The following is a 57,671-nucleotide window of genomic DNA, read 5'->3' as shown; positions in this document are numbered from 1 at the left end:
GGGGGGATTCATCATCAGCAAGGTACGGTTCAGCGACTGAAACACCGGCCGCGCCGTTGCCGCTTCGCCGTAGCGCGCGGCCACGCTTTGCAGATATGTTTTGCCCATACGCGGATCGCGCAGCAGCGCGTCGATCACATCGAAGCGGCCCGTGACGAAAACTTGCGGCGCGATGGGCAGCAGCGCACCCGCTGCGCGAATCTTTTCATACGCGGGATACGGATTCGCGAAGAACGCGGGTGAGGTGAAGTCGGAGAATTGCATGAGTTTGGGCGATGAATGTGGGCGGATCGTAGTGTAGCGAAGGGCGCGTTGTGAAGCGAACGTTCACGCGCGCGCTTCGAGCATCTTGACGAGCGTAAGCAGCGTGCGATTCGCAGGCGTGGCGATACCTGAATTCAATCCGCGGCGCACGATCGCGCCGTTGAGATAATCGATTTCGCTGGGCTTGCGGCGTGCAAGGTCTTGTGCGGTCGACGAATATTGACCGCCGGGAATGGCGGCTTCAATGCGTTCGACAATTTGCGCGGGTGTGTCGTCGAAGTGGACGCCTTCCGCGGCTGCAACGGCGAGGCATTCGGTCACCACGTCGCGCATGGTCTCGCGCAAGGCGTCGCGTTGCGGCATGGCGTCGAGCGGCAATTGAACGATGGCCGACACCGCGTTGTATGCGCAATTGAGCACGAGTTTTTGCCAGAGCGTGGCGCGCACGTCGCGGGCGATGCGCGTGGGAATGTCGGCGTCGAGCAGCGTGCGCGCGAGCGCTTCGCTCGAAGGCGTGTCTTCGATCTCCAGGTCGCCGCGTCCGTGATGCAGCAAATGGCCTGGCCCCGCCATTTCGCTTGCCACGTACACGGCGGCGCTGATCACGGGTTGTGTCAGTTCGGCGCGCAGCATCGCGGCATTGTCCACGCCATTTTGCAGACTCACGACCATGGCATGCGATGCCAGTGAATGTCGCAGCGCGCGTGCTGCGCCCTGCGTATCTGGCGATTTCACGCAGACAAACACGGCGTCGGCAGACGCTGCCGCCTCGATGGCGGTCGAGGCTTGCACGGGCAGGCGCAGGTCGACCGTTCGCGACTGAAAGCGTAATCCCCGCGCGCGAATCGCATCCACATGCGTCGATCGGCCGATCAACATCACCTCATGACCGTGCCGCGCGAGCATGCCGCCAAAATAGCAGCCGACCGCGCCGGCGCCCAGAACCGCAAACCGCATACTATCCTCCGTGAAGCGAAGCTGGCCGTATGCACTGGCCCGTTGGACATCGATAACACCTGGCGCGTCAGCTTTATTCCCGCCATCGTCAATGCACGGGTGCAAATACCGGTAAACGCTCGCGAATCCAGTCGAGCAGCGCCGCCGGTCCGGGCGCGAGTGCGCGATTCGACTTCACGAGCAAGCGCGCGCGCGTACTTTGAAAAATGCTGTGCTCGATTGGCACGGTTGTCATCTCGCCGCGTGCGACTTCGGCTTGCGCGGCGAATTCACCAATCAGCGTGACGAAGTTCTCGACAGTCACCATACGCTTGAGCGCCGCCACGGAATTGCTCGTTATCGCGGCGGGAATTTCGATGCCTTCCGCGAGCTCGACCATTCTCACCGCATGGCCGATACCGAACGATTCGGGCATCAGCGCGAGCGGATACGCACGCAGGTCGTGAACATGCGCGACCGTGTGCGCCTTCGCCAACGGGTGTTCGTTGCGCAATAACAGCACGACTGGCTGATTCGAACTCGCGAGGCTGTGAATCAGCGGATGCGGTGGCGGATTGTAGGCGAGGCCGATATGAGCGCGGCTCGACGCCACCTCCTCGATCACGCCGTCGCGGCCCAGCACGCTCAGCTCGATCGTCAGCGACGGATAGCGAGCGCAGAACGGCCGGAGCACGGCATCGGTGAGCGTATCGACGAAACCTTCGCTCACGGCAAGCCGGATACGCCCCTGTTGCAAACCGCGCAGCGCGCTGAGTTGTGCTTCGAGTTTTTCCTGCTGCGAGCGGCAGCTTTCCACAAAATCGAGCAGATGCGCCGCGGCGTCGGTTGGGCGCACGCCTTTCGCGGAGCGGTCGAACAGCGTCGCGCCCAGTTCGTCTTCCAGAATGCGGATTTGCCGCGTGATGACGGAGGGCGACGTATTGAGGTTGTCGGCGGCGCCGCGAATCGAGCCGTGGTCGAGGACCGCGTGAAAGTAGCGCAGGCGTTGATGATTGAGTTGACGCATGGTGATCACCGGATCGAATGTCGTGCGTTGCTTGTGAGGCAACAGGGGTGGGGCGCGATTGCTGTTGTCCAGATCGCGCCTTCCTGACACCATCGCTAAACCGGATGCGCCACGAAGTTAATCAGCGATCCGAACTAATTGAAGAGTTGGAACGAAGAAGCGCTAAGTCATGTTTTCAGATACTCATCAAACGCCAGGCCACATCCTGATCGTCGACGACGATGGGGCGCTACGCGAGCGTATCGCGACGTATTTGCAGGCCCGCGGCATGCGCGTCTCGCAGCTTTCGCGAGCGCGTGATCTACGAGCACGGTTAAGCCAGTCCGAGCCCGATCTCGTCGTGCTGGACACCCGTCTTCCCGACGCGGATGGCCTCGCGCTGTGCGGCGAATTGCGTGCTAACCGCCGCTTTCATGCTTTGCCGATCGTGCTGCTATCCACGCGTCACGGCGTGGAGGACCGCATTGTCGGCCTTGAAATGGGCGCCGACGATTACCTCGCGAAGCCGCTTGCGACTCGCGAACTGTTCATGCGCATTCGTGCGATCCTGCGCCGCGCGCGTCTGCCGCCGCCCGGACTCGCCGTCGCGCACATGCCGAGCGTGCTGCGTTTTGGCGAATGGCGGCTCGACACGCTGGCGCGTCATCTTGTGGACGAGAGCGGGGCAACCGTTGCGCTGAGCAGCGCTGAATATCGTTTGCTGCGCGTGCTGCTCGATTATCCGAATCGCGTGCTCACGCGCGATCAACTTCTCGACCTCACACAAGGCCGCGAAGCCGATCTGCTCGACCGTTCGATCGACCTGCTCGTGAGCCGCGTGCGTCAGCGCTTGCGCGACGGCGTGCGGCAAGGCCGCTACATCAAGACGATACGCAACGAGGGCTATCTGTTCTCGGCGACGGTTGTCGAAGCCACCGGCCCGTGCGCATCGGCGTGTTGCGCGGCGGCCTGAGATCCCACATCGGGCGCATCACGGAATCAGCAGCAGCTTGCCGGTCGATCGACGGCTTTCCATGTCGTCATGCGCCTGCGCCGCCTGTTCGAGCGGATACACCCCGCCGATACGCACGTCGATTGCCCCGGCGACGATCCAGTCGAACAACTGCTTCGCGCGCGCCCGCAACAAGGCGGGCGTGGCGATGTGATCGGCAAACACCGCGTAACCGATCTTGATGCTGCGCGGCAGGCTCATGATGTGCAGCGGTCCCGCGTCGCCGAGCACCGGGCCGTACCAGCAGAACGTGCCGCTGCGGCGCAGCGAGGCCATCGACGCGTGAAAGGTCGTGGGACCGGAGCCGTCGTAGACCACGTGTACGCCTTCGCCGCCCGAGAGCCGCACGGTTTCTTCGGCGAAGGCGCCGTCCGCGTCGACGATGACGTGGTCCGCGCCCGCTTCGCGTGCGATCTCCGCTTTCACCGCGCTCGACACGCGGCCGATCACCGTGCCGCCGCGCAACTTGATGATCTGCGTGAGCAACAGGCCCAGGCCGCCGGCGGCCGCATGCACGAGCGCGATATCGCCGCGCTGCACCGGATAAAAGTCGGTCGCGAAGTGGCTGGCCGTGAGGCCCTGCATCATCAGTGCGGCGGCGGTGCGATGGTCGATTTCGTCGGGCACCGGCACGAGCGCGGCGGACGGAATGACGACGCGCTGCGCGTAGCTGCCCGGCGCATAGACCCACGCGACGCGCTGACCGGGGCGCACATCCGTGACGTTTTCGCCCACGGCGAGCACGCGGCCCGCGCCTTCGACGCCCAGCGGCTTCGGATCCGGCATCGACTCCCAGAAACCACCGCGACGCACGCCGATATCCATGAAGTTGACGCCCGCAGCATCGACTTCGACGAGCGCTTCGCCCGGACCCGCGACGGGCTCGCTCGCATCGACGAGGCGCAGCTTGTCGATGCCGCCCGGGCCTTCCATGACGATCTGTTTCATGCTCGCGCGCTCCTTGTATGGCGTGGTTTGCGTGGTGTTGTCATCGTGCGTTCCTTGAATGAGGGCGTGACGCTATTGGAACGCCGCTACGTATCCCGGTTGTTTCCGCCGATGCGTGGAAATGTAAGCGCGTGTTGCGAAGCGGGCCGCCGATACAGTGGGCTACAAATGCGCGTCACTCGATCCCAACCCGCGACGCCGTCACGCGGCGCTCGGTTGCAGGCAACGAGCACGCGAGAGTGGCGCGGTCGTGCGGCGCATGTCGTCGCGTTCGGCGATGCGGTGCTCGTCGAGCGTGGTGACGGCCGCCGAAAACACGTAGCCTTCGTTGCGCAGCGTCTTGATGTAGCGGGCCATGCGCGCCGTGTCGTTGAGGCGCTGCCGCAATCGGCTCACGAGCAGATCAATCGAGCGGTCGAACGGATCGGCGCTGCGCCGCTGCGTGAGATTGAGCAACTGGTCGCGCGTGAGTACGCGCTGCGGATGATCGAGAAACACGCGCAGCAGACGATATTCTGCGCCGCTGAGCGCGACCGGCGTGTCGTGCGGATCGAGCAGACGGCGCGCGGTGGTGTCGAGTCGCCAGTTGCCGAAGCCGAGTGTAGCGGGGCCTTCTTCGGCATGCAGATCGGGCGGCAGCATCCGCGTGCGCCGCAGCACGGCGCGGATGCGCGCGAGCAGTTCACGCGGCGGGAAGGGCTTGGTCAGATAGTCGTCGGCGCCCATTTCGAGGCCGACGATGCGGTCCATCACATCGTTGCGAGCGGTGACCATCAGCACCGGCATGAGACGATGGCGGCTCTCGCGCAGCGCGCGATAAAGCGTGAGTCCGTCTTCGCCGGGCAGGATGAGGTCGAGCAGGATCAGGTCCGGCGGGCTGCGTTCGAGCGCATCGTGCATCTCGCGCCCGTTGGCGGCGCGCGTGGTCCGCATGCCGTTTTTCTCAAGATAGTTGCCGACCAGTTCGCGCAGGTCGCGGTCGTCGTCGACGATCAGCACATGGTCGATTTTGTCCATGATGGTCATAAGCGACGCGGTGCGCCGCGTCCGGTTTGCGTGGAGCGCCGGCCGCGCTTTCGTGCGCGTAGCCGCCTGACTCCGATTCAAACAGATTAGCCGCTGCGCGCTGTGTATTCCATCCGGATCTGGATTGAGTCTATAGACGAAAAAGGATAGGGGACCCTATACGTCCGTATAAGGGTGGGGGGTGCAGTATTCAAATCCCGCTCAGACGCATTTTCAGTCAATTGATAATTCGATGACGTGATATTTGAAGGCGGCAGGGGAAATAAAAAAACTACACACCGGACATAATCGGGATACATGCGCTGACTTTAATGAGGGCCGGCGTTTCGGAATCGACCGCGCGTCAAAGCAGTCGCGCGGTCGCGTTTCCGAATCGACTCTTCTCTCATGAACAGGACGATCCAGCATGCCTTCGAATGAATTTTCCCCGATGCGGCGCAGTCTGCTGACCGCCACTGCGGCGGCCGGTGTGCTCTCGCTGTTTCCTGAAGCGATTTACGCCAGTGCCGCCACGCCCGATATCCGTCCGTTCAAGGCGAATATTCCCGACTCCGCACTCGACGATCTGCGCCGCCGCCTGGCGAATACCCGCTGGCCGGGAAAAGAAACCGTCGCCGACGAATCGCAGGGTGTGAAACTCGCGCGCATGCAGCAACTGGTTCAATACTGGGGAACGGGTTACGACTGGCGTAAAGGCGAAGCGAAGCTCAATGCTTTTCCGATGTTCATCACGGAAATCGACGGGCTCGATATTCAGTTCATTCACGTCCGCTCGCGCCATGCCAATGCGCTGCCGCTGATCATGACGCACGGCTGGCCCGGCTCGATTTTCGAATTGATCAAGGCAATTGGACCGCTGACCGATCCGACCGCTTATGGCGCGAGTGCCGACGACGCGTTCCACGTCGTAGTGCCCTCGCTGCCAGGCTTTGGCTTTTCGGGCAAACCTGCGCAGCCGGGCTGGGGCTCGGACCATATCGCGCGCGCGTGGGGCGTGTTGATGGCGCGGCTCGGTTACGAGCGCTTCGTTTCGCAGGGCGGCGACTGCGGCTCGGTGATCTCGCAACGCATGGCGATGCAGCACGTGAAGGGCTTGATCGGCATACACGTGAACATGCCGGCCACAGTGCCGCCCGATATCGCGCGGCATCTCGCGCTGGACGATCCCGCGCCTGCCGGACTTTCGGCGGACGAAAAGCGCGCATACGAGAAGCTGAGCGTGTTCTATCGCGACAATTGCGGCTATTCCGCCATGATGGTGACACGTCCGCAAACCGTGGGCTATGCGCTCGCCGATTCGCCGGTGGGACAGGCGGCGTGGATGTACGACAAGATTTCGCAATGGACCTATAGCGGCGGCATTCCCGAGCATTCGCTGACGCGCGATGAAATACTCGACGATATCTCGCTCTACTGGCTGACCAATAGCGCGACGTCGTCGGCGCAAATCTATTGGGAAGATCATTCCAACAATTTCAACGCGGTCGATATCGGCTTGCCCACGGCAATTACGGTATTCCCCGGCGAGATTTATCAGGCGCCGCGCAGTTGGGCCGAGCGCGCCTATCACAACCTCGTCTACTTCAACACGGTGGAGAAGGGCGGCCATTTCGCCGCGTGGGAGGAGCCGCTGCTGTTCGCACAGGAAGTGCGCGCCGGCTTTCGGCCCATGCGCAAGCTGGCGTGATCGCTGGACTAAAATGCAGAGAAAAGGCAATGCGGTCGTTGAATGAAGTACCTAATGATCGCGAATGGCCGCCGAATTGGCGCGGGAATGGAGGCAGCAAATGATCCGGTGAGTGGCAATCAATCGCTGCCATAGGCATCGAATGGCGGTTATTGGCGGGTGATTGCGTGGACCGGCGAGAGGGCTTTTGTTACCATCGGTTATTCGCCCTTCATAACAATCGATGCGCTTTTCTCGCCAGCGGCCCATTTGCCCACGATGTCCAACTCCACGCCCGCACCGCTCTCGACGGACCCAGACGGCACTATCGTCTATATCGTCGACGACGACGCGTTGTTTCGCCGCGCGTTGACCGGGCTGTTGCGCTCCGCCGGGCTGGCGGTGCGGGCGTTCGATTCCACCGAGGCCTTTCTCGCCGCGCCGCGACCTGCCACGCCGTCGTGCCTGCTGCTCGACGTGCGTCTGCAAGGCCGCAGCGGTCTCGCGTTTCAGGCCGAGCTGAGCGAAGGCGGGCGCGCGCATCTGCCGATCATCTTCATGACCGGCTACGGCGACATCGCCATGTCGGTGAAAGCGATGAAGGCGGGCGCGGTGGACTTTCTTGCGAAGCCGTTTCGCGATCAGGACATCATCGACGCCGTGCTCGCGGCGCTCGAGAAAGACGCCAACCGCCTCGCAGCCGATCGCGCGCTGCACACGTTGCGCGCGGGCTGGGACTCGCTCACGCCGCGCGAGCGCGAAGTGCTCCAGCATGTTGCGGCCGGCCTCATGAACAAGCAGATCGCCGCGAATATGGGCATTGCCGAAATCACCGCGAAGATTCATCGCGGCCAGGCCATGAAAAAAGTGAACGCTCGTTCCGTGGCGGAGTTGATGCGAAAGATGGAAGCCCTTGGCATTGCGCATCTGCGTGCCTGAGTTCGCGCGACTACACGGTCGTGCAGGCCTGCTGCGCGATATCTATACCATCAGATGATGGCGGCGCGGCACGGCGTCCCGTATTCTGACGCTGCCGCGCGAATGCCTCGTTGCCCGCGCGTTAGTTAACGTCCGCGTGCCTTTGCGGCGCACGGTTCAGAACAACGACGGGAGAACGACTATGCGAGCGTATCCGGCAGCTTCGTGCGATACGCCCGCGCGTGCGTGCGAGTCTGCGCCGCGTCGCCCGGTCGCCGGATCCGCCGGAATGATGCCGCGCGTGCTTTCGGCGTTGTTGGCGGCACTACTGGCGGCGGCGTGCGGTTACGCCGCCTTTGCGATGTACGCCACGCCGTCGTCCGTCGCGCATGAGCCCTATCGTTTCGTCGCGCCGCTGGTGCTGCCCGCGCTTGCGGCGCTCGCTTTCATCACGTTCCAGTATGGCGCGTTGCGCGCGCAACTACGTCGCCATGCTCAGGCATTCGAAGCCGAAGCCGAAGCGGGCGAAGGCGTGGGCCTCGCCTTACCCGAATCCGGCCCCGCGCCGATGGCACGGCTCGCGCGTGCCGCCAATCGTTGCGCGCGTCAACGCGCGGGTCGCCAGGCTGAATTGCTGCATGTGCTGGCCGCTTACGCGCACGATCTGCGCACGCCGCTCACGCGCATGGGCATGCGTTGCGAACTGCTCGACGACGACGCGACGCGTGACGCGCTGCAACGCGATCTCGCCGAAATGGCGGAGCTGGTTGAAGGCAGTTTGTCGTGCGCGCGCATGCAGTGCAGCGCCGATGAGCCGATGCGTTCCGTCGATGCGGATAGCCTGCTCGACCTGCTGATCGCCGACTATCGCGACGCAGGCCGCATCGTCACGCTCGACGGTCGGGTGGGCCGCCCTCTCGTTACCTGCCCTCACGCGTTGCGCCGCGTGCTCGTGAACCTGATCGACAATGCACTGCGTTATGGCGACGACGTGTGCCTGAGCGTGCGTGTGGAAACGCGGCGGCTCGTGATTGCGGTGCTCGATACGGGTCCGGGCATCGTGCCCGCGCAACTCGAAGCGGTGTTTCTGCCGTGGTATCGCGCGCCCGGCACGGCGGCGGCGACGCCGGGTTCGGGATTGGGACTCGCCATCGCGCGACGTCTGACGCACGCGATGCGTGGCGAACTACATCTGGAGAATCGCTGCACGGGCGGGCTGGAAGCGCGCCTGACGTTGCCGCTAAACGCGCCTTGACGGGTCAATTCACGCGTGTGATGCGCATGATGCGCTTCAGGTGCCGGGCAGCGTCACGGTCACGATTGTCGTGCCGCCCAAACGCTCGGTGAGTTCGTGATGCGCGCTACGTGACCCCCACCAGCGCGAACGGCGCGCCTGCGCACGATGCCCAACCACGACGAGATCGGGATTGAACGCCTGCGTATGGCGCAAGACGACATCGTTCAAGCGACCGAAGCTCACATAGCCGCTCGCGACAATGCCATCGCCGGTCAACTGGCGCACCGCATGATCGAGCGTGCTGCGCGCGAGTTCCTCCAGACGATGAAACGCGAGGTCGCTCAGCAGGCCAGCGCAATGCGCATTGGCGCTTTCGGCATCGACGACGGACATGACATCCACCTGCGCCGATAACGCGAGCGAGAGTTGCGCGCAGCGTTCGAGCGCGGCCTGGGCTTCGGCGCTGCCGTCGTACACGAGCAGCAATTTCGCAAAGGGAGACATGACGTCGAAGACCGTGAATTTGGTCGTGATTTTGAATTTAAGTGGCACGAACAAAACAGCCCATGCGGGGTGTTTATTCCGCAAGCCTCTTTTACAACCCGATCTTTTCAGTGGCGCGAACGCGGACATATTCCGACATAAATTTCAGCCCGCGTTGCGCTATAACGATGCAAACCGAACACCGCGAAATGCGCGTCACAGACAACCACGCGCAATGTGCCGGACAAGCCTCACGCGAATATGATCGATACACTCGTTTGCCATGAATCGACACACCGTACGCTCGATTCATCGCGAGGTTTCGCCGCCGTGCGAGGCCGCTACTCCTTTCGAAGTTCATCTGGCAAACGATCATGTCCGAGTCCTGCACCGCACTTTCGTCGAATGTCCGCCAACGATTCTTTATCGATGGCGATTGGGTATCGAGTCATTCCGATCAACGTCACACGATCATTTCTCCGGCGACCGAAACGCCGTTCATGTCCGTGCCGCTCGCGGATGCCGTCGACATCGGGCGCGCAGTATCGGCGGCGCGGCGCGCGTTCGATCACGGGCCGTGGCCGCGTCTGTCCGGACCGGAACGCGCCGGCTATCTGAAGCGTCTGACGCAGGCGTTGCGCGAGCGCCTGCCGTTGCTCGCGCAACTCTGGACCGATCAGGTCGGCGCGCCCGCGTCGTTCGCGCAGAAGCTCACGCCGTTTGGCGCGAGCCGCTTCGATTTTTTCGCCACGCTCGCCGAGCACTATGCGTTCGACGACTGGCGGCCGACGCAGCGCGGACGCGCCTGCGTGCGCCGCGTGCCGGTGGGCGTCGCGGCGCTGATTGCGCCGTGGAATGCGACCTTTCCCATCGTCTCGCAGAAGATCGCCGCGGCGCTGGCGGCCGGCTGCACGATGGTCGTGAAGTCGCCGCCCGAGTGTCCGTTCGACGCTCTCATCATCGCGGAATGCGCGGCGGCCGCGGGCATTCCGCCCGGGGTGCTCAACGTGGTCACGGCGGGACGCGAAGCGGGCGCGCAACTCGTGCAGTCGCGCGATATCGACAAGATCAGCTTTACCGGCAGCGTGGCGACGGGCCAATGGATTCAGCGCGCGGCGACTGACCGGCTCGCGCGCGTGACGCTCGAACTCGGCGGCAAGTCGGCAGCGATTCTGCTCGACGATGTCGATCTGCCCGCCGCGCTGGCGGCGCTCGTGCCGTTCACGATGCCGTTCTCGGGGCAGATCTGCTTCGCGCAGACGCGCGTGCTCGTGCCTCGTCATCGTCACGACGAAATCGCCGAGGCGTATGCAAGTGTCGTCGCGCGCATGAAGGTGGGTGATCCGCATGACGCCAATACGGCCATCGGTCCCGTGCTCAATGCTACGCAGCGCGAGCGTGTACGCGGCTATATCGAACGCGGCATCGCCGAAGGCGCGGCGCTCGTGACGGGCGGCTCCGGAAATGCGGGATTCGAGCGCGGCTTTTACGTTGCGCCCACGGTGTTCAGCCGCGTGACGTCGACCATGGCGATCGCGCGCGAGGAAATCTTCGGCCCGGTCGTGTCGATCCTGCCGTACGACAGCGTCGATCAGGCAGTCGAGATCGCCAATGACTCGGACTACGGTTTGAGCGGTTCGGTGTTCGGCGCGGATGGCGAGCGCGCATTCGAGGTGGCGTGCCGCTTACGTACGGGCAACGTCGGTATCAACGGCGTGGAGATTGCGCCCAACGTGCCGTTCGGCGGCATGAAGCGTTCGGGCATCGGTCGGGAAGGCGGACGCGAAGGGCTCGAAGCGTACCTCGAAACGCAGGCGATATTCGTTCCGGGCGCGGCGGCGTAACGCCGAACGCGGAATTCGATAACAAGGAAGCCAGCCATGAACTTCGAGAAGCACGAGATGACGCTCGACGGCGATCCGCACGCGAGCGAAATCTGGTCGGACGTCATGCTCAACGTTCACGGCTTGCATTGCGAGTTCGATGCACGCCGGCCGGCGATGTCGCGCGTGAAGGGCTGGCGGCTCGGCGCAGTCGGTTTCTCGCTGGCCGATCTCGCGGTGCTCACGCTCACGCCGGTCGGCACGGAACGCGCGTCGTGGCAAGGCGACTGGCTGTTCGTGAAGCTCGTGACGGCGGGTCATGTTCACGTGCGCAGCCGCGACGCGATCCGGCGTTTCGATGCGGGCAGCCTGTTCGTGATCGATCCCGCGTGGCCGTTCACCGAAATCTTCGACGAGCGCGCGCGCCTCACCGTGCTACGCATTCCGAAAGCGGCGCTGCGCGAGCGCGGCGTGCAGTATTCGAAGCCCGCGCCGCTGACGGTCGACGCGCGCTGCGCGGACGTACAGGCGACGCGCGACATTATCCAGTGCATGGCCGCGCAGACCGTCGCGCCCAGCCGCCATACGCAAACCATGATGGGCGAGCAATTGATCGAATTGATTCAACACGCCGTACTCGACCCCGATGCACGGGCGGCACGACGCAGTTCCGACGCGCTGATCTGGCAGGCGAAGCGCTTTATCGAGCAACACATCGGCGATACGGGACTCGACACGGCGGCGATTGCCGGCGCGGTTCACGTCTCGCCGCAGCATCTGCAACGCGTGTTTCGCGCGCAAGGCGGCACGCCGATGCGTTACGTCTGGCAAGCGCGGCTCGCACGCGCCGCGCACCTGCTGCGCAGCGATCCGGCGGCGGGCGTGTCGATTCAGGAGATTGCGTGGCAATGCGGCTTCGCCACGGCCGCGCACTTCAGCCGCTTGTTCAAGCAGCAATACGGCGAGCCGCCTTCGGACTTTCGTCACTCGGGCTCGCCGCTGGCGGTGTGACCGCCGGATTAACTCGCGGAGATTTCGGGCGGCGCGGATCGCTGGCCGAGTACTTCGTCGTCGCGGCCTTCGGCGATCTGCTTGCCGATGGCCGAGAGCGCGTTGTCGTCGAGCGCGGCGATCAGCGCGTAACTCAGATTGGCGCGCCGCCACGTGAGCACGTTGAGGCTGTCCACGTGCTGACGCTTCATCGCCGTATCGGGCCTGTCGTCCTTCATCACGCAGAGCGCAACCGGCAAGCCGGTTTTCGGCAGATAGACGATCTGCACGAGCGGCTTGGTGTTGAAGCGCAGGCGTTGAATGCGTTTGAACGTGAGGCCCGCCGCGCGCAGATCGGGCACGCGCAGCGGCACGCCGTCGTCGCTGTGAATCTGCTCGATCACGCGCGCCGCCACCGTCATGTCGGGCATGTCGCTGGAAACCGTGTCGCGCGTATAGAGGCGCTGATAGTTGACCGCTGCGGCGACCCACGGCATGACGCCGGGCGCGGACGTGGCCACGGCAACAGGATGCGCGCCGTCGCCCGGCAGCCATCCCGGCGCCAGGCTGAGCACGAGCGCGCCGCACGCGGCGCACGTGAACGCACCGGCGAGGAACGGCCAGGCAAAGCGCGGCCACGCGAAGCGCGTGCGTTGCGCGTTGCGTGCTCGCGTTGAAATTTGCATTGCAGCGTTCGCATGATGTTGCGCGTTGGCCGCCGGATTGCGCTTTAGCGCGCCGATGGGCGTGATGTCCGCCGTCGACGCGAGCGCGACGTCATCTGCGCCGTTCTGCGTGCCGCCATATGCGCGGCTCAGTTCCGCGACGCGTTGCGCGAGCCGCTCGGGCACGGGCGGCAGCCGCTGATGCGCGAACGCATGCCGATACCGCAGCGCCGACGCCTGGAGGCAGGCCACGCGCCGCGCGACGTCGGGCGACACGCTCATCGTCTTCTCCACGTTCTCGCGCTCGCGCGGCGTGAGTTCGCCGTCCACGTACGCCATGAGCAGGACGTCATCCATATTCATGCCCCAGGTTCCTCACTATTGGCCACGCCGGTTATGCGCTTTTCTTCTTCTGCCCTTCGATCAGGGCGCCGATCGCCTGGCGAGCCCGTGAAAGCCGGCTCATGATCGTGCCGATGGGCACGCCGAGCACCTCGGCCGCTTCGCTGTAACTGAGTCCTTCTACGGCAACGAGCAGCATCACCACGCGCTGCACTTCGGGCAACTGCTGCACGGCCGCGATGATCTGTCCGTTCATCGCCTGTTCCTCGGGCGTGCGCGCGGACGGGTCCGGCACCGTCTCCAGAAAGCCATCGTCCCAGTCCATGCCCGAACGGTTGCGCACGTTGCGCGCGCGCAGCTCGTTGATCCACGTGGATTGCACGATCGAGAACATCCAGCTCAGCGGCGCGGTGCCCGGCTGCAATTGATGTGCGCGTTCGAGCCCGCGTACGCAGGCGCGCTGCACGAGGTCTTCGGCGTCGTGCTGATCGCCGGAGATGCGCAGCGCGAACGACCATAAACGCGGCAGCATGGCGGGCAGAAGGGCGGACAGGTCGGCGACGGTCATCAGCGTGACGTCCCGTCCTGAACGGCGCGGCCACGGCTCGGCGTGCGCGCGGCGCGCACAAGACTCATGCGGCGCACGCGCTCGTGCATCGGAGCCGATTCGAGATTCTCGCTGGATTCCATGGGGCGACGCTTGTGTTGGCTGAAATTCGCCTGAATAGAACACCGGCGGGGCGGCCGATATTCCCTCTTTGTTTCATGTCGGCGAGCGCGCGCTTTTTCGTGCTTGCGCGCGGCTCGCCTGCTGCTTCAGACGACCGTGATCGTCGTTTCGATGTTGCCGCGCGTGGCCTTCGAGTACGGGCAGGTTTGATGCGCGGCGTGCGCGAGCGCTTGCGCGGTCTCGGCGTCGAGGCCGGGCAACGAGACATTCAGACGTGCCTGTAGCGAATACGAGCCGTCGTTCACGACGAGATCGATTTCCGTATCGACGGCCGCGTCTTTCGGCAGTGCCACTTTGAGCTTGCTCGCAGCGAGACCCATCGCGCCGATGAAGCAGGCCGACCAGCCCGCTGCCAGCAGTTGTTCCGGATTCGTGCCCGGCGCGGACGAGCCGGGTGCGGAGAGCTTGATGTCCAGTCGGCCGTCGCTGCTGCGCGCGGCGCCGTCGCGGCCGCCGGTGGTGTGAGTCTTGCCCGTGTAGAGCACTTTTGCGGTGTTTTCCATGATGGGTTCCCTGGTGGGTAATGATTCGGAATTGAGGACTGAATTGACGACAGGACGCATTAGACCGGGTCAACTTATCTGGCATGTGTCCCGTCATGCGCGAATTGCAAGGCTATGTATCTGCCACGCGGTTTCGACACACTGAGATACATAAGCGCGACGTGCGCGATCGAATCGACGCCTGAAAACAGGCGTGAAATGCGCGTCGAACTGAAATATGCGAGATACAAACGCGTGCTGAAATGCAAGGCCGTTTCTTTCAGGCGCGTTCGTCATCTGGCGATTCGCGTTCAGCTCATGACGCTCATGCAGAACGAACCTCATGAATTTGCCGACGAACCGGCCGTGTCGAACGTGTCCAACGTTTCGATCGTGCGCAAGCGCGCGAAAACGTCGTGAAGGAATTGAAGGGCCTCGATGCGGTGATGGCGACGCAACCCTCGGTCGAGCACGCGGCGGGCTTCCTCGGCCATGTGCTTGCATTCGACGCGCTGCTGTCGAATCTCGGCGATGCGCCGATTCCGTCGAGCTACGCGGGGCTGAAGCTCGAAGCGTTATGGTGACCGCTCGTGTCGTCGGGCTTCGCCGACGACAGGTGATCGGCGTTTGCGCGCTCGACGGCGTCCTGCGGATCACGCACGCGAGTTATGGCGCGCTGCCGGAACTGCTTGTGCAGATGGAGGCGGTATTGCGCGAGGCCGTCGCGCCATGAAGACAGCGACGGCCTCGTCACCACGATAAGGCGCGGCGCGTGTGGCGCGCGCCGCTCGTCACGCGATCAGGGTGCTTCGTACGTCATCAGCTTGCTGGCGACCGTTTGCACGCCAGCGACCTTCGATGCGGTGTCCTGAGCAATCTGGTCCTGCGACTCGTCGAGGATCGTGCCGGCCAGCACGACCTTGCCGGTGCGCGCCTTCGCGAACACGGCGATGTCGGTGTCGTTGAGCGCCTTCGTGCTGTAGATCGCCTGACGCACCTTCTTGGCCAGCGCCACGTTGGCGGCGTGATCGGCCTTCATTTGGGCGCGGATCTGTTCCTTGGTGAGCGCCGGGGCATCGGCGTTGGCGGCGGTCTGGGCGAGCGCGGCGGAAGAAAGCAGCGCGGCGGCGGCTGCCGCAAGAAGTTTGGAGCGAAGCGTCATGGCATCACCTGTTGACGTTTGAAGGAAGAACTTGGTGCCAGGGCAGTGCGTGCAGCGTTGCCCGGGTTGCAAGAAAGCATAGCCCGCGGCCTGACGCGCAGCCATTAGACCTTCGGTGTTCATCCCCTATACGAAAGGAAACTGCGGTGCATACCTCGGGTTATCCGGCATCGCGCTTTGTGATGCGCAAAGCGCGACGTACGCGAACATCGGCACGCGCGCAAACACCGCTGCGCGCGCGTCGTCCCACAGTGTGAGCCGCGTATGAAAATGGAAAGCACCGTGAAGTGCGAGAGGCACCGCGCGCGTCGCGCGCACGAGTCAATGCGAAAGCGCCGCGTGCAATGCGGTGGTCAGATCGGCTACGCTGACCGGCTTGATGAGGAAGGCGTTCGCGCCCAGCGCCAGCGCGCGCTGGCGCAGTTCGGGCATCGGATACGCGGTGATGAAAAGCGTGGGGATGGGCTGTGTCGCGTCGATCAGGCGCGCGAACATGTCCACGCCGCTCATGCCCGGCATCTGCACGTCGGAAATAATGCAGGCGGGGCGCGCGCGCGCAACGGCGGCCAACAACTCCGCGCCGGATTCGAAAGTCACGACTTCGTAATCGAGCGACCTCAAGAGGCTCGACAAGCCCGAGCGGACCGACGCGTCGTCGTCGACCACCCAGATCACTGTTGGCGTACACAAAACTGTCTCTCCCATGGCGTGCCGGAGGGCGGAACGGCTGATCCGTCGCGTGTACGCGGTTCAAGCTTACCTGACGGCAAAAAGCCCCGAAACCATACGGACGTATATGTAGGGTTCACCTCGGTGAGCAGCTATCATTCCAGGCGGGTCACGAGCCGGGTCAAGAGCCGGGCTGGGCGCACATCGGCACGACAGTCGTTCGGGCCGCTCGCTCACGCCGGATCGGCGCGATCGGGCAACATCCGGTTGCGACTCAAACATTACAAAATCAATTCGAATCTATTTCATAGGCATTTCTCCGTGCCGTGCCGCGAGGGGTTTCATCGCGCGGGGCCAGGCATCGCGGTGGAGTGGGATATGGTCCAAATCGGTAGCGAACGTGACGAGCGCAGCCTCGCGACGGCGAGCAGCGCGACGACGCACGTTCGCGACATCGGCGCGTCTGACGATGCGATCGCTCAGGAAGAAGCCAAAATCTGCGCGCGCCTCAAGGCATTGCGGCTCGCGCGGCGTATCGATCTGAAAACGCTCGCGGCGTTGTCGGGCTTTACCGAAGAACAATTGCGCAGCATGGAAAGCGGCGTGCGCGCGCCGCCGTTCGCGTCGCTGGCGCGGCTCGGGCGCTGCCTTGGCGAAGACCTCAGCTATTTCTTCGTCGACCGTTCGCCCGCGCAGGCGCAGCAAGCCGACCGGCGCATTTCGATCGTGCGCAACGGCGAGCGCAAGCCGGTGGCTAAAGACGACGCCGCGCTCGGTTTCGAATACGCGACGCTCGCGCATCATATGGCGCGCAAGCGCATGGAGCCGCTGTATTTCACGTTTTCCGCGCACGCGCAGCACGATTATTTTTTCGAGCATCCGGGCGAGGAATTCGTGTTCGTGCTCGAAGGACAACTCGATTTCGAAATCGTGATCGATAAAGAAGTCAGGATGATCCGTCTCGAACAGGGAGACAGCTTCTATTTCGATTCGGCGCTGCCGCATCGCTGCTTTGCGGCGGGCGCGGACGCGAGGGCGCTGATGGTGGTGGTGAATCAGGAGGACAAGTCGTGAGCGACACGCCGACCGGCGCGGCAACCGACGCGGCCACCGTCTACGTGATCGACGACGACGAGCGGCTGCGCGAAGCGCTCAAGAGCCTGCTGGAATCGGTGGGATTTCGCGTGGCCGCGTTTGCCTCGACGAGTGCGTTTCGCGCGTATGCAAGAGCCGAGGTGCCGAGCTGCCTGATTCTCGACGTGCGCCTCAAAGGCGAAAGCGGGCTGGAATTCCAGCAGTGGGCGGCGGCAAACGCGATTTTCATGCCGATCATTTTCATGACCGGTTATGGCGACGTGGAAATGTCGGTGCGCGCGATGAAGGGCGGTGCGGTGAATTTCCTCGCGAAGCCGTTTCGCGAGCAGGACATGATCGAGGCGGTAACCGAGGCACTGGCGCGCGACGCGGCGCGCCTGAAGGCGCAAACGTTGGCGAGCACGCTGCGCGAGCAGTTCTCGACGCTGACGCCGCGCGAACGCGACATCGCCGTGCTGGTGGCGGCGGGCAACATGAACAAGGCGACGGCGAGCCAGCTCGAACTCAGCGAAATGACCGTGAAGATTTATCGCGCGCGGGTGATGAAGAAGCTTGCGGCGCGCACGACCGCCGAACTGGTGCGCAAGGTCCGCGCGCTGCAGACGGATGGCGCGACATGGCCGCCTTAACGAGTTCGATAACGCGTTCGATAACGAGCACGACAGCGGGCCTAACAGCGGGCCTAACAGCGGGCACGCTGTCAAACGCGCTTCGGCAAGCGGCATCGTCATAACAAGAACAGAACACCGGTAACAGAATTGGCCAACCTGCGCTGGCGTCGGGGCGTCGGGGTCAGGCATCGTGCAGAGCTGCATGGGGAACATCGATGGAGAACAATGCATATCACGCTGCGCCGAAGGTCGACGACGCGATGGTCTACGTGATCGACGACGACGAGTCGATCTGCGCGGCGCTTTCGAGTCTGCTGCGCTCGTCGGGCTTCAGCGTGCAGACTTTCACGCGGATCGAGGAATTTCTTTCGGCGCCGCGACCGGCCGCGCCGAGCTGCCTGCTGCTCGACGTGCGTCTGCGCGGCGAGAGCGGGCTCACGTTTCAGCAGAGCGCGCGCCAGCATCAGGTAGACATGCCGATCATCTTCATGACGGCGCATGGCGACATCGAAATGTCGGTGCGTGCGATGAAGGCCGGCGCGCTCGATTTCCTGACCAAGCCGGTGCGCGACCAGCGCGTGATCGACGCGGTCTCGAGCGCCATCGGCCGTCACGCGGCGTGGCTCGAACGCAACCGCTCCGAGGCGTCGCTGCGCGCGCGTTACGACCTGCTGACGGCGCGCGAGCGCGAAGTGGTGTCGTACGTCGTCGAAGGGCTGCTGAACAAGCAGATCGCCGGTGAGCTGAACCTTAGCGAAATCACCATCAAGATCCATCGCAGTTCGGCGATGCGCAAGCTCGAAGCGCAGTCGGTCGCCGATCTGGTGCGCAAGATGGAAGTCATCAGCGCGGCGGCGCAGGCACGCTTTTGACGGAGACTTTTATGGCCGTACTGGCGCAGCGGCTGGCCAGCAACGAAATTCCGGGCTGGGAAGCGACCGGCGCGGCGGATATCTATGGACGCGTGATCGGCGCGGAGCTGCTGCAGCGCGACGACGACCAGACGCTCTGGCGCGCCATTGCCGAAGGCTGCGAACAGCCGCTGTTCGTGAAGGTGCCGTCCGCGGCCGCCGACACGCGCGCCCTGCTCGCCTCGTTCGAAAAAGAATACAGCCTGCGCGAAGCGATCGATCCGGAATGGGGGCTGTGCCCGCGCGAGCTGTTTCGCAACGGCGGCCAGTTTCTGCTGACGCTCCAGCATTGCGAGGCCACGCCGCTGAGCCGCCAGATCGCGAACGCCCGCTCGCTGCGGCAGTTTCTATCGCTGGCCGTGTCGCTGTCCGCCGCGCTCAAGGGCATGCACGCACAAGGTCTCGTGCACAACACGCTGAGTCCCGCCAATCTGTTCGCGGGCAGCGATTCGCGCATGTGGATCACGGGTTTCGGCAACGCGTCGAGCGCCTTCGGCAACGGCGTGGCGTGCGGCGAGGGCGGCGTGATCGCCATGAGCCGGCTGCCCTATCTCGCGCCCGAACGCACCAGCACGGCGAGCCAGCATGGCGATCCGCGCAGCGATCTTTACGCGCTCGGCGTGCTGCTCTATCAACTGCTGTCCGGGCACATGCCCTACGAGGCGCGCGAGCGGGAGGAGTGGGTGTATTCGCACCTCGTCAGCACGCCGCGGCCGTTGCGCAACAGCGTGCCCGACCTGCGCCCGCAGATCGAATTCGTCATCAGCAAGCTGCTCGCGAAGGCCGCCGACGACCGCTATCAGACGGCGGCGGGCGTCGAAGCCGATCTGCAATTGTGCCTCGAAGAACTCACACAGGGCGTCGAGATTTCGCCGGCATCGCTTGGGCGCGGCGACCGCAAATCGCGCGCGGTGTTTCCGGTGCGCACCTATGGGCGCCAGCGCGAACTGGAGCAATTGCACGGGGCGCTCGAACGCGTGCGCAAAACCGGCGACGCGATGGCGGTGATCGTGGAAGGCGAGCCGGGCGTCGGCAAGACCTTTTTCATCGATGAATTCAAGCGCAATATCGGCGCGGCGGGCGTGCATTTCACGCTGGGCAAATTCGATCAATACAACGACAGCATTCCCTATGCGGCTTTCGTGCAGGTGCTGCGCGGTCTCGTGCGGCCGCTGCTGCGCAAGACGGGGCCGGAAATCGCGCTGTGGCGCGCGCGGTTCGAGGAGGCGGTCGGCAAGAGCGGACAACTGATCGTCAATCTGGTGCCGGAGATCGGCGCGATTGTCGGGCCGCAGCCGGCGTGTGCGGCCTTGCCGCCGCAGGAAGCCACCAATCGTTTTCTGCTGGTGGTGAAGCGTTTTCTCATGCTGTTCTCGGACAAGCAGCGCCCGCTCGTGCTGTTTCTCGACGACGTGCAATGGCTCGATTCCGGCACGCTCGAAATCATCGACGGTTTGTCGTCGGATGCGGAGTTGCGCAATCTGCTGCTGGTGCTCGCGCACCGAAGCATCGAACTCGGCCGTTCGCGCGTGGCGAGCGAGCGCCTGAACAGCATTCTGTTCGGCCGCAAGGTGACCGAGCGCATCGGTCTGCGGCCGCTCGCGCTGCCCGACATCGTGAGCCTGATTGCCGAAGCGCTCGACGAAGGGCCGGGCGTGGTCGCGCCGCTGGCTTCGGTGATCTTCGAGAAGAGCGGCGGCAATCCGTTCTTCACGATCGAGTTCCTGCGCGAGCTGATTCAGGAGCGCCTGATTGTCTCCGACGTGTTCCGCGTGGGCTGGACGTGGGACCTCGACCGCATTCGCGACAAGGGCTATACGGGCAACGTGGTCGATCTGCTGACGATCCGCCTCACGCGCCTGCACGAAGACACCAAGCGCGTGCTGTCGATCTTCGCCTGCCTCGGCGGCACGGCGCGCGTGGGCTCGCTCGCGCGGGTGCTCGGGCTGGAGAGCGGCCAGGTGCTCGCGACGATGCGCGAGGCGGAATCGGCGGGACTCGTCTCGCGCAAGGGCGACGCGTATCGCTTCGTGCACGACCGCGTGCAGGAGGCGTCGTACGCCATGCTCGGCGAGGCCGAACGCGAAGCGGCGCATGCGCAGATCGGCACGCGTCTGCTCTCGGCCATGCCCGTGGCGCCAGCGACCGCCGAAGTGTTCGAGGCCGTGGGTCACTTGAACCGCTCGCAACGCCGGCTGTCGTGCGCCGACCGCGCGCGCCTCGCGGAACTCGACGTGATCGCGGGCAACGCCGCGAAGGCGGCCGCCGCTTGGAGTTCGGCGCGCGAGTATTTCGCCCAGGCCGAGAAGCTCATCGTGCAGTACGGCGTGGGCGGCGCGAGCCTCGACGTGTTCAAGCTGCATCTCGATCTCGCGGAGTGCGAGTATCTGACCGGTGATTTTCATCGCGCCATCGACACGGCGCGCACGGCGCGCGGCTATGCCGCGAATCTGCTCGAACGCGCGAGCGCGATGCGCATGGAGATCCGCATTCATCAGGCGGCGGGCGATTACCGGCTGGCGGTGGAAACGACCTTCCATGCGCTCGCGCTGCTTGATGTGGACGTACGCAACGAAGCGTTCGACGACGCGACCGTGCAGCAGCAACTCGCTGCGTTGCGCGCGCAGTGCCGCGTGCGTCCGATGCGCGATCTGCTCACGCGCGGCTGCGTGCAGGACCCGATGCACGAAGCGGTGATCGGTCTCATCATCGATGCGATTCCGAGCGCGTATATCGGCGTCTCGAATCTGTTTCCGATGCTCGTGCTCAAGGCCACCGAGCTGAGTCTCGCGCACGGCAACACGCGTTTGTCCGGATACGTGTACGCCATTTTTGCGCTGCTGCTGGTGGGCAGCGCGCGCGATTTCGATCTCGCGCTGCAGTTCTCCGAGCTCTCGCTGGAGGTCAACGAGCGCTATGGCGAGGCGCGTCTGAACGGCACGCTGCTGCATCTGCATGCGGATCACGTGCTGATCTGGCGGCGACCGTTTCGCACCGCGATTCCCGTGCTCAGCCGTGCGATGAGCCAGTGCGTGGAAGCCGGCGATTTCATCTACGCGGGCTATATCGCCTTCGAAGGCATCTGGCTCGCGTACGAGCGCGGCGAGCATTTGAGCGAAGTGATCGCGCTGGGCCGCGAGAACGCGCGCTTCGCGAACGAGCTGCGCAACAAGGCCATCTGCGTCACCATCGAACTCGAATTGATGTTCCTGCTGCGTTTGCAGGGCATCGAGCCGGGCGGCGCGGGTATTACGTCGACGCATCGCGAACTCGTCGAAAGCGTGCGCGAAGCGCAGTTCGGTTGCGGCATTGCGTTCGCCGCGATCATGGAGATGAAGGAAGACTTTCTGCACAACCGCTTCGCCACGGTGCTGGAGCGGGCCAAAGAAGTCGAGCCGCTGTTGGGCGCGGTCATGGCGATGCCGATTGAAGTCACGTATCACTTCATTCGCGCGCTGTCGATTCTGCGCGTGCTCGACGAGCGCGTGGAAGGCCTGACCGAAAGCGCGCAAGCCGATCTGGTTGGCTCGATGGATCGGCTCAAGGCATGGGCCGACAGTTCGCCGGAGAACTACGGCAGCCGCCATGCGCTGGTGATGGCCGAATACGCGCGTCTGGTCGGCGATGTCGAGCAGGCCGGTCAGGCGTACGAGCACGCCATTGCGCTCGCGCGCGAGAACGGCCAGCCGCATTGCGAGGCGATCGCGCATGAGTTTTCCGCGCACTTCTACGCGCGGCGCGAATTGCGTTCGCTGGCGCAGGCGTGTCTGCGTTCGGCGCGCGACGCTTACGCGCGTTGGGGCGCCGACGCCAAGGTGCGTAATCTCGAACAGGCGTTCCAGCATCTGCGCGAACCGGCGGTCTCGGTGCGCGGCGCGGCGGCGCAGGTTGCGCCGCTCGGCACGGTCGACGTGGCGGCGATGGTGCAGCTTTCGCAGGCCGTATCGAGCGAGATCGATCTCGACAAACTCGTGCAGGCGTTCATGCGCATCGCCGTTCGTCATAGCGGCGCGCAGCGCGCATTGCTGATCCTTTGGTCGGGCGAGAGTTTTCGCATCGCGGCCGAAGCGGGTTTCGACAAAAGCGGCATTACGGTGCGTGCGAATGATCTCGGCCTGTGCGAAAGCGTGCTGCCGCTCACGGTGGTGCGCCATGTGATGCGCGTGCGCGAGAACGTCGTGATCGAAGACGGTGCGGAGCCGAACGACTTCCGCGACGACCGTTATCTGATTGCGGGACGCTGCCGTTCGCTGTTGTGCCTGCCGCTGTTGCGGCACGGCGAACTCGTCGGCGTGCTGTATATGGAAAACGGCATCACGCCCTATGTGTTCGATGTCGCGCGCGTGAATCTGATGAACATGCTGGCTTCGCAGGCGGCTATTTCGATCGAGAACGCGCGCCTGTATTCGGCGCTCAAGCGCGAGAACATCGAGCGCCGTCACACCGAAGAACGGCTGCGGCGCAGCGAGGCGTTTCTGGAGGAAGGCCAGCGCATCAGCAAGACCGGCACGTGGATCTGGAACGCGACGACGGGCGAGATGCTGTGGTCGCGCGAGAACTATGAACTGTGGGGCGTGGAAGTGGCGTGCGCGAGCCCGACGCTCGAAATGTGTCTGGAGCGCGTACAGATCGAGGACCGGCTGCGTTTCAAGGAAGTGTTCGCGAATGCGATCTGCGAAGACGGCATGCACAGCTTCGAGTTTTCGACGGTGCAGGGCAATGGCGCGGTGCGTCGCTTGCAGGTGATTTTCCGGCCGTGGTCGAGCCGCGAAGGCGGCGAGGGTGCCGTCGCGAACGATACTGTCGCGGCGGCGCAAACGCAGGGCAACGGCGAAATCGCCGCGCGCGAATATATCGGCTCGACCACCGACGTGACCGAGCGGCGCGCCTCCGAAGATGCATTGCGGCGCAGCGAGATGTATCTCTCGGAAGCGCAGCGCCTGAGCAATATCGGCAGCGTGGGCTGGAACGTGGAGTCGCGCGACATGACGTGTTCCGCGCAGACGTGGCGCATTCTCGAAGTGAGCGAGCCACGCCAGCCGCATATGGACTTCATGCTGGAGCGCATTCATCCCGACGATGTCGAGCAGGTCCGGCGCGCGCTGCGCGAGGCCGAGGCGCGCGCGTCGATCGTCGAAGTCGAGTACCGCGTGTGCGTGGCGCGCGGCGCGATCAAGTATCTGCGCATGGTCGCGCGGCCGGTCGGCAACGCGCAGTCGAAGGCGGTCGAGTACGTGGGCGCGCTCGCCGACATGACCGAGATCCACCAGGCGCAGAACGCGTTGCTGCGCGCGCAGGCGGAACTCACGCACGTGACGCGCGTGTCCACGCTCGGCGAGCTGACCGCTTCGATCGCGCACGATCTCAAGCAGCCGCTGATGGCGATCATCACGCACGGCGAAGCGGGCATGCGCTGGCTGAATCGCGCGGTGCCGTCGCTCGACGAGGCGCGCACGAATCTCGCGCGCATCGTCAGCGATGCGGATCGCGCGAGCGAGGTCATCAACCGGCTGCGCGCGCTGGCGCGCAAGGAGCGCTCGAACCGCGCCGCCATCGACATGACGCAGACGGTGGCCGAAGTGGTCGCGCTGGTGCGTCAGGAACTGGAAAAGAATGACATTCGCCTGCGCGTGGTGACGGGCGGCGAACTGCCGAGGGTGGCCGCCGACAAGATCCAGATTCAGCAGGTCCTGATGAACCTCGTCTTCAACGGCATGCATTCGATCCTGCGTTCGGCGGGCGGCGCGCGCGTGCTGCGGATCTCGGCGGAATTGTCGGACACGCACGCGGTGCGCGTGTCGGTGAGCGATTCCGGCACCGGCATTCCCGCCGATATCATCGACCGGCTGTTCGAGCCGTTCTTCACGACGAAGTCGGACGGCATGGGCCTCGGGCTCTCGATTTGCCGCTCGATCGTGGACGAGCATCGCGGCACGATCTGGGCCATCAACAACGACGACGCCGGCGCGACCTTCTGCTTCGAACTCTCGGCGCTCGACGCCGCCGCCGTATGAGCCACGCCGACGCGAGCCTCCAGCAACTCGCCGACTATCAGGTCACGCTGCTGCGTGCGGGGCCGATTGCGCTGTATCGCGGCGTCGATCGCGAAGGCAGCCGCCTGCTGTTCGCGGTCGCGCAGGACGAGTTCGCGCAGCGCGCGCAGGTCGCGCAACTCGAGCACGAATATGCGTTGCGCGGGCGTCTGGCCGCGCCTTGGGCCGCGCGTCCGCTCGCGCAGTTGCGCGAGAACGGCCGCTTCGCGCTGGCGCTTGAGGATACGGGCGGCACGCCGCTGCGGCAGCGCTGGGGCGCGCCGCAGAAGACCGGGCGCTTCCTGCGCGTGTCGATGGCGATGGCTGCGGCGGTGGCGTCGCTGCATCGGGCCGGGCTGGTGCATGGCGATCTGAACCCCGACAACATTCTGCTCGACGCGGACGAACGCTCGGCCTGTCTCACGGGCTTCGGTTGCGCGCAGCGTGCCGATGCCGACGTCGCGCATGAGGCGCTGCCGGGCTGGCGCGGGGCGATGGAGTACATGTCGCCGGAGCGCTGCGCGCGCGCCGACCGCGCGCCGGATGGCCGCGCGGACCTTTATTCGCTCGGCTGCCTCTTCTACGAAATGCTGACCGGCGTGCTGCCGCTCACGGGCGCGGACCGTATCGCGCTCGCGCATGCGCATCTCGCGAAGCCGCCGATCCGGCCATCGGCGTATGCGCTCGGGCTGCCGCGTCAGGTCGAGGCGATCGTCATGAAGCTGCTCGCGAAGAATCCCGACGAGCGCTATCAATCCGCGACGGGCTTGCTCGCCGATCTCGCACGCTGCGCGCGAACCGCTGCGGGCGTTGAATCCGCTGAACCATCCGAACCCGTCGAACCCGCCAATGCCGCCGCGAATCCGCCCGCGAATCGGCCCGCGGATTCGCCGGCTTTTCCGCTCGATCTGCACGCGACGGTGGCGGTCGGCCGCCGCGCGGGCGCGCTGTACGGACGACGCGCGCAACTCGACGCGCTCGACGCGACCTTGCGCCGCGTGAGCGACAGCGGCGGTGCGGAACTTGTGTTCGTGAGCGGCTATTCGGGCAGCGGCAAGTCGGCGCTGGTCGCGCAATGGGCCAACGCGACCGGCGCGGCGGCGATCGCCTTTGCGCGCGGCGTCTGCGAACAGCTCGATTCGACCTTGCCATACGGCGCGCTGGCCCGCGCGCTCGAACGCCTGATCCATCCGATTCTCGGTCAGGACGACGCCGGCTTCGCGGCCACGCGCGCGCGTCTCGCCGCACGCCTCGGCGCGCGCGCGAGCCTGCTCTATGCGCTGCTGCCCGACCTGAAGCTGATTCTGGGCGATCCGGCGCACGGCGACGATGCCACGTTCAACGTGGACCGCGCGCGTTATCTGCGCACGCTCGCCGATCTGCTCAAGGGACTCGCGCAGCCCGGGCGCAGCGTCGTACTGTTCCTCGACGACCTGCAATGGGCGGACGAAGGCACGCTCACGGTGCTCGACCATCTGACGCGCGACGACGAACTGGCGCACGTCATGCTGATCGCGGCGTATCGCAGTAACGAAGTCGGCGCCGAGCACGCGGTCGCGCGTCTGATCGGCGAGGCGCGCGGCCGCCATCAGGTGCTGGCGGTGGAGCCGCTCGACCGCGGCGACGTGGTGCAACTGATCGGCGACACGCTCGGCTGCGAACTGGATGCCGCGCATCCGGTGATCGATCTGATCCGCGAAAAGACCGGCGGCAATCCGTTTTTCACGCTGCAATTCGCGGCCGAACTGTCGAGCGAAGGACTGATCGAGTTCGAGCAGAAAGGCACGCTGCGGCTGCGCGATGTCGACGGCATCCGCGCGAAGCTCTATTCAGACAATGTCGCCGACCTCATGCTGCTGCGTTTCGCGCGGCTGGGCGCGGCGGCGCGGCGCGCGCTGCAGATGATGGCGTGTCTGGGCGCGGCTGTGAAGCTCGACGATCTCGCCGCCGCCGCGGGTCTGAGCACGGACGCGGCGCTGGCGAGCCTGCACGAAGCGCTGCACGCGTCGCTGATCGACCGCGACGCGCAGGTGCTGCGTTTCGCGCACGACCGCATTCGCGAGGCCGCCTATGCGTCGATGAGCGACGCCGCGCGCCTGAGCACGCATCTCGACGCGGGCCGCCGCCTCGCGATGCGTCTGCGCGAGGACGCGCCCACCGACGAGCTGTTCGTGGTCGCCAACCAGATCAATCGCGGCGCGGCGCACATCGAGGACGCCGACGAACGCGCCCGCTTCGCGCGCCTCAATCTGCTGGCGGGCGAACGGGCGAAGGCGGCGACCGCGTACACCTCGGCGCTCGTCTATTTCGAAACGGCCGCCGCGCTGATCGACGCCCACGCCGACGCCGAAATCGCGCAATGGACCGAGTTCTATCGCGCCGACGTCGAATGCCTGATCGGCACGCTGGCGCCCGCCGAGGCGCGTCTGAGCACGCTCGCGCGCAAGCCCATCGGCATGACGCTGCGCGCCGAACTCACGCGTTTGACGGCCAGTCTGCAAACGGCGCAGAGCCGCCAGACCCAGGCGCTCGCGACGGGGCTCGATTTTCTCGCGCGCCTCGGCGTGCGTATCGACGAGCGGCCCGGCGACGAGGTGGTCCACGCACTGCATGCGCAATTGCGCGACGCGCTCGGCGAGCGGCCCGTGGCGCAGCTCGCAACGCTCGGCTGGGTGGACGATCCGCTCTGGCGCGCGGCGCTCGACGTGCTCGCGGACCTGATTCCGCCCGCGCTGTTCATCGACGTCAATCTGCTCGACGTGATCCTGCTGAACATGGCGCTGCTGAGCGTGCGGCACGGTTTGTCCGATTCGGCGGCTTATGGTTTCGTCTGCCTGAATCTGGTGTTCGCGGAGCGTTACGGCGATCACCGGACCGGCTATGAATTCGCGCAACTGGCCGTCGATATTGTCGATCGCTGCAGGCAGTCGCGCTACAGGTCGCGCATCTACATGCGCTTCGGCAGCCTCGTGATTCCGTGGACGCGGCCCGCGCAAGACGGCATGCCCTATATCGAGCAGGCCACGAAGGTCGCGCGCGAAAGCGGCGATCTGGTGTTCGACGTCTCGGGCGCGCGCAACGTGACGAGCGTGCTGCTGCTGGCGGGCCGTCCGCTCGACGAGGTGCTCGTGCAGGCGCAGAACGGCCTGAACGTGGCGCGGCTGTCGAAGTTCTTTCTGTACTCGGGAATCTTCCGCGCGCAGATTGCGTTGATCGAGCAGGTGCGTGATGGACGTGATGGACGCGACATGCACGCCGTCGACGAAGAAGCGCAGCGCGACCTCGAACTCGTGAAGTCGAACGCGACGAGCGTGGGCTTCGCGTACTGGACCTGCAGGTTGCAGGCGAGCGTGATCGGCGGCGATCTGGCGGCGGCGCTCGAAGCGGAGGCGGCGGCGCAGCGCGCGATCGGCGCCTCGCGCATGTTCCTCGAATTGATCGAATATCGCTTCTTCGGCGCGCTCGCGCGGGCGAAGGCGTACATGCTCGCGGCCGCGCCCGCCGAAGCGGCGGCGCATCGCGCGGCGCTCGATGCGCATCATGCGCAACTGGCCGGGTGGGCGCGTGTGGGGCCCGCGAATCTCACGGGCCGCGCCGCGCTGGTCGAAGCCGAGATCGCGCGCATCGATGGCCGCGCGGGCGATGCGGAGCGGCTCTACAACAAGGCGATTCGCCACGCGCACGAACGGCGCATCCTGCATGTCGAGGCCATTGCCTGCGAACTCGCGGCGGATTTTCATCGGCAACAGGGACTCGCCACGGTTGCCGACGCGTACCTGCGCGACGCCTCGCACGCCTACGCGTGGTGGGGCGCGAACGCGAAGGTGCGCGCGCTTACGGAGCGCGGCGCGAAACCGGAAAGCGCTGCGGGCGCGCTGGCGGCGAGCGCGGACTATCCGGCGCAGCAACTCGATGTGGCGGCGGTGATCAAGGCGTCGAGCGCGCTGTCGAGCGAGATCGTGCTGAGCCGCCTGATCGAAACGCTGGTGCTCGTCACGCTCGAACACGCCGGGGCGCAGCGCTGTGTGCTGGCATTGCAGCACGAAGCGCCGCCGGGCGATGCATCGCGCGAGACACGCTGGCAGATCCACGCCGAAGCGGCGACGCTCGCCGAACTCGCGGAAGTCAACGTCGTGCGGCGCGCGGTGTCGAGCGAGGATTTGCCGCTCACGGTACTGCGCACGGTGATGCGCACGGGTCAGCCGCTCGCGCTGGGCGACGCGGCCGGCGACGGGGCTTACACGCGCGACGACTACGTGCGCCGCACGCGCGTGAAGTCGCTGCTGTGCATGCCGCTGCTGCGTCAGGGCGGGCTGGTCGGCCTGCTATTTCTGGAGAACCGCCTCAGCCAAAACGCCTTCACCGACGACAAAATCGCCGTGCTCTCGGTACTCGGCGCGCAGGCGGCGATCGCGCTCGAAAACGCGCGGCTTTATCACGACATGGTCGAGCAGAATCAGCGGATCGCGCACACCGAGGAAGCGTTGCGCAACGCGATGGCGGAACTGGCGCGCGTGACGCGGCTTACGACGATGGGCCAGTTCGTGGCGTCCATCGCGCACGAAATCAGCCAGCCGGTGAGCGCGATTCATTCGTCGGCATCGGCGGGCGTGCATTGGCTCAATCGCGAGCCGCCCGCCGTCGACGAGGCGCGCAAGCTGTTCGAACTCGTCGCGAACGAAAGCCAGCGCGCCTCGGACGTGATTCACGGCATGCGCGAACTCGCGCGCAACGTGCCGCCGCGCCTCACGGTGTTCGACTTGCGCGGCGCGGTGTCGGAAGCGCTGCTGCTCGCGGGCGCCGAAGTCGATCATCACGACGTGGAGGTGCGCAACCGCATCGCGTCGGGTTGCTTCGTGAAGGGCGATCGCATCCAGATCCAGCAGGTCGCGCTCAATCTGATCGTCAATGCGGTGGAGGCGATGGGCGGCGCGGCGTCGCCCGAGCGGCTGCTCGACCTGTCGAGTACGATCGACGACGACGGCCGCGCGCGCATCACGGTCGCCGATACGGGACCGGGACTCGACGCCACGGTCGCCCATTCGCTGTTCGAACCGTTCGTGACGACCAAGGCGACGGGCATGGGACTCGGGCTGTCGATCTGCCGCTCGATCGTCGAGCGTCATGGCGGCACGCTCGACGTCGAACCGAATACGCCGTGCGGTACGCGCTTCGTGTTCTCGCTGGCCGCCGCGTTCGGCCCCGGCGACGCCGCTCCGGAATGAGCCGGTTCGCCTTTTTGTGCATACGCACAGATTCGGGGCGCGAGAGCGGCGCGATCGGGCGAATCGGCGCCCGGCGCATACCTCGCGCGCGCCCGGCTTATGCCTTGGTATAAGGCGCCCTACGCCAATGTATGGCGGCGGAAACCGATCGTGCAATGGACCGCGGTGATGCTCAACGGATAACGTTACGCTTGCGTGCGTGAGCACGCGTTGGCCCGGCGCGATGCCGGCGATGCCGAACAACGGAGCCCGAGGGAGCCACAGCGATGGACGTTTCCGCCATGCAATCCGATCCGTGGGCGCATACGCTCTCGGTGCTGTCGCGGCTCGCGTGCGCGCCCGGCGAGGCGCCGCGCGCGGCGCGTACGCGCAAGACGGCGTCGCCGCGTCTTGCGGCCGCTTCGCGTCCGCAGGGGGCGCTGGGTGCGAGAAGTAGCGCCGCCGTGCGCATCGTGGAGCGCCCGACGCCCATGACCGCTTCGATCATCTGGATGGACCCCACGGCGTGCCGTTACGGCGAGCAGATCTGGCGCTGCACGAAGGCGCGGCGCAACGGCGTGTGCGTGCTGAGCGGCGAGTCGATCCGGCGCGGCGACGAAATCTATCGGCCATTCGGGCGGCGGCCTGCGCCGGCGAATGCGGAGTCGATGATGCTCGCGACGCGCGTGCGCCTCGCTCCGATCAACGAACTGCTGGCGGCCGTGGCGATCTGAGCATTTTCGCGGACGGTTATCTCGCGCGTCCGCTCGGTGGCGTGATCATGGCGCATTTCGGCGATCGCGACGGACGCAAGCGCATGGCGTGGTCGGTGCGCTCGCGGCGCTCAAAATCGGAATGATGAATAGGCATCCGAATTAATTTCAGGTTGACGAGTTCGGTGCTGCGATGTCGACCGCGCCCGGCGCCCCAGGCCCGATCGCATCGAGATGTCGCCTGGCCGACAAATGGCGGGCGCGTTCGCGCGCATGATAGCGCTTTCGAACCTCGATCAAGGAGCGACCGTGACTTCGTCCAATGCCAGCCTCAAGCACGACATTTCCCCCGCCGAGTGGGACGCGCGCGTCAATCTCGCGGCGGCTTACCGGCTCACCGCGCTGTTCGGTTGGGACGACTTGGTGTTTACCCACATCTCCGCGCGCGTGCCCGGCCCCGAGCATCATTTTCTGATCAACCCGTACGGCATGATGTTCGACGAGATCACCGCGTCGTCGCTGGTGAAGATCGATCTCGACGGCCGCAAGGTCAGCGACTCGCCTTACGACATCAATCCGGCCGGATTCACGATTCACAGCGCCATTCACCAGGCGCGCGAGGACGCGCTGTGCGTCATGCATACGCATTCGGTCAATGGCGTGGCCGTGTCGGCGCAAGCGGCGGGGCTGCTGCCGCTCTCGCAGCAGTCGCTCGGCGTGCTGGCCTCGCTTGGCTATCACGACTACGAGGGCATCGCGCTCAACGAAGCCGAAAAGCCGCGCCTCGTCAGCGACCTCGGTAAGAAGACCTACCTCATGCTGCGCAATCACGGTTTGCTGACCGTGGGCACGACGGCGGCGGACGCCTTCGTGGCGATGTACTTCTTCGAAGCGTCCTGCATGATTCAGGTGCGCGCGCAGTCGGGCGGCGGCAAGCTCACGTGCATCGGCCAGCCGATTCTCGACGGCATCAAGCAGCAGATCGCGCAGGTCACGCGCGGCATCTCGCCGGGCGCGCTCGTGTGGCCCGGTTTGCTGCGCCGTCTCGACCGGCTCAACCCCGGTTACGCGCAATAAGCTTGCAGCACCGGGAATAACGCGCGCGGCCAAACGTTATTCCTCGGGCGGGACCTTTCGACACACGAGTCACGGCATGGCAAAAATATTCATCTACGGGGCGGGATCGGTCGGCTGCTACCTCGGCGGGCGGCTGCTGGCGGCGGGCGGCGACGTCGCCTTCATCGGGCGCGCGCGGATCGCCGACGCCTTGCGCGCCGAAGGGCTCACGCTCTCGCGTCACGACGCGCGCCGCTGGCAGGTGCCGCCCGAACGCGTGGACGTCGCGACGCACGCGGCGCGCGCCCTCGCCGCCGATCTCGTGCTGGTCACCGTGAAGTCGGCCGCGACGCCTGTCGCCGCGGCGGAACTCGCAGGCGTGCTGCGTCCCGGCGCGGTCGTCGTGAGCTTCCAGAACGGCGTGGGCAATGCGGACGTGCTGCGCGCCGCGCTGCCGCATCAGACGGTGCTCGAAGGGATGGTGCCGTTCAACGTCGTCGAGCGCGGGCCGGGCGCGTTTCATCAGGGATCGGCGGGCGAACTGGTGATCCGTCACGCCCCCGCCATGCAGCCTTTCGTCGATGCGTTCAGGCAGGCGGAACTGCCGCTCGTCGAGCACGCCGACATGCTGCCGGTGCAATGGGCCAAGTTACTGCTCAATCTGAACAACGCGATCAACGCGCTGGCGAACCGGCCGCTCAAGGAAGAACTGTCGCAGCGCGCGTACCGCTTGTGTCTCGCGATGGCGCAAAAGGAAGCGCTCGCGCTGCTCGGGCTGGCGGGCATCCGGCCGGCGAAGGTGACGCCGCTGCCCGCGACGTGGATTCCGCGTCTGCTGACGGTGTCCGATGCGTGGTTCGAACGCCTCGGCCGCGCGATGCTGACGATCGATCCGCATGCGCGCTCGTCCATGTCCGACGATCTGGCGGCGGGCCGCAGCACGGAAATCGACTGGATCAACGGCGAAGTGGTGCGCCTCGCGGGGCATCTGGGCCGCAAGGCGCCAGTGAACGGGCGGCTGGTCGAACTCGTACGCGAAGCCGAGCGCAGCGCAGCGCGGCCTTCGTGGACGGGCGACGCGCTGCTGGCGCAGTTGCGCGCGGCGCGACCCGCATAAAAAAGCCGCGAAAGCGCGCACGCCTTCGCGGCTTCGTGCGTGCACGTGCGCGGCTTAGTCCTTCACGCCCACGGTTTGCAGCGGCTTCCACTCGCCGCCCACGACCTTGTAGACCGTCACGCCGCCGTACTTCAGGTCGCCGTACTGGTCATACGAGAGTTCGCTGGTCGTCACGCCCTTCATGTTGGTGGCTTTCAGCGCGCTCAGGAACACGTGCGGATCGGTCGAATCGGCCTTCTTCATCGCGTTGAACACGGCCATCGTGCCGTCGTAGGCATACGGCGCGTACAGCTCGACCGGCTGGCTGAAACGCTTCTGATAGTGATCCGCGAACGCCTTGCCGCCGGGCATCTGCGCGAGCGGGCTGCCTTCCGACGCGGCCAGCGTGCCATCCGACGCCTCGCCCGCCACCTTGATGAGGTTGGCCGACTGCACCATGTCCGGGCCGATCAGCGGCGCCTTGATGGCGAGCGAGCGCATCTGCTTGAGCATCGGCGCGGCCTGCGTGTCGGCGCCGCCGTAGAACACGGCATCGACGTTCGCCGCCTTGATCTTGGTGAGAATCGCGCGGAAGTCCACGGCCTTGTCGCTCGTGTATTCCTGATCGACGATGGTCGCGCCCGCCGCCTTCGCGGCCTTGCTGAACTCCTCGGCGACGCCCTGGCCGTAAGCCGTGCGGTCGTCGACGATGGCCAGACGCTTGAACTTGAGGCCCTTCACCGCGTAGTCGCCGAGCACGCTGCCGAGCTGCGTGTCCGAGGTCAGCAGGCGGAAGGTGGTCGGCAGACCGAGGCGCGTGTAGGTCGGCGCGGTGGCCATGGCGATTTCCGGAATGCCGGCCTTCGCGTAGATCGGCGCGGCCGGAATGCTGGTGCCCGAGTTGTAATGGCCGATCACGGCGACCACGCCGTCGTCGACGAGCTTCTGCGCGACGGTCGTGCCGGTGCGCGGATCGGCCTGGTCGTCCTGGGCGTCGAGCACGAAATGCACCGGCTTGCCGCCGATGACCGGATTGGCAGCGTTCATGTCGTCGATGGCGAGCTGTACGCCGCTCTTGAAGTCGGCGCCATAGTGGGCCTGGCCGCCGGTCAGCGGCGCGGCGAAACCGATCTTGACCTCGACGGGCGCGGCTGCGAAAACGCAGGGCGCGATGCTCAGGGTTGCGCCCAGAACGCATGCGGCGGAAACGAACGACTTCTGCATTTTCATTGTTGTTGGACTCCTCGATGGTGGATCGTGCGGGAACCTGCACCCTTGACGGTCTTGCAGGCGCGTGCCCCTCGCATTGCGGCATTGCGCTGGTCGGCTGCGAGCAATATAGAAGTCCAAAAGTGGTCGAGTCTTGCAGGAATTAAACAGCTTCGATGCAGAAATCGGCATAGCGGCGCATTTCGGGCCGGAGCTGTCGTAATTCGCCGGGCATGCCAATTATCAGAAACACTGATAAGTCCGAACATTTTTGGCAGGCTGATCGTCGCCAGACGCTCGATGCGAAAGGCGGTGATCGGGCATTGATCTGGTTTACCCCATCATGGCGGCGATTGCTTTCGTTCGGCATTCGGGGCCACTGTCGGCCGACCGGAAGCGCACAGTCGAGGTGAGTTCGCGCAGCGGTCAATTTTTATCGAGCAAAGCCTCAAGGCGTATCTGTCCGAAGCGAATAGCGGCCGATAGCATAAGGGCGACTTTCGGAAGCAATTTATCGTTCAGGATAACCACGCGCCATGAAGCTGCCTCTCTACCAAATCGATGCGTTTACCAGCGAAATTTTCAAAGGCAATTACGCAGCGGTCGTATTGCTGGAACGCTGGCTTTCCGTTTCGCTGATGCAAGCGGTGGCGACGGAAAACAACCTGTCCGAAACGGCTTTCGTCGCGCCCGATGCGAATGGGCGATTCGCCATTCGCTGGTTTTCGCCGATCACCGAAATTGCCTTTTGCGGACACGCGACACTGGCAAGCGCATTCGTGTTGTTCAAACGTTTTCCCGAACGCGAGCAGATTGAATTTCATGCCGATGCAGTGGGCGCATTTAGCGTTCGACGCGGCGCGCACGGCATGATTGAAATGGATTTTCCTCAGCGCGAAATCGAACCGGTCAGCGAATTGCCGGATGAACTGGCACGGGGTTTGTCGATTCGTCCGCGAGAAGTTTTTGTTTGTCAGCAAGCCTATATTGCCGTGTATGAAAACGAGGCGCAGGTGCGCGCCGTCGTGCCCGATCTCGCCTTGATTGCGCGCCTCGGGCCGCGTGATGTGGTGGTGACGGCGCCGGGCGATCGCGTCGATTTCGCGTCGCGCTACTTCTGGCCCGCAAATGGTGGCGATGAAGATCCCGTGACCGGATCGATTCATACCGCGCTCACGCCGCTGTGGGCGAAACGGCTCGGCAAAACGCAGTTGCTCGCGTTGCAGGCTTCGCGGCGCAGCGGACTGCTGCATTGCAGGCTCGATGCGGGCCGCGTGCGGATCGCCGGGCAGGCCGTGCAGTATCTGGAAGGGGTGATTGAGGTGCCGGAATGAGGAAGGACGCGATCAATCAGACCGATGGATAGGAATAAACGTGCACGTTTGTGCACGTTTACATTCTCGTTTGTGCACGATATCATCGGGCATGACCGATGATATCCCGCTTGCCCGCCGCGAACTGATCGCCAGCCGCCTCACCGCCGGCGAGTCCGTCGTGGCCGTTGCACTCGCTGCCGAATTCGGCGTATCCGAAGACGCGATCCGCCGCGACCTGCGCGCGCTCGCCGCCGAAGGGCGCTGCCGCCGCGTCTACGGCGGCGCGCTGCCCATCTCGCCCGCGTCCGCGCCCATGTCCGCGCGCATGGACGCCGCGCGCGAACGCAAGGCCGCGCTCGCGCGCGCCGCCGTCGCGCAGATCGAACGCGGCGAACTGCTGTTTCTCGACAGCGGCAGCACGCACCTCGCGCTCGCCGACGCGCTGCCCGAAGACCACGATCTCACCGTCGCCACCAATTCCATCGACGTCGCCGCCGCGCTGCTGCGGCGCGCCGACATCGCGCTCATCATGGTGGGCGGCGCGGTGGACCCGGTGGTGGGCGGCAGCGTCGACGCCGCGGCGCTCGCCTGCATCGCGAACATGAATATCGACCGCTGTTTTCTCGGCGCGTGCGCCGTCGCGCCGCAAGACGGCGTGAGCGCGTTCGAATTCGCGGATGCCGGTTTCAAACGCGCGCTGCTCGCGCGCAGCCGCCGCGTTGCCATATTGAGCACCACGGACAAACTCGGCGCGAGCGCCGCGCATCGCGTCGCGTCGATCGACGACATCGCGAGCGTGATCGTCGAGCACGACGCACCGCCTGCGCACATCAAGGCGCTCACGAAAGCGGGCACCGTGGTCATCAAGGCCGAACGTCCCGACGCACGCTGACGCGTCTGCCGCTTTCCCGCCATTCAACCTCACCGCACGGAGCCGAACCCGATGGATTTCGCCGATCGTCCCGCCACGCGTCTCGCGACGCGTCTGGCTTTTCTCGTCGCCGGCTTCGGCATTGCGTGCTGGGCGCCGCTGGTGCCGTTCGCGAAGCATCGGCTCGACGTGGACGACGGTCTGCTCGGCATGCTGCTGCTGTGCATCGGCCTCGGCTCGGTCGCGGCGATGATGCTAACCGGCGCGCTGAGCGCGCGTTATGGCAGCAAGCCGATCATCGTGGCGAGCGGCATCGGGCTCGCGATCGTTCTGCCGCTGCTGACGATCGCGGCCACGCCGCTTGCGCTCGGCATCACGCTGCTGGCGTTCGGCGCGGCGCTCGGTTCGCTCGACGTCGCCATGAACGTGCATGCCGTCGAGGTCGAGCGTGCGGCGCAACGTCCGCTGATGTCGGGCTTTCATGCGCTGTTCAGCGTGGGCGGCTTCGCGGGATCGACGTTCATGACCTTCCTGCTTTCGATGCAGGTGGGCGCGCTCGAAAGCACGCTGCTGTGCTCGGTGCTGATGCTGGCGGCGATGCTCGTGGCGCGTCCGCGTCTGCTGCGCGCGAAGCAGGCGGGCGGCGGTCCGTTGTTCGTCACGCCGCGCGGCATCGTGCTGCTGATCGCGGCGCTCACGGGCATCACGTTTCTCGCCGAAGGCGCGTTGCTCGACTGGAGCGCGCTGCTCATCACGGGCAAGGGGCTCGTGAGCGCCGCGCAGGGCGGCCTCGGCTACATGCTGTTCGCGATCGCGATGACGGCGGGCCGCCTGACCGGCGACGCCGTGACCGCGCGCATCGGCGACCGCGCGACGCTGATCTGGGGCGGCGCGGTGGCGGTGGCGGGGTTCGCGGTCGTGCTGCTGTCGCCGCTCGCGACGCTGGCGCTGGCGGGCTTTCTGCTGATCGGCCTTGGCGCGGCGAACATCGTGCCGGTGCTGTTCCGGCGCGCGGGTTCGCAACAGGCGATGCCCGCCGCCATGGCGATCGCCGCGATCACGACGACGGGTTATGCGGGGATTCTGGTCGGCCCGGCTGGGGTGGGCTTCGTCGCGAAGGCGGTGGGGCTGGAGACGGCGTTCTGGGTGCTGCTGGGGTTGCTGTGCATCGTGCCGTGCTGCGCGACGCTGGTGACGGCGAATTCCGCGAAAGCGTGAGGCGCGCCGCGTCGATGGCGCGCGTGGTGCTCAGTTTGCCGGTGTGGTCTCCGGCCCGCGCGTGAGGCAGTCGCAGGGGCGCGGCGCGGGATGCGGATGCGGGTGGGGTTTCGGTGCCGGCTTCGGCTGGGGTGCCGGCGTCGGCACGGGTGCAGGCCGCTTGATGGCATCGACATAGTGCGAGTAGCCGTGGAGGTAGGTGCGTGCGCCGTCCGGCGTGAATCCGACCAGTTGATCCTTGGGGACGCTGAGGTGCACGCAGGTCAGATGCGCGGGATCGAGGTGCGTCGGATACCGCAAGCGTTCCATCAGCAGCGAATCACAGCCGGTGTCCCGCTGTTGCTGCTGGGGAACGCCATGACAGAGCGTCAGTTCACGCAGACGGATTTCGCCGTGTGCGTCGCTTGACGGCAATTGCCGGGACGCGCTGCCTTCGAGGCCACAGACCTGCGTGTCGTCCACCATCAGTTCCATGAGCACCGAATTGCCGAGGCGGTTCAGGATGTTCACGTTGGTCATCGTGATGCTCTCGTCTTTCTTCGCTTCACAATCCACGCCATAGGGACGCAGCGTCGCGCATTGCTGCGATGAGAGCGTGACGCTCGATGCGTAGATATTCCCGAGTCCCAGCATGCGTACGACCATCTGCGGATAGAACGTTGGGTTCTGCATCAGCAAAGGCACGAAGGCCACGCAGAAGAACAGCGCGCCTGCCATGGTCAGTAACCGCACTGTCGTCCTGTGGGCCGCGAAGCTCAGCCAGTTCAGCATGGCGAGCATCACGCAGCCGGCGACGGCCACGTATGTTTGCAGTTCCGTTTTACCGTTGACGACGATCGCCCAGAGGAACAGCACCGGCAACACCATCGCGAATCCAAAGAGCGCGGTGGTGAATATTTTCGCGTTGCGCAATCGCATTTCCTGGTCGGACACCAGCCGCTGGAACAGTGTTTTGATCTCCTTGAACCATCGCGTCAGGATGTAGATGGCGATCGCTACGGCTGCGATCGCTGCCACGCAATACAAGGGATTGAACGAAGACAGGCGATGAATGGCCAGGGTGAGCCAGTCGCCGCTTGATGGATCATGCGCGGCGGCGCTTGCTGTGGCAGCAGCAGGTTGCGCGGTAACGGGCGGGACCGGGCCGGGCGCATAGATTCGCCAGCCGAGCCACACGCTCCACGTCAGCAACATTGCTCCGCCCAATGCGAACTTCGGCCATGGGTGTAGCTGCTTGCGTTGCCGTTTGCGCCAGTCCGCCAGCGTGAGCGCAATCGCGCAGAGAAGCGAAGCGGCGTAGAAGGTCCAATTGACGAATGACGCGCGTCCCGCCGCATGCCAATCGACCACGACCGGGACAATGACACCGGACCATACGATGGAACAGATCACGGTTGCGCCGATGATGAATCGGCCCTTCATCAGATAGTCCACGATGCCGGTCTGCTCGATCTGCTCGACGAGCCTGGCCGGATTCGCCGCGCTCCAGTAACTGGCGAGCGGATAAAACGAGCGTACGCTCCAGCGTGCGGCAAAGCCCGCGGCCACCAGATAGACCGCGAGCAAAACACCAACGAACACTTCGGTGATGAACGTCGCGATCAGCGCGCCGGTCAGGTCGGTCAGCGAGAAGTCCGGCAACTGGTCGATGTGTAGCGCATAGGCCAGCAACGGAATGCCGCCCAGCGTGAGAATGCTGACGGAGGCGACAAAGGTGGGATTCGCCTTGGCGAATTCGCCAAACCATGTGAGCAGTTTTTGTGGTGTCATCGTGCCTGCGAAAATCGACGGTGCGAAGAATGTCCCTGAAGCAGGACAGCCAATGAAGTAACGGCTGAAATCTCCAAACCTTGAACGCGGCATTCACCTGCCACGGCACTGCGCGCGCACAAAAAAACGGCGCCGCCCCACCCGGGCAAGCGCCGCAAACACGCATACAACACTGGAGAAAATCGCCGCGGCAAATCGCTTCGATTAGCCCGCAGCGGCCACCGTGTGCCGCAATTCCTGATAGCTGCGCAAACCCGCGAGCCCCAGTTCGCGCCCGATGCCGCTCAAGCCCATTCCGCCCCAGCACACCTGCGGAAAGATCAATTGCGGCGTGTTGATCCAGACGAGGCCCGCGCGCAGTTCCGCCTTGTAGCGGCGTTGCGCCCCGGCGTCCTGCGTCACGACCGTCGCCACGAGTCCATAGCGCGTAGCGTTGGCCAGCGCGATGGCTTCATCGTCGGTGCGGAACGACTTCACGCACGCAACCGGCCCGAACACCTCATCGGTCCACAACACGTTGTCGGCGTCGGGCTCGGCCACCACCACGGGCGCCATGAAAAAGCCCGCGCCGCGCGCGCGGTCCGTGTTGCCGCTGAAGGCGATCTGCGCGCCCGCCGCCACGCCCTGTTCAACCAGCGCCTGCACGCGCGTGCGCTGCGCCGGCGAAATCAGCGGCCCCATCGAAACCTGCTCGACATCCGGCGCGCCCACGCAGACCGCACGCACCGCCGTCTCGAACGCGGCCATGAATTTGCGGTAGACGTCGTCCTGCACGAGAATGCGCGCCGTCGCCGAGCACATCTGTCCGGCGTTCGCGAACGCACCGCTCACCGCGAGCGAAACCGCATGATCGATGTCCGCATCGGCGCGCACGATCAGTGCGGATTTGCCGCCCAGTTCGAGCGTCACGCGCTTCATGTCCAGCGCGGCCGTCTGCATCACCTTGCGGCCCACGGCCGTGCTGCCCGTGAATGAAATCTTGTCGACGAGCGGATGCGCCGTGAGCTGCGCGCCCACTTCGCCGCCGCCGTTGACGAGATTGACCACGCCATCGGGCACACCCGCTTCGCTGACGATCTGCGCCAGCAGATGTTCGACCGGCGAGGTCAGCTCGGACGGTTTCAGCACCACGGTGCAGCCCGCCGCGAGCGCGGGCGCGAGCTTCCACGCGGTCGTCACCATCGGGAAATTCCACGGCACGATCAGCGCGGCCACGCCGACCGCTTCGTAATAGCGCTCGCCTGTGACGGTCTCGTCGGGCAGCGCGATCGTTTCGAGTGCGAACGCGCCGGTTTCCGCGCACAGGTCGCCGTAATACGTGAAGGTCGCGACGGCGTCGCTCACGTCGAGATCGGCTTCGAACGGCGGCTTGCCGCTCACCTGCATCTGCATCGCGGCGAGGCGCGCGCGGTCCGCTTCGATCAGTTCGGCGATCTTGCGCAGCAGCTTGCCGCGCGCGGCGGGCGGGGTCGCGCGCCATGCGCCGAGTGCGTCATGCGCGGCGCGCACGGCGGCGTCGATCTGAGCGGCGCTCGCCGGTTCCTGCCAGCCGATCGTTTCGCCGGTCGAGGCGTTGTGGATGGCGGTGGCATGTCTGGCGTCGTCGGCGTGCATCGTTGCGCCCGCAACGAAGGCGGCGGGCAGCACGAACGGGCCGCCGTCGCGGCGAAGAGGAGTGACGGTGGTCATGATGAGTGTCCGTTGAGAATCGAGCCGGAGTTGGGCGTAATCGTGCGCATCGACGCGCGTATCAGCGGTACGCGACGCCCGGCATCACGCAGAGCATTTCGAACGCGAGGTTCGCGCCCACCAGCGCGGTCGTGCCGGCCTGGTCATACGGCGGCGAGACTTCCACGAGGTCGGCGCCCACCACGTTGAGGCCCTTCATGCCGCGCACGATTTCGAGGCCCTGCTGCACGGTGAGCCCGCCCACTTCCGGCGTGCCGGTGCCGGGCGCGAACGACGGATCGAGCCCGTCGATGTCGAAGCTCAGATACACGGGCGTGTCGCCCACGCGTTCGCGCACCTGCGCCATCAGCGGCGCGAGCGACTTGTTCCAGCATTCCTCGGCTTGCACGACGGTGAAACCTTGCTGACGGCACCAGTCGAAGTCGTCGGCGTGATAGCCGGTGCCGCGCAGACCGATCTGCGTGACCTTGTCGCATTGGAGCAGGCCGTCTTCCACCGCGCGGCGGAACGGCGTGCCGTGCGCGATCTTCTCGCCGAACATGGTGTCGTTGACGTCGGCGTGCGCATCGATGTGCACGACCGCGACCTTGCCGTACTTCTTGTGCAGCGCGCGCAGGATCGGCCACGCGATCGTGTGGTCGCCGCCGAGCGTGATCGGCCGGCAGCCGGTCGCGACGATCTCGTCGTAGGCCGCTTCGATCAGGCGGATCGAGTCCTTCAAATCGTACGGATTCGTGGCGACGTCGCCGATATCGGCCACTTGCAGCGAGTCGAACGGCGCGGCGCGCGTCGCCATGTTGTAGGGACGCAGCAGCACCGATTCCGAGCGGATCTGACGCGGCCCGAAGCGCGCGCCCGAGCGGTTCGAGGTGCCGAGGTCGAGCGGCACGCCGACGAAACACGCGTCGAGGCCTTCGGTGCGGGTCGCTTGCGGCAGCCGCATCATGGTGGCGATGCCGCCGAAACGCGGCATGTCGTTGCCGCCGAGCGGCTGGTTGAGTTCGCGCTGCATGTCCTGTGTCTCCGATCTTGAAGTGATGACGATCGGGCGATGGTAGGCGAGACGCGCGTCGCGCGAATTACGAAGTGGAGATGTTTACATCGACGTCGATCGATGCAAAAGCCGCGTTAGGCGCCCTGCAAACGGGGGCAAGCCTGGCCCCAGCCCACCAGTTCGCGCTTGGTGCGCACGCCGAGTTTGGCGAAGGCGCGCTTCACATAGGACTCGGCCGTGGCGGTGCGTACGCCGAGAATTTCGGCGGCTTCGGGCACCGTGCGGCCCGTGATGAGGTGCGCGCAGATTTCGTATTCGCGCTTCGAGAGGCGAATGGCGTCGGCGGCGATGCGCGCATCGAATTGCGCGAGCGGATGCAGAAACGAAGTCGGATGCGCGACGCGCCGCGCGGCGCTGGTGGTCGCGTGCAATTCGAGCAGCGGAAACAGAAAGTCGCTGACGTTGCGAAAGCGGTTCATCTCGGCGAGCGTGAACGGCGGCGCATTGAGGGCGCGTTCGAGCGCGATCGAATGCTGGCCGTGGCGCGTGCCGCGCGCGAGCACGCATTCGTGCGCGATGAGCGCCTCGTCGAAAAGACGCTGGCGGAATTCGCCCGGCGGAATCGCGCCGATGTCGCGCACCACGAGCAGCGTGCCCACCTTGCCGCGAATGCCCGCGAACAGCGGATCGCTTTCGTAGAAGCGGTCGTAGTAGAGCGTCATCACGTCGGAAATCGTGCCGCTGTCCACGCCCACGCCGCTGCTGCCGATCCATTCGCAGCGAAAGCCCGTGGGCATGCTGCTGTCGACGCGCGAGCGTTCGATATGCACGACGTTGAGCGGCACGATTTCGTTGAGCAGCAGCGTGAGGCGCGGCACGAAATCGGGCGTGCCGACGGCTTCGATCACCTGACCGAGCGTCTTGAACGAGAGGGGGAAATTCGCGGAATCGGGGTGCGGGGGGACGTTGAGCAGCATGGCGCGCACCGGAAAACAAGGCGAATCGATTATAGCCGAAGGGCGGAACGCCCCGCGAGGCGGGGATTTGCACGCATCGATCGCCGTTGCGGCAACAGGCAAGCGCGAGCAAGGGAAAACCCTGGAAACATGACGAAAATGCCGCAAAAGGCATATTGCCCCCCCTGAGGGGGGGCATACCGTCGCCTCGCGAGTCGGTAACTTTGGCGCCACCGAATCATTTGAAACCGACACATCGAAGGAAACCAACATGAGCAAGCTGATTCACGACGTCAAGGAACTGGGCGCAGGTCTGGGCGATTACACCAAGCTCGACTACGGCATGGACGAAGGCGACTGGCGTGGCGCCGAAGGCAAGAGCGGCAATTACGTGGTGGGCTGGTGGGAAGGCAAGGTCGGCGCGGTCGAATTCCCGGCCACGGGCGCCGACGAAGCCGTGTGGCTCGTCGAAGGCAAGATCGCGCTGACCGACGTGAACGGCGGCCGCAAGGAATTCACCGCGGGCCAGGGCTATCTGCTGCCCGCCGGTTTCGCCGGCCGCTGGGAAACGGTCGAGGACGCGAAGAAGTTCTACGTCCTGCTCGAACCGCAGCAGTAATTCAGCAAGCCGCGCCGTCCTCGTGTGGGCGGCGCGGCTTGATTCGAATGTCGCTTTACGTATCGCTTCAGTTCCGCCTCAACCCGCCTCAACCCGCCTCAACCCGCCTCAAGCAGCGAAGCCATCATGAGCCCCACCGCGAATCGCCCTGTCTCGCCCGCCGCCTGCGGCGCGCGGGCTTCCGTCCCCGTTGTCCCCGTCACGAACAGCCGGTTTCAACGCGACGCGCTGCATTGCGCCGCATCGGCACCGGAAGAGGAGACGCATCATGAATGACCGCGCCCAACTCTTCGAAGCGGGCATGCCCGCCGATGCGCGCGTCGCTACGGGCACGGCACGTCCCGCCGCGCGCCAGCCGGTCGCGCTGGGCGTGGAAGAAGCGCTCGCCCGCACCCGGCTGTTTCCGTACTGGCTCGACAATCCGGCCGAACCGCCCGCCGAGCCGAAGCTAACGAGCGACACGCGCGCCGATCTGCTGATCGTCGGCGGCGGCTTCACGGGTTTGTGGGCCGCGGTGCAGGCGAAGGAGCAGATGCCGGAACTCGACGTGGTGCTGATCGAAGCGGGCCAGGTCGCGCATGGCGCATCGGGCCGCGCGGGCGGCATCATCTCGACTTCGGTGATGCACGGCCTGCCGAACGCAGTGCGCGTATTCCCCGACGACATCGCCGAACTCGAAGAATTCGGCCAGCGCAATCTCGACGGTTTTGAAGAGACGCTCAAGCGCTACGACATCGACGCGGATATCGAATGGAACGGCGAAATGACCGTGGCCGTCGATCCCGAGCACGTCGCGCATCTGCAGGCCGATTACGATCTGCACACCGAATACGGCCACAACGTCGTGATGCTCGACGAGCAGGCCACGCGCGAGCAACTGAATTCGCCGCTGTTCGCGGGCGCGCTCTGGTCGCGCAATCGCAGCGGCATCGTGCATCCGGCGAAGCTCGCGTGGGGACTCAAGCGCGCGGCGCTCAAACTCGGCGTGCGGCTCTACGAACACAGCCCGCTCACGAGCGTGACCGACGAAGGCGAGAGCGTGTTCGTGAAGACGCCCGAAGGCAGCGTGCGCGCGAAGCGCGTGCTGTTCGGCAGCGGCACCGCGAAGGTGGGCATCGCCGATATCAACCGCCGCGTGCTGCAGGTGCGCGATCACGTGCTCGCCACCGAGCCGCTCACCGACGAACAACTCGCGCGCATCGGCTGGAAGAATCGCCAGGGCATTTACGACACGCGCACGCAGCTCAATTATTTCCGCCTCACGAAGAACAACAACATCATTTTCGGCGGCCTGGTGAGCTATCACTTCGACGGCAATCCGGATCCGCAGCAGGACCAGCAGCGCGAAACCTATTACCGTCTCGCGCAGGCGTTCTACAAGACCTTTCCGCAACTCGGCGACGTGCGTTTCTCGCACGCGTGGGGCGGTCCGATCGATTACTGCTCACGCGGCTCGGTGTTCGCCAAGCGTTATCTCGGCGACAAGGCGGTGTTCGTCGCGGGCTACACGGGTTTCGGCGTGGCCGCGAGCCGCTTCGGCGCGTTCATGGGCCTGAACATTCTGTTCGATCGCCAGAGCCCCGAGCGCACGCTCGACATCGCCAATCAGAGCCCCACGTATATCCCGCCGGAGCCGGTGCGCTGGCTCGCCGCGAAAGTGACCTTCCATGCGTTCGACGGCGCCGATGCCGAAGGCGGCTGGAAGCGCGCCTGGATCAAGGGCATCAAGGCGATGGGTTTCCCCATGTAAGTGACGGCGGCGCAGCGGCATGTTCTCCAATACTTCCGATCTCGACCTGCGACTCGTGCGGGTCTTCCTGGCCGTCGTGGACGCGCGCGGCATCACCGCCGCCGAAGCCACACTCGGCGTGCGGCAGTCCACCATCAGCTCGCAGCTCTCGGCGCTCGAAGCGCGCGTGGGCTTTACGCTATGCGAGCGCGGTCGCGGCGGCTTTCGTCTCACGTCGAAAGGCGAGCGCTTCGTGGCGTCGGCGCGCGCGCTGCTTTCGGCGACCTCGCAATTCGTCGCGCAGGTGCGTGACATCGATCGCAAGCTGGTCGGCACGCTGTCGATCGGCTTGATCGGCCAGGCCTCGCATGTGGAGAACGCGCGCCTCGCGGAAGCGATCGGCGCGTTTCGCAAGCGCGATCAGGCCGTGCGTTTCGCCATGCGCGTCGCGCCGCCGCAAGAGCTTGAAGAAAGCCTCGTCAATCATCAGCTCGATCTGGCGATTGGTTACTTCTGGCATCGCGTGCCGGGGCTCGATTACACCGAACTTTTCAGCGAGCGTCAGGTGATCTGCTGCGGGCGCGGGCATTCGCTCTTTCACGAAGCGCCCAACGCGACGCTCGACGATCTGCGCACGCATGACTGGATCTGGCGCAGCTATCCGGTGCCCGAGGAACTCGCGAGCATCGGCGAGCGCCAGGTCACGGCTATCGCGGACAGCATCGACGCGGCCACGGTGCTGATTCTCTCGGGCAGTCATCTCGGCTATCTGCCCGAGCATCACGCGGAGCCGTTCGAACAGCGCGGCCTGATACGCGTGCTCGGACGCGCGGCCTTCGGCTTCGACGTGCCGCTGCATCTCGCGACCAAACGCGGCACCGTCGACAAGCCCATCGTGCGCGCGTTTTGCGAGGACTTGCTCAACGTTTATGGCGCGCACGGAGGGGAGCGCGCGGCGGCCTGAGAAGCACCGCGTGGCCGCTGTATCGCGCCCGCATCGATACATTGGCCACGCGTGATGTGAACGTTTCGAATACGCAATATGGCGCGCACTCGCGTGATTTAGAGTGACCGTCAAGGTGAAGACAGCGCATCGCATCGATGCGCAAGGAGTGAGACACATGGCTGACAACACGAGCATTACGCAGATCGAAACATTCGGTTTCGAACGCATTCCCGACGTTTCGCGCTACGCGCGTCCCATCGATCTTTTCCGGCTGCTGTTCGGCGGCTGCAATACCTTTTCGACTTCCGTCCTGGGCGCGTTTCCGGTGCTCGTCGGGCTGTCGTTTCAGGCGAGCCTCTGGTCGATCGTGATCGGCGTCCTGGCGGGCACCTTCATGCTCGCGCCGATGAGTTCGTTCGGTCCGCGTAACGGCACCAGCGATCCGGTTTCGTCGGGCGCGCACTTCGGCATTCATGGCCGGATCGTCGGCTCGTTTCTCGCGCTGCTCACCTCGATTGCGTTCTTCTCGCTCGCGGTGTGGAGTTCGGGCGATGCGCTCGTCGGCGGCGCGCACAACATGGTGGGCGTGCCCGTGAACGGCTGGACGCTCGGCTCGGCTTACATGGTGTTCGCCGTGCTCGTGCTGGTCGTGTGCATCTACGGTTTCCGCTTCATGCTGTGGGTGAACAAGATCGCCGTGTGGGCCGCGAGTTTGATGTTCATTCTCGGCGCCTTCGCCTTCGCGAAGACTTTCGATTTTCACTACGCGGGCACGCTGCAACAAGGCAGCGCGGGATTCTGGGCGGCTTTCATCGGCGCGACGCTGGTGGCGCTGAGCAATCCGGTGTCGTTCGCTTCGACGCTCGGCGACTGGGCGCGCTACATTCCCGAGACCATTCCGCGTCGCCGCGTGATGGGCGCCGTCTACGCCGCGCAGATCGCGACCTTCGTGCCGTTCTTCTTCGGCCTGGCGACGGCGACTATCATCGCCACGCACGCACCGAGCTACATCACGTCGAACGATTATGTGGGCGGGCTGCTGGCCGTGTCGCCGCGCTGGTTCCTGTTGCCGATGTGCCTGATCGCGATTATCGGCGGCATGTCGACGGGCACGACCGCGCTGTACGGCACGGGCCTCGACATGTCGAGCATGTTCCCGAAGTTCCTCAACCGCGTGCGCGCCACGCTGCTGATCGGCACGCTGGCGATTGCGTTCATCTTCATCGGCCGCTTCGCGTTCAATCTGGTGGAAAGCGTGTCGACGTTCTCGACGCTCATCTGCACGTTCAGCTGCCCGTGGATGGCGATCATGGTGATCGGCTTCATGCAGCGACGCGGCTTCTATCTCGCCGACGATCTGCAGGTCTTCAATCGCGGCGGTCGCGGCGGTCATTACTGGTTCACGCGCGGCTGGAATCTGCGTGCGATGGGTGCGTGGCTGCCTGCTGCATTCATTGGCCTCTCGTTTGTGAATCTGCCGGGTCAGTTCGTCGGGCCGCTCGGCTCGCTGGCGGGCGGCTGCGATCTGAGCGTGCCGATTTCGTTCGCGGTCGGCGGCCTGCTGTATCTCGCGATGCTGTCGCTCTTTCCGGAACCGGAAGCGGTGTATGGCCCGCACGGCCGACGCTTCGTGCGCGGCACGCGTGTTGTGCGCGAAGAACGCAAAGAACACGAAAGCGTGCCCAATTTCGCGGCCAATCGTGAATACGCAGAGTAAGGATCTGAAGGCTGTTCACGAAACGCGTGTGCGGCGCGTGTATCGAATGATGTAACCGCATCGAAAGACGCAGGCATGGGACCTGCTCCGATATCACCAGTGCGAGCTTGCAGACTGGCCCCGTTTGATCGCCGCGTTACGCGGCGTGGGGTGCAGTGCAGGCTCGCGTCCTTTTTGCGCAATTTTTTGCAACGGGCTGGTGATCGACCATGGAAGATTTTTTCAATCGACTGTTTCATTTGCAGCCTACGCTGCTCGATTCGGCGACGCACGATGTCGTGCATCTGGTCGTGGCGGCGCTGATCCTCGCAGTGGGCTGGTGGATTTCGAATCGCGTGGCGCAACTGTCCGAGCACATGCTGGCGCGCTCGCACGCGGACCCGACGCTCGCACCGATGCTCGCCGGCATCATGGCGTGGGCCGTGCGCGTGATCGCGATCGTGGCCGCGCTGAGCGAAGTGGGCATTGCAACGGCGAGCGTGCTCGCGGCGCTCGGCGCGGCGGGTCTGGCCATCGGGCTCGCGCTGCAAGGCACGCTGCAGAACATCGCGGCGGGCATCATGCTGCTTTTTTTGCGGCCGTTTCGCGCGGGCGACGTGATCGAAGGCAGCGGCGCGGCGGCGGGCATCGTGCGCGAAGTGGGACTGTTCACGACGCGTATCGAACGCGGCGACGGCAACGCCGTGTTTGTGCCGAACAGTCAGATCTGGAGCAATCCGGTCATCAACTACAGCAGCGGCGGCACGCAGCGCATAGACGTGACGATCGATCTCGCGCGGCGCGAACAGGTCGATGCGGCGATTGGCGCGCTCAAGAAAATGATCGCCGACGAACCGCGCGTGCTGGCGGGCACGACGCTCGCACCGGCGATCGTCGTCGATCGTTATCCGGAAGACGGCGGCGTTCGGCTGCGCATGAGCGTGTGGGTGCGAAACCCCGACGCGGTGTTTGCGACCGACGATCTGCGTGAACATGCGGGCGACGCGCTGGCGGCTGCGGGGATTGCGGTGAAGGGCGCGACGAAGCCGCTTGAGCACGAAGAGGCGGACGCGGCGCTGTCGCATTCATAAGCGCTTATTGCCGAATCACACGCACCGGCAGGCCCAGCGTCGCGAGCAGACACAGGCCGTGCAGCGCGGCGAGCAACACGAACGCGGGCACGAAATGCTGTGACTGCGCGACCGACGTGTCGCGCATCGCGAGCGCAACGGTCAGCGAAATCATCGTCGTCGCGAGCGGGCCGCCGATGCGCTGCGCGATGTTCAACGCAGTGTTGGCGGTCGGCAAATTCGCTTTCGGCAACGAGGCGTAAGCCGCCGAAATCGACGGCACGCTAATCGTGCCCTGGCCGAATCCGGCGAGCACCAGACTCGCGAACGCCCACGCCGTGGAATACGTGTGCGCGGCCATCCACGCCAACACGAGCGTGGCCACGCAAGCGAGCAGCGCGCCGCCGGCAGCCAGCGCGCGGCAGCCGAACTTCTGCGTCAATGGCCCGAGCACCGCGAACGCGGCCATCATGCCGACGCCCGTCGCTGCGAGCAGCGTGCCCGCCTGCGCCGCGCTCAGTCCGCACGCCAGCATCAAATACAGTGGCACGACGAGCTGGCGTCCGAACAGCATGCCGTTCGCGCAGCATTGCGTGACGGCGGCAATCGAAAAGACCCGCGTGGAGAAAATACGCACGTCGATGAGCGCGGCGTCGCGCTTGCGCAGCGAGTACGCGATGAATGCCGCGAGCAACAGCGCACCCGCGAGCACGCAGCGTTGTCCCTCGCCGCGCGCGGCGTTCTGCAAGCCATACACGAGCGCGACGAGGCCCGGCGAAATCAGCGCGAAGCCGAGGAAATCGAAGTTGCGCCGCGCGTGCGTATCCGCATCGCGCGGCAGCAAACGCCAGGCCATCGCCACACCCATCGCGCCAATCGGTACATTGACGAAAAAGAGCCACGGCCATTCGGCGCGCGCGAGAATCGCACCGGCCAGCATCGGACCGAGTATCGGCCCGAGCAGAATCGGCAGCGTGGCGTAACCCATCACGCGTTCGAGATGTTTACCCGCGACGCGTCCGATCATCATCTGCGCCATCGGCACGAGGATGCCCGCGATCAGCCCCTGAAAGAGCCGCGCCGCGATCAGCGCGCTCATGCTGTGCGCGAGGCCGCACAGCGCCGAAGCGAACGTGAAGGTGGAAAAGCAGAATACGTACAGGCGTTTTGCGCCGACACGGTCGACGAGCCAGCCGTTGAGCGGCAGCGTGAGCGCCATCGCCAGCAGGTAGCCGGTCACGATCCATTGCGCGGAGGCGAGATGCGCGTCAAGTGCGTGGCCGATGGTGGACAGCGACACGCTCACGAGCGTCGAGTCCATTTGCGACATGAACGAGCCGAGCGACACCACCGCCGCGACTTTCCAGACGGCGGGGGCGATGCGGTCCGCCGCAGTGGGGCGTGAATGCGGATCGGTCATGAAGGCGTTTGGCGGGCGTGGGTTCGGATCAGCCGCAAGCATGACCATTCGCCGCGCGGCTGGCAAGTCCATGTGCGCCTGCGGGCCGCGCCTGCGCGATGCCATTACAATGCCTCACTTCGACTCACTTCCGGTATTGCAAACGCATGCGCGCCATGAAATTCTTTCCCGCCTTCGCTCTCGCCACGCTTTCGATGACTGGCGCCACGCTCGCCTACGCGCAAGGCGCCGGTAACGCGGCGCAACAATCGTGCTCGATCGGCACCGTCAGCGGCGTGGGCGGCGCGGCGTCGAGCATGAGCGAGTACCTCGCGCTGCCCGAGCGCGATCGCTACAAATACTTCTCGGACCACCAGATCCAGTGCGACGTCACCGACGATAGCCGCGCGAAGAATTGCGTGGGTCTCACGAATCTGCGCAACGATAAAGTCAGCATTTATGACGACAGCGACAGCGTGACGACCACCGTGGTCGCGAAGATCGAGCTGGAACACGGCACGTTTCCGGCGATCATCGTCGTGCGCAAGCAGGACATCAAGTGCGAAGACTGAAGAACGGCAACCGCGTTTAGCCGTTTGCGCTGAACGCTTCGAACCAGGGCCACGGAAAAATGCCGCGATCGTGGCCGTCGCTGAATACGAGTTGCACGCCGTAACCCATCGGCGCAATATCGCGCACCGTGACATCGTCGGCGACGTCGATTACGCCGCCTGCGAGGCGCGTGCTTCTGCACGCCGAGCACGGGCAGGCGCGCCGCAACGCGGCGTGCGCGATGCGCTGCACGTCGCCGTTCGGCCAGACCAGCGAGAGCGCGTCGCGCGCCTGGCGTAGTTCGACCGGCGCGTTCACGGCGTCCGTCCTTCGCGCTGCTGCAACGCGATGCGCACCGCTTTGCGCACTTCCGGATCGCGGTCTTCGAGCGCCGCGCGCAACGGCGCGATGACCTCGGACGTCTCGAGTTCGCCGAGCGCCAGCGCCGCTTCCTTGCGCAAATTGCTGATCGAGTGGTCGAGCAGCGCGATCAGGGCGGACGCAGCCTGCACGTCTCCCATGCGACCGAGCGCCCGCGCGGCACGCAGGCGCACTTGCCAGTAATCGTCCGCGAGCGCTGCGATCAGCGGATCGCGCGCGCGCGCCACGGGCAGCTTGCCGAGCGTGGTGGCCGCTTCCTCGCGCACCTGCCAGTCGGCGTCACGCAGCGCATGCAGCAGGGCGTCGCCGAGCGTGGCGTCGTCGATCGGGCCGAAACCCAGCGCGCCGGTGGCGGCGCGGCGCACGACCGCTTGCGTGTCGTGTGCGGCGACGTTGGCGAGCGGTCGCAGGGCGCGCGCATCCTTGAGCCAGCCGAGCACGGCTACCGCTTCGAGGCGCACGTCGGCATGAGTGTCGGCGAGTGCGTCGAGCGCCGGTTCGAAGGCGCTTGCGTCACGCAACTCGCGCAGGCCGCGTAGCGCCGCGCGCCGCACGAACGGTTCGGGGCGCTGCGCCCAGCGGCGCAATACCGGCGCGGACGTGGCGTCCTTGAGTTCCGAAAGCGCTTGCGCCGCCGCGTCGCGCACGTTGTCGTCGGCGTCGAGCAGCGCAGCGCAGAGCGCTTCGGTCACGTCTTCGCTTTCCCACGACGCCAGCACGGTGGCCGCTTCGCGGCGCACCTCCGGCGCGGCGTCGTCGCGCAACGTGCCGACGAGCACGCCGACAAGCTCGGGCGCTTGGAGGTCGCCAATATCGAGCACGGCAATCCGGCGCACGGTTGCGTCTTCGCTGGCGAGCCGCGCGAGCACGGCGGCGGCTTCGGGCGGCAGATCGGTGAGAGTCGGATCAATCATTGAACAGGATGGCTAATTAATGGCGATGGGCGGGCGATCGTCGAATGCGTCTCCATCGCTATCGAAGCAGATAGGGAATATCGACTTTCACCGCGCCGGTCGGGCAATCGCGCTCGCAGGGCATGCAATACCAGCATTCGTCGAATTGCATGTATGCCTTGCCTTTCGAGGTGTCGATGGCGAGTAGATCGAGCGGGCAGACGTCGACGCAAACCGTGCAGCCTTTATCCGCAATGCAGCGTTCTTCGTCGATGGTCACCGGCGCGCTGCTGCGCTGAAAAATGTCGTGGGGCGTGAAGCTCATGATCGTTTCCTGATGGCGGCCGGCGATTAGTGCGTGACTAGTGCTTCTTCGCGTTGGATGCGCATGCGGTCGTACGCGCCGCGCTCGTCGTTCGAAACCGGCACGATATACGGCTCGACGGGGCGCTTTTCGCTGACCATGCGGCCCGCTTCGTCCTTGCGCAAATGCGTGTGGCAGAACCACTGTTCGTCGTCGCGCTGCGGAAAGTCCACGCGATGGTGATACAGACCCCAGCGACTCTCGGTGCGAAACAGCGACGCGCGCGCGGCCATTTCCGCGCAGTCGCGAATCGCACGCACTTCAGCCGCGCGCATCAATTCATGCGGATTGTTGGCCTTGATTGCGCCGATATCTTCTTCGATCGCCTCGAAGCGTTGCAAGCCAATTTCCATTTTGCGCGTCGCTTTCGGCGGTTGCAGATAATCGTTCACCATGCGGCGCAATTTATATTCGACTTGCGAGGGCGCGAAACCGTCCGCGCGTTCGAGCGGCGCGTAAATGCGCGCGCGTTCGGCTTCGACCTGCTCGCTATCGAGCGGCGCGTGTTCGCGGCTTGCAGCATATTCCGCGGCGTTTTCTCCGGCGAACCAGCCGTAGGTGAACGCGCCGAGCATATAGTTGTGCGGCACGGCCGCCATGTCGCCCGCCGCATAAAGACCCGGCACCGTGGTTTGCGCGCGCGCATCGACATACACGCCCGAGGCGCTATGGCCGCTGCAAAAGCCAATTTCGGAGATATGCATTTCCACCATCTGCTCGCGATAATCGGTGCCGCGTCCCGCATGAAAACGCCCCCGACTCGGCCGCTCGTTCGTGTGCAGAATCTGCTCGATGGTTTGAATCGTTTCTTCGGCGAGGTGATCGAGTTTCAGGAATACCGGTCCGTTGCCGCTTTGCAGTTCGCGGTAAAACTCCCACATCATCTGGCCGCTCCAGTAATCGCATTCGATGAAGCGTTCGCCTTTACCATTCGCCGTGAAGCCGCCGAGCGGTCCCGTCACGTAAGCACACGCGGGGCCGTTGTAATCCTTGATCAGCGGATTGATCTGGAAGCATTCGAGATTCGCGAGCGCCGCGCCCGCGTGATACGCCATGGCATAACCGTCGCCGGCATTGGTCGGATTCTCGTACGTGCCCATCAAATAGCCGGACGCGGGCAAGCCAAGGCGTCCCGCCGCGCCGCAGCAGAGAATCACGGCTTTCGCGCGCACGACCGTGAATTGCGCCGTGCGGCAGTCGAAGCCGAGCACGCCGCAAACAGCGCCTTGTGCGTCGGTCAGCAGGCGCGTGGTGACGATGCGATTCGTCATCTCGATGCGCGCGCGCTTGAGCTGCCGATACAGAATCTTCTTGATGTCGTGGCCTTCGGGCATGGGCAGCACATACGCGCCCATGTGATGAACCTTCTTCACCGCGTAATCGCCATTGCCATCCTTTTCGAATTTCACGCCCCAGCGGTCGAGTTGCTCGATCGTCGTGAAGCTGTGCTTCGCATAGGCATACACGGCCTCCTGATCGACAATGCCGTCGTTCGCGATGGTGATTTCGCGCGTATATTGCTCGGGCGTGGCGTGGCCCGGAATCACGGCGTTATTCAGGCCGTCCATGCCCATCGAAATCGCGCCGCTGCGCTTCACATGCGCTTTTTCGAGCACGAGCACCCTGAGTGCGGGATTGCGCTCCTTGGCCTTGATCGCCGCCATCGGGCCGGCCGTGCCGCCGCCGATCACCACGACGTCGTAGTCGAGCACTTCGGTATTCATTGCGTTTTCCTCGTTTGCGAACGGCCGCGCGCTCGCGGTTGAGCGGCTTTCTCGCGGTCCACGCGCAAGCGGTACTGGAATGCGTCGCCGCGAAAGTAGAGATATTCAAAGTCGATCGGCGTGCCCTGCGCGTCGTGCGTGGTGCGTTCGATGCGCAGCACGGGGCTGCCTTCTTCCACGCGCAGCGCGTTGACGATTTCATCGTCGGCGAGCATGGCGTCGATCGACACATCGGCGTGGCCGAGCGCGACGCCGCAATCGTTTTCAAGAATCAGAAAGATGTCGCGCGTGGCGAGATCGGCGTTCGCGAGACGCTTGCCGAGCGACTCGGGCAACCACGTGAGTTCGAGCGAAACGGGTTCGCGATTGAGCAGGCGCACGCGGCGAATTTCGGTCACGTTCGCGCCTTCAGGCAGGCCGAGTTTCGCGGCGATATGGCGGTCGGCTTTCGTCACGCGAAAGCGCCGCAACTGATTGACGATCTCGTAGCCCATCGACGACATCGCTTCCGCGAAACCTTGCAGGGAAGTCACGTTCTGGAACGCGCGCGGCTTGGAGACGAACGTGCCTTTGCCATGCAGCTTGAAGACGAGCCCTTCTTTTTGCAGGTCGCCGAGCGCCTGACGCACGGTGATACGGCTCACGCCGAACATCGCGCAGAGTTCGTGTTCGGACGGCATGCGGCTGTGCGGCGGATAAGCGCCGTCGAGAATGCGCGCGCGCAGTGTCTCCTTGATCTGCGCATAGAGCGGCTGGGGCGCCAGCTCGACGAGATTGGTATTGGCCATCGGCTTGTGGGGGCGGCGTATCGCGGACTGGTTATGACAAGATGATCCGCAGTGTAGGCAACGCCGCCTGGGCCGCAAACGAAGGATTTCTGCTAAGGATGTGCCGCCGCGCTATTTGCGCGCGCCGCGGCCCCTGGCGGCCGCGCCGGGTTGGTTCGCCGGCGGGTTACGGCGCGATGGAGGGCGGCACGCCGTCCGTGGCGGGCGGCAGAACCGCCGCGCGGCGCACGCGGGTCAGATCGACGATCTCGCCGTCGTGCCCTTGCAGGGCGGGCAGCGCGGGCACCGTGTCGTCCTTGACCAGCCAGTTATCGGATTTGTAGTTGGCCGAGCGCGCCTGCATATAGCCATAACGATCGGCGGCGATGGCCTGAAGTGTCGCGCCGTCGCGCACGATGACGGGCCGCAGGAAGATCAGCAGATCCTTCTTCTCGCGGCTCTTGGTTTCGTGCCGGAACAGTGCGCCGAGCACCGGAATCTTCGAGATCCACGGCGTGCGCGTGTTGCCGTTCGTATAGCTGTCGCTGATGAGGCCGCCGAGCGCCACGATCTGCCCATCGTCCGCGAGAATGGTGGTCTGCAACGAACGCTTGTCGATGGTATAGCCGCCCGATTGATCGCCGGTGCCGCTCTCGACGCTCGAATCTTCCGAATAGACCTGCATGGTGACCGTGCCGCCTTCGTTGATGCGCGGCTTCACGTTCAGAATAATGCCGACGTCGGTGCGCGAATACGTATTGAACGCATTCGCCGCCGATGAACTCGACGAACTCGTGGAATACGAACCGGATTCGATCGGCACGTTGCTGCCCACGAGAATGCGCGCCTCGTGATTGTCGAGCGTGACGAGACTCGGCGTGGACAGCACGTTCACATCGGAATTCGTTTGCAGCGCGCGAAATAAGCCCTTGGTGCCGAGAATATTGCCGAATCCCGCCACCACGCCCACGTCGGTCGTGGTTTCAGCCAGCGATTCAAGGCCGGATGTCGTCATCCATTCAATGCCGAATTCACCGTCTTTTTCCGAGGTGACTTCCATGATCAGCGATTCGATATAGACCTGAACCTTGCGTTGATCAAGTCGCGCGATCACGGTGCTCAGATTGCGAAACACCGGATCGGGCGCGGTGATGATCAGCGAATTAGTCGACGTGTCGGCGACGATTTCGTTGCTGCCTTTGTCGCTTTGATCGTCGCTGGAATGCGCATCCGCTGAACCGCTGCCGCTCGAATTGCCCGAAGTGGACGAACTCGTGCTCTTGGTCGACGACGTATCCGATCCGCTCGGCAACGGCGGCAACGATCCATTGCTGTTGGGCAGCCCCGATGAACTCTGTGCGTTGCTACCGAGCGCGCTCGCGAGCGAATCGCTGCTGCCGCTTGACTGGCCGAGGATCTGGCGCAGCGTCTTGGCGAGATCGGTCGCATCGGAATTGCGCAAGGTGACGATATGGATATTGCCGGGCGCGCGCGTGGGCGTATCGAGCTTGACGATCAGCGATTGCGCTTCGTCCAGCCGTGCCGCGCTGCTCGAACGCAACAACACCGCATTGCTGCGCGTGTCGGGCGTGACCACGACTTTCTGCGTCGGATCGTTATTGCCGATGCCGCTCAGATCCAGCATTTTCGTGGCTTGCTGGGAGACATCGGTGGCGTCGGCGTAGTTCAGTTGCACGACCGCGATGTGCGGCGCGGACGCCGCTTCCATGCCCGCGATGATGGTCGCGATGCGACGCACGTTGTCGGCGTAATCGGTCACGACGAGCGTGTTGTTGCTTGCGTTCGCGGTGATTGTGTTGTTGGGCGTCACCAGTTGCCGCAACGTCGGTTGCAGCGTGGCGGCCGACTCGCGATGCAGCTGAAACACCTGCGTGATGACCTGATCGCCGCGCGCGACCGGTTCATTGCCCACGTAAGTCGGCACGCCCTGATTCTTTGCGTCCACTTCCGGCACGATCTTGAGCACGCCGTGGTCCTGCAACAGCGAGAAGCCGCGCATGCGCAGCGCCGATTGCAGGGTCTTGAGCGCTTCGTCGTCGGGCACCGCATTGGCCGAGACCAGGTCGAACTGGCCTTTGACGCGCGGGTCGACAATGATGGTTTTGCCCGTGGCTTCGCCAATTGCGCGCGCCACGACGCTGATGTCCGCGTGCGCGAAGTTCATGACGACGGAAGCGTCGGCGGCGTGCGCGTAAATGGCGAAGCAGGCGGCTGCGGCGAGTCGCGCCGCGGTCGAGCGCAATACGGAAATGCGCGGCGCCGGATCGCGTTGAAGAGCTGTCATGGTCGCGTGGGCGTCGAGAAGGTGTGCAAGCATTGGCTTAGGGGCGAGCCACGGTAATAGGTTTGAATCGCACTGCGAATAACGGGGTGCTTCGGCTGACGAGAGCGTGAAGCGGGCGTCGCCTGA

At 64.9% G+C, this 57,671-nt stretch carries 48 protein-coding genes (1 of these 48 only partly in view); 25 read left to right on the top strand and 23 right to left on the bottom strand.

The window, feature by feature from the left end; genetic code table 11:
* The 3 genes from BMY06_RS31090 to BMY06_RS31080 form a co-directional block, all read right to left on the bottom strand.
* On the bottom strand, positions 1–264 hold the start of the coding sequence (locus BMY06_RS31090) for a cytochrome P450 (protein ID WP_065058658.1). 942 nt of this gene lie to the left of the window's left edge; 264 of the gene's 1,206 nt are visible here — the first part of the coding sequence; the start codon lies at positions 262–264; its stop codon lies beyond the left edge, outside the window.
* A 63-nt stretch (positions 265–327) separates the two neighbouring features.
* Entirely contained in the window at positions 328–1,221 is an 894-nt protein-coding gene (locus tag BMY06_RS31085) for a ketopantoate reductase family protein (RefSeq protein ID WP_074986945.1), read from the bottom strand.
* Positions 1,222–1,309: 88 nt separating this feature from the next.
* Positions 1,310–2,227: a LysR family transcriptional regulator gene (locus tag BMY06_RS31080; RefSeq protein ID WP_074986972.1), complete on the bottom strand. Its 918-nt coding sequence runs from the start codon at positions 2,225–2,227 to the stop codon at positions 1,310–1,312.
* Positions 2,228–2,396: 169 nt separating this feature from the next.
* Here BMY06_RS31080 and BMY06_RS31075 point away from each other — a divergent pair, with 169 nt between their 5' ends.
* On the top strand, positions 2,397–3,179 hold the full coding sequence (locus BMY06_RS31075; RefSeq protein ID WP_074986944.1) for a response regulator: 783 nt from the start codon (positions 2,397–2,399) through the stop codon (positions 3,177–3,179).
* An 18-nt stretch (positions 3,180–3,197) separates the two neighbouring features.
* Here BMY06_RS31075 and BMY06_RS31070 read toward each other — a convergent pair whose 3' ends face one another.
* Positions 3,198–4,166: a quinone oxidoreductase family protein gene (locus BMY06_RS31070; RefSeq protein ID WP_074986943.1), complete on the bottom strand. Its 969-nt coding sequence runs from the start codon at positions 4,164–4,166 to the stop codon at positions 3,198–3,200.
* Between the two features lie 201 nt (positions 4,167–4,367).
* A complete protein-coding gene (locus tag BMY06_RS31065; protein WP_080180902.1) occupies positions 4,368–5,183 on the bottom strand; it encodes a response regulator in 816 nt (271 codons plus the stop codon).
* A gap of 415 nt (positions 5,184–5,598) precedes the next feature.
* Between BMY06_RS31065 and BMY06_RS31060 the strand changes: the two genes are divergently transcribed.
* From BMY06_RS31060 to BMY06_RS31050, 3 genes are all read left to right on the top strand, one after another.
* Positions 5,599–6,879 carry an epoxide hydrolase family protein gene (locus BMY06_RS31060; protein WP_074986942.1) on the top strand — a complete coding sequence of 427 codons (1,281 nt, stop codon included), beginning with the start codon at positions 5,599–5,601 and terminating at the stop codon, positions 6,877–6,879.
* Positions 6,880–7,137: 258 nt separating this feature from the next.
* The gene (locus BMY06_RS31055) at positions 7,138–7,797 is read left to right on the top strand and encodes a response regulator transcription factor (RefSeq protein ID WP_074986941.1); all 660 of its coding nucleotides are present in this window, start codon (positions 7,138–7,140) and stop codon (positions 7,795–7,797) included.
* A 268-nt stretch (positions 7,798–8,065) separates the two neighbouring features.
* Positions 8,066–9,031, top strand: a complete 966-nt coding sequence (locus BMY06_RS31050) for a sensor histidine kinase (RefSeq protein WP_110328785.1) — start codon at positions 8,066–8,068, stop codon at positions 9,029–9,031.
* 36 nt (positions 9,032–9,067) lie between these two features.
* Here BMY06_RS31050 and BMY06_RS31045 read toward each other — a convergent pair whose 3' ends face one another.
* Positions 9,068–9,517 (bottom strand): universal stress protein, encoded by a 450-nt coding sequence (locus BMY06_RS31045; RefSeq protein ID WP_065058860.1) that lies wholly within the window; start codon positions 9,515–9,517, stop codon positions 9,068–9,070.
* Positions 9,518–9,870: 353 nt separating this feature from the next.
* On the opposite strand from BMY06_RS31045, the gene BMY06_RS31040 reads away from it, so the two are divergent.
* The gene (locus BMY06_RS31040; protein ID WP_074986940.1) at positions 9,871–11,340 is read left to right on the top strand and encodes an aldehyde dehydrogenase; all 1,470 of its coding nucleotides are present in this window, start codon (positions 9,871–9,873) and stop codon (positions 11,338–11,340) included.
* 36 nt (positions 11,341–11,376) lie between these two features.
* The gene (locus BMY06_RS31035) at positions 11,377–12,330 is read left to right on the top strand and encodes an AraC family transcriptional regulator (RefSeq protein WP_065058668.1); all 954 of its coding nucleotides are present in this window, start codon (positions 11,377–11,379) and stop codon (positions 12,328–12,330) included.
* Positions 12,331–12,338: 8 nt separating this feature from the next.
* Here the strand turns inward: BMY06_RS31035 and BMY06_RS31030 are convergent, their stop codons facing one another.
* From BMY06_RS31030 to BMY06_RS31020, 3 genes are all read right to left on the bottom strand, one after another.
* Entirely contained in the window at positions 12,339–13,337 is a 999-nt protein-coding gene (locus BMY06_RS31030; protein ID WP_074986939.1) for an anti-sigma factor family protein, read from the bottom strand.
* 31 nt (positions 13,338–13,368) lie between these two features.
* Positions 13,369–13,884 (bottom strand): RNA polymerase sigma factor, encoded by a 516-nt coding sequence (locus tag BMY06_RS31025; protein WP_074986938.1) that lies wholly within the window; start codon positions 13,882–13,884, stop codon positions 13,369–13,371.
* A 248-nt stretch (positions 13,885–14,132) separates the two neighbouring features.
* Entirely contained in the window at positions 14,133–14,549 is a 417-nt protein-coding gene (locus BMY06_RS31020) for an organic hydroperoxide resistance protein (protein ID WP_065058673.1), read from the bottom strand.
* 395 nt (positions 14,550–14,944) lie between these two features.
* Between BMY06_RS31020 and BMY06_RS39750 the strand changes: the two genes are divergently transcribed.
* Both BMY06_RS39750 and BMY06_RS39745 read left to right on the top strand, forming a co-directional pair.
* Entirely contained in the window at positions 14,945–15,112 is a 168-nt protein-coding gene (locus BMY06_RS39750; RefSeq protein WP_161495610.1) for a hypothetical protein, read from the top strand.
* Positions 15,106–15,261, top strand: a complete 156-nt coding sequence (locus tag BMY06_RS39745) for a hypothetical protein (protein WP_161495609.1) — start codon at positions 15,106–15,108, stop codon at positions 15,259–15,261. Before BMY06_RS39750 ends, BMY06_RS39745 begins: the two co-directional genes overlap by 7 nt.
* Positions 15,262–15,327: 66 nt before the next feature.
* On the opposite strand, the gene BMY06_RS31010 is transcribed toward BMY06_RS39745, so the two are convergent.
* Positions 15,328–15,690: a BON domain-containing protein gene (locus BMY06_RS31010; RefSeq protein ID WP_065058679.1), complete on the bottom strand. Its 363-nt coding sequence runs from the start codon at positions 15,688–15,690 to the stop codon at positions 15,328–15,330.
* Positions 15,691–16,011: 321 nt separating this feature from the next.
* Entirely contained in the window at positions 16,012–16,380 is a 369-nt protein-coding gene (locus BMY06_RS31005) for a response regulator (RefSeq protein ID WP_231957468.1), read from the bottom strand.
* Positions 16,381–16,737: 357 nt separating this feature from the next.
* On the opposite strand from BMY06_RS31005, the gene BMY06_RS31000 reads away from it, so the two are divergent.
* From BMY06_RS31000 to BMY06_RS30965, 8 genes are all read left to right on the top strand, one after another.
* The gene (locus BMY06_RS31000) at positions 16,738–17,433 is read left to right on the top strand and encodes a helix-turn-helix domain-containing protein (protein WP_080180883.1); all 696 of its coding nucleotides are present in this window, start codon (positions 16,738–16,740) and stop codon (positions 17,431–17,433) included.
* Complete coding sequence (locus tag BMY06_RS30995; protein WP_074986936.1) at positions 17,430–18,083, top strand: response regulator transcription factor; 654 nt, start codon at positions 17,430–17,432, stop codon at positions 18,081–18,083. Before BMY06_RS31000 ends, BMY06_RS30995 begins: the two co-directional genes overlap by 4 nt.
* 197 nt (positions 18,084–18,280) lie before the next feature.
* Positions 18,281–18,937 (top strand): response regulator transcription factor, encoded by a 657-nt coding sequence (locus tag BMY06_RS30990; protein ID WP_065058684.1) that lies wholly within the window; start codon positions 18,281–18,283, stop codon positions 18,935–18,937.
* Positions 18,938–18,948: 11 nt separating this feature from the next.
* On the top strand, positions 18,949–24,990 hold the full coding sequence (locus BMY06_RS30985; protein WP_074986935.1) for a trifunctional serine/threonine-protein kinase/ATP-binding protein/sensor histidine kinase: 6,042 nt from the start codon (positions 18,949–18,951) through the stop codon (positions 24,988–24,990).
* Positions 24,987–30,233: an AAA family ATPase gene (locus BMY06_RS30980; RefSeq protein WP_074986934.1), complete on the top strand. Its 5,247-nt coding sequence runs from the start codon at positions 24,987–24,989 to the stop codon at positions 30,231–30,233. The genes BMY06_RS30985 and BMY06_RS30980 overlap by 4 nt, the downstream gene beginning before the upstream one ends.
* A gap of 266 nt (positions 30,234–30,499) precedes the next feature.
* Positions 30,500–30,946, top strand: a complete 447-nt coding sequence (locus tag BMY06_RS30975; protein WP_074986933.1) for a DUF3331 domain-containing protein — start codon at positions 30,500–30,502, stop codon at positions 30,944–30,946.
* Between the two features lie 288 nt (positions 30,947–31,234).
* Positions 31,235–32,002, top strand: a complete 768-nt coding sequence (locus tag BMY06_RS30970; protein WP_074986970.1) for a class II aldolase/adducin family protein — start codon at positions 31,235–31,237, stop codon at positions 32,000–32,002.
* Positions 32,003–32,078: 76 nt separating this feature from the next.
* Positions 32,079–33,098, top strand: coding sequence for a 2-dehydropantoate 2-reductase (locus BMY06_RS30965; protein ID WP_074986932.1), 1,020 nt, complete (start codon positions 32,079–32,081; stop codon positions 33,096–33,098).
* 54 nt (positions 33,099–33,152) lie between these two features.
* On the opposite strand, the gene BMY06_RS30960 is transcribed toward BMY06_RS30965, so the two are convergent.
* Positions 33,153–34,301, bottom strand: coding sequence for a branched-chain amino acid ABC transporter substrate-binding protein (locus tag BMY06_RS30960; protein ID WP_065058863.1), 1,149 nt, complete (start codon positions 34,299–34,301; stop codon positions 33,153–33,155).
* A 521-nt stretch (positions 34,302–34,822) separates the two neighbouring features.
* Between BMY06_RS30960 and BMY06_RS30955 the strand changes: the two genes are divergently transcribed.
* The 3 genes from BMY06_RS30955 to BMY06_RS30945 all read left to right on the top strand — a co-directional run bounded on the left by BMY06_RS30955 (position 34,823) and on the right by BMY06_RS30945 (position 37,691).
* Positions 34,823–35,620, top strand: a complete 798-nt coding sequence (locus BMY06_RS30955) for a PhzF family phenazine biosynthesis protein (protein ID WP_074986930.1) — start codon at positions 34,823–34,825, stop codon at positions 35,618–35,620.
* 91 nt (positions 35,621–35,711) lie between these two features.
* Positions 35,712–36,494 carry a DeoR/GlpR family DNA-binding transcription regulator gene (locus BMY06_RS30950; protein WP_074986929.1) on the top strand — a complete coding sequence of 261 codons (783 nt, stop codon included), beginning with the start codon at positions 35,712–35,714 and terminating at the stop codon, positions 36,492–36,494.
* Between the two features lie 51 nt (positions 36,495–36,545).
* Positions 36,546–37,691, top strand: coding sequence for an MFS transporter (locus tag BMY06_RS30945; RefSeq protein ID WP_074986928.1), 1,146 nt, complete (start codon positions 36,546–36,548; stop codon positions 37,689–37,691).
* A 30-nt stretch (positions 37,692–37,721) separates the two neighbouring features.
* Here the strand turns inward: BMY06_RS30945 and BMY06_RS30940 are convergent, their stop codons facing one another.
* The 4 genes from BMY06_RS30940 to BMY06_RS30925 form a co-directional block, all read right to left on the bottom strand.
* Positions 37,722–39,461, bottom strand: a complete 1,740-nt coding sequence (locus BMY06_RS30940) for a hypothetical protein (protein ID WP_074986927.1) — start codon at positions 39,459–39,461, stop codon at positions 37,722–37,724.
* A gap of 204 nt (positions 39,462–39,665) precedes the next feature.
* A complete protein-coding gene (locus BMY06_RS30935; protein ID WP_074986926.1) occupies positions 39,666–41,150 on the bottom strand; it encodes an aldehyde dehydrogenase family protein in 1,485 nt (494 codons plus the stop codon).
* A 61-nt stretch (positions 41,151–41,211) separates the two neighbouring features.
* Positions 41,212–42,162, bottom strand: a complete 951-nt coding sequence (speB, locus tag BMY06_RS30930) for an agmatinase (protein WP_065058795.1) — start codon at positions 42,160–42,162, stop codon at positions 41,212–41,214.
* A gap of 116 nt (positions 42,163–42,278) precedes the next feature.
* A complete protein-coding gene (locus tag BMY06_RS30925; protein ID WP_074986925.1) occupies positions 42,279–43,121 on the bottom strand; it encodes a helix-turn-helix transcriptional regulator in 843 nt (280 codons plus the stop codon).
* Between the two features lie 250 nt (positions 43,122–43,371).
* Between BMY06_RS30925 and BMY06_RS30920 the strand changes: the two genes are divergently transcribed.
* The 5 genes from BMY06_RS30920 (at position 43,372) to BMY06_RS30900 (ending at position 49,181) form a co-directional block, all read left to right on the top strand.
* On the top strand, positions 43,372–43,719 hold the full coding sequence (locus BMY06_RS30920; RefSeq protein WP_074986924.1) for a cupin domain-containing protein: 348 nt from the start codon (positions 43,372–43,374) through the stop codon (positions 43,717–43,719).
* Between the two features lie 301 nt (positions 43,720–44,020).
* Entirely contained in the window at positions 44,021–45,469 is a 1,449-nt protein-coding gene (locus BMY06_RS30915) for an NAD(P)/FAD-dependent oxidoreductase (RefSeq protein WP_074986969.1), read from the top strand.
* A gap of 19 nt (positions 45,470–45,488) precedes the next feature.
* Complete coding sequence (locus BMY06_RS30910; protein ID WP_074986923.1) at positions 45,489–46,412, top strand: LysR family transcriptional regulator; 924 nt, start codon at positions 45,489–45,491, stop codon at positions 46,410–46,412.
* A 157-nt stretch (positions 46,413–46,569) separates the two neighbouring features.
* Positions 46,570–48,111, top strand: a complete 1,542-nt coding sequence (locus tag BMY06_RS30905; protein ID WP_080180882.1) for a purine-cytosine permease family protein — start codon at positions 46,570–46,572, stop codon at positions 48,109–48,111.
* 209 nt (positions 48,112–48,320) lie between these two features.
* Entirely contained in the window at positions 48,321–49,181 is an 861-nt protein-coding gene (locus BMY06_RS30900; RefSeq protein WP_080180881.1) for a mechanosensitive ion channel family protein, read from the top strand.
* A gap of 4 nt (positions 49,182–49,185) precedes the next feature.
* Here the strand turns inward: BMY06_RS30900 and BMY06_RS30895 are convergent, their stop codons facing one another.
* On the bottom strand, positions 49,186–50,580 hold the full coding sequence (locus tag BMY06_RS30895) for a DHA2 family efflux MFS transporter permease subunit (protein WP_074986922.1): 1,395 nt from the start codon (positions 50,578–50,580) through the stop codon (positions 49,186–49,188).
* Between the two features lie 155 nt (positions 50,581–50,735).
* Here BMY06_RS30895 and BMY06_RS30890 point away from each other — a divergent pair, with 155 nt between their 5' ends.
* The gene (locus tag BMY06_RS30890) at positions 50,736–51,131 is read left to right on the top strand and encodes a hypothetical protein (RefSeq protein ID WP_074986968.1); all 396 of its coding nucleotides are present in this window, start codon (positions 50,736–50,738) and stop codon (positions 51,129–51,131) included.
* Between the two features lie 16 nt (positions 51,132–51,147).
* On the opposite strand, the gene BMY06_RS30885 is transcribed toward BMY06_RS30890, so the two are convergent.
* From BMY06_RS30885 to BMY06_RS30860, 6 genes are all read right to left on the bottom strand, one after another.
* Complete coding sequence (locus tag BMY06_RS30885) at positions 51,148–51,429, bottom strand: DUF971 domain-containing protein (protein WP_074986921.1); 282 nt, start codon at positions 51,427–51,429, stop codon at positions 51,148–51,150.
* Positions 51,426–52,406 (bottom strand): HEAT repeat domain-containing protein, encoded by a 981-nt coding sequence (locus BMY06_RS30880; RefSeq protein ID WP_074986920.1) that lies wholly within the window; start codon positions 52,404–52,406, stop codon positions 51,426–51,428. The genes BMY06_RS30885 and BMY06_RS30880 overlap by 4 nt, the downstream gene beginning before the upstream one ends.
* Positions 52,407–52,464: 58 nt before the next feature.
* On the bottom strand, positions 52,465–52,710 hold the full coding sequence (locus BMY06_RS30875; RefSeq protein ID WP_065058806.1) for a 4Fe-4S dicluster domain-containing protein: 246 nt from the start codon (positions 52,708–52,710) through the stop codon (positions 52,465–52,467).
* 26 nt (positions 52,711–52,736) lie between these two features.
* On the bottom strand, positions 52,737–54,473 hold the full coding sequence (locus BMY06_RS30870; protein WP_074986919.1) for a fumarate reductase/succinate dehydrogenase flavoprotein subunit: 1,737 nt from the start codon (positions 54,471–54,473) through the stop codon (positions 52,737–52,739).
* Positions 54,470–55,261, bottom strand: coding sequence for a GntR family transcriptional regulator (locus tag BMY06_RS30865; protein ID WP_065058809.1), 792 nt, complete (start codon positions 55,259–55,261; stop codon positions 54,470–54,472). The genes BMY06_RS30870 and BMY06_RS30865 overlap by 4 nt, the downstream gene beginning before the upstream one ends.
* 166 nt (positions 55,262–55,427) lie before the next feature.
* Positions 55,428–57,545 (bottom strand): secretin N-terminal domain-containing protein, encoded by a 2,118-nt coding sequence (locus BMY06_RS30860; RefSeq protein ID WP_080180879.1) that lies wholly within the window; start codon positions 57,543–57,545, stop codon positions 55,428–55,430.
* Positions 57,546–57,671 lie beyond the last annotated feature (126 nt).

The organism is Paraburkholderia tropica (assembly GCF_900109265.1).
Classification (GTDB): Bacteria; Pseudomonadota; Gammaproteobacteria; order Burkholderiales; family Burkholderiaceae; genus Paraburkholderia; species Paraburkholderia tropica.
Note: the sequence above shows the minus strand (reverse complement) of the source record. Positions and strands in the feature narration are given on the sequence as shown.

Excerpts from the sequence above, each read along its gene's own strand:
- BMY06_RS31025 (WP_074986938.1), bottom strand. The coding sequence starts at position 13,884 with ATGACCGTCGCCGACCTGTCCGCCCTTCTGCCCGCCATGCTGCCGCGT.
- BMY06_RS31050 (WP_110328785.1), top strand. The coding sequence starts at position 8,066 with ATGATGCCGCGCGTGCTTTCGGCGTTGTTGGCGGCACTACTGGCGGCG.
- BMY06_RS30980 (WP_074986934.1), top strand. The coding sequence starts at position 24,987 with ATGAGCCACGCCGACGCGAGCCTCCAGCAACTCGCCGACTATCAGGTC.
- BMY06_RS30965 (WP_074986932.1), top strand. The coding sequence starts at position 32,079 with ATGGCAAAAATATTCATCTACGGGGCGGGATCGGTCGGCTGCTACCTC.
- BMY06_RS39745 (WP_161495609.1), top strand. The coding sequence starts at position 15,106 with ATGGTGACCGCTCGTGTCGTCGGGCTTCGCCGACGACAGGTGATCGGC.
- BMY06_RS30880 (WP_074986920.1), bottom strand. The coding sequence starts at position 52,406 with ATGATTGATCCGACTCTCACCGATCTGCCGCCCGAAGCCGCCGCCGTG.
- BMY06_RS30975 (WP_074986933.1), top strand. The coding sequence starts at position 30,500 with ATGGACGTTTCCGCCATGCAATCCGATCCGTGGGCGCATACGCTCTCG.
- BMY06_RS30910 (WP_074986923.1), top strand. The coding sequence starts at position 45,489 with ATGTTCTCCAATACTTCCGATCTCGACCTGCGACTCGTGCGGGTCTTC.
- BMY06_RS31080 (WP_074986972.1), bottom strand. The coding sequence starts at position 2,227 with ATGCGTCAACTCAATCATCAACGCCTGCGCTACTTTCACGCGGTCCTC.
- BMY06_RS30915 (WP_074986969.1), top strand. The coding sequence starts at position 44,021 with ATGCCCGCCGATGCGCGCGTCGCTACGGGCACGGCACGTCCCGCCGCG.
- BMY06_RS31070 (WP_074986943.1), bottom strand. The coding sequence starts at position 4,166 with ATGAAACAGATCGTCATGGAAGGCCCGGGCGGCATCGACAAGCTGCGC.
- BMY06_RS31030 (WP_074986939.1), bottom strand. The coding sequence starts at position 13,337 with ATGAATATGGATGACGTCCTGCTCATGGCGTACGTGGACGGCGAACTC.
- BMY06_RS30895 (WP_074986922.1), bottom strand. The coding sequence starts at position 50,580 with ATGACCGATCCGCATTCACGCCCCACTGCGGCGGACCGCATCGCCCCC.
- BMY06_RS30860 (WP_080180879.1), bottom strand. The coding sequence starts at position 57,545 with ATGACAGCTCTTCAACGCGATCCGGCGCCGCGCATTTCCGTATTGCGC.
- BMY06_RS30865 (WP_065058809.1), bottom strand. The coding sequence starts at position 55,261 with ATGGCCAATACCAATCTCGTCGAGCTGGCGCCCCAGCCGCTCTATGCG.
- BMY06_RS31010 (WP_065058679.1), bottom strand. The coding sequence starts at position 15,690 with ATGACGCTTCGCTCCAAACTTCTTGCGGCAGCCGCCGCCGCGCTGCTT.
- BMY06_RS31065 (WP_080180902.1), bottom strand. The coding sequence starts at position 5,183 with ATGGACAAAATCGACCATGTGCTGATCGTCGACGACGACCGCGACCTG.
- BMY06_RS30875 (WP_065058806.1), bottom strand. The coding sequence starts at position 52,710 with ATGAGCTTCACGCCCCACGACATTTTTCAGCGCAGCAGCGCGCCGGTG.
- BMY06_RS31055 (WP_074986941.1), top strand. The coding sequence starts at position 7,138 with ATGTCCAACTCCACGCCCGCACCGCTCTCGACGGACCCAGACGGCACT.
- BMY06_RS31075 (WP_074986944.1), top strand. The coding sequence starts at position 2,397 with ATGTTTTCAGATACTCATCAAACGCCAGGCCACATCCTGATCGTCGAC.
- BMY06_RS30890 (WP_074986968.1), top strand. The coding sequence starts at position 50,736 with ATGAAATTCTTTCCCGCCTTCGCTCTCGCCACGCTTTCGATGACTGGC.
- BMY06_RS30990 (WP_065058684.1), top strand. The coding sequence starts at position 18,281 with ATGGAGAACAATGCATATCACGCTGCGCCGAAGGTCGACGACGCGATG.
- BMY06_RS30985 (WP_074986935.1), top strand. The coding sequence starts at position 18,949 with ATGGCCGTACTGGCGCAGCGGCTGGCCAGCAACGAAATTCCGGGCTGG.
- BMY06_RS30945 (WP_074986928.1), top strand. The coding sequence starts at position 36,546 with ATGGATTTCGCCGATCGTCCCGCCACGCGTCTCGCGACGCGTCTGGCT.
- BMY06_RS31000 (WP_080180883.1), top strand. The coding sequence starts at position 16,738 with ATGGTCCAAATCGGTAGCGAACGTGACGAGCGCAGCCTCGCGACGGCG.
- BMY06_RS31060 (WP_074986942.1), top strand. The coding sequence starts at position 5,599 with ATGCCTTCGAATGAATTTTCCCCGATGCGGCGCAGTCTGCTGACCGCC.
- BMY06_RS30920 (WP_074986924.1), top strand. The coding sequence starts at position 43,372 with ATGAGCAAGCTGATTCACGACGTCAAGGAACTGGGCGCAGGTCTGGGC.
- BMY06_RS30870 (WP_074986919.1), bottom strand. The coding sequence starts at position 54,473 with ATGAATACCGAAGTGCTCGACTACGACGTCGTGGTGATCGGCGGCGGC.
- BMY06_RS30960 (WP_065058863.1), bottom strand. The coding sequence starts at position 34,301 with ATGCAGAAGTCGTTCGTTTCCGCCGCATGCGTTCTGGGCGCAACCCTG.
- BMY06_RS31085 (WP_074986945.1), bottom strand. The coding sequence starts at position 1,221 with ATGCGGTTTGCGGTTCTGGGCGCCGGCGCGGTCGGCTGCTATTTTGGC.
- BMY06_RS31040 (WP_074986940.1), top strand. The coding sequence starts at position 9,871 with ATGTCCGAGTCCTGCACCGCACTTTCGTCGAATGTCCGCCAACGATTC.
- BMY06_RS30925 (WP_074986925.1), bottom strand. The coding sequence starts at position 43,121 with ATGCTGCTCAACGTCCCCCCGCACCCCGATTCCGCGAATTTCCCCCTC.
- BMY06_RS30935 (WP_074986926.1), bottom strand. The coding sequence starts at position 41,150 with ATGACCACCGTCACTCCTCTTCGCCGCGACGGCGGCCCGTTCGTGCTG.
- BMY06_RS31045 (WP_065058860.1), bottom strand. The coding sequence starts at position 9,517 with ATGTCTCCCTTTGCGAAATTGCTGCTCGTGTACGACGGCAGCGCCGAA.
- BMY06_RS30900 (WP_080180881.1), top strand. The coding sequence starts at position 48,321 with ATGGAAGATTTTTTCAATCGACTGTTTCATTTGCAGCCTACGCTGCTC.
- BMY06_RS30950 (WP_074986929.1), top strand. The coding sequence starts at position 35,712 with ATGACCGATGATATCCCGCTTGCCCGCCGCGAACTGATCGCCAGCCGC.
- BMY06_RS30940 (WP_074986927.1), bottom strand. The coding sequence starts at position 39,461 with ATGACACCACAAAAACTGCTCACATGGTTTGGCGAATTCGCCAAGGCG.
- BMY06_RS30955 (WP_074986930.1), top strand. The coding sequence starts at position 34,823 with ATGAAGCTGCCTCTCTACCAAATCGATGCGTTTACCAGCGAAATTTTC.
- speB (WP_065058795.1), bottom strand. The coding sequence starts at position 42,162 with ATGCAGCGCGAACTCAACCAGCCGCTCGGCGGCAACGACATGCCGCGT.
- BMY06_RS30905 (WP_080180882.1), top strand. The coding sequence starts at position 46,570 with ATGGCTGACAACACGAGCATTACGCAGATCGAAACATTCGGTTTCGAA.
- BMY06_RS31020 (WP_065058673.1), bottom strand. The coding sequence starts at position 14,549 with ATGGAAAACACCGCAAAAGTGCTCTACACGGGCAAGACTCACACCACC.
- BMY06_RS31035 (WP_065058668.1), top strand. The coding sequence starts at position 11,377 with ATGAACTTCGAGAAGCACGAGATGACGCTCGACGGCGATCCGCACGCG.